Source organism: Streptomyces sp. NPDC059875, assembly GCF_042731085.1.
Classification (GTDB): domain Bacteria; phylum Actinomycetota; class Actinomycetes; order Streptomycetales; family Streptomycetaceae; genus Streptomyces.
In genome coordinates, this window is sequence record NZ_JBHWJZ010000025.1 from 54,924 (window position 1) to 111,212 (window position 56,289).

A 56,289-nucleotide genomic window follows, 5' to 3' on the forward strand; every position below is an offset into this window, starting at 1 on the left:
TTTCGATCACGTCCGGCCGGCGCCTGCTGAGCCCCAAAGGGGTGTTGCTGCTGGCCGTCGCGGGCCTGGGCGACACCGTCCGTGCCCGAGGCAACGTCGTCGCGGGCCCCGCACCCGAGCGCGTCGAGGACTTTGAGTTCCTCCTGCGACTGGCTGCCGATGGCGCGATCACTGTGGTGATCGACCGGATCTATGATCTGCACGACATCGCCGAAGCCCATCATCGGGTCGACAGCGGCCGCAAGATCGGCAACATCGTCGTGCGCCCATAGCCATCGACGGCACGGCACCGGCCGACTGCCTCTGATTGGAACCCGACCGCACGTTTCCAGGTGAGCGGCCTACCAACGCCCTGCCACACCAGCGGAACAAGGCCTTGGCCGCGTGCGAGGTTGGCGAGGACCTCGACAGTATCGCCCCGGGTGGGAAGTCCAAGGTGGCCGATGCCCGAGTCGGCGCTCCGCCCGATGAGGCGGCTCGCCGACGGGTAGTCGCCGCACAGCGCCTCGCGCACGCCGATCGCCGCCCGGGGTTCTTCGTCAGGATGCTCAGCAGGCCTCCTGGCCCGACGAGCCGCGCCAGGCGGGCCACCGCGTCTGCGGTGTCGTCCAGGTACATCAGCACCCGTGGCAGCACACCGCGTCGAACCGCTCTCCGTCCGAGGAGAGGGTGTCGATGCCGGCCTCGCGCAACTGGACCCGCGCTCCGAGTTCGGGGCGGGTAGGGAGGCGGCGGCCTGCGGCGTCGAGCATGTCGGTGGACGGGTCCGCGGCGCCGCGGCGTCACGTGGTGGCCGGCGGCGGCGAGCCGGAGGGTCATCTCGCCGTTGCCGCAGCCGGCGTCCAGGATCCGTGCGGGCCGGGCCGGGAGTTCGGCCAGGAGGTGGCGGGCGACGAGGTCGGGGCGGAGACGGCCCCGTGCACTGCGCGAGTGCGTGGCGTACGCGGCCCGACGGTGGCGAAGTCGTCAACGCTTCCACCCCAGCTCGGTGTAGGGGCGGCCGGCCTGGATGCCTTCGATCGCGGCCCGGGTGTAGGGGACGATCAGCTCGGGCAGATCCTTGACGCTCCACCACTCCCAGGCGACACACCTGTCGGGCTCACGTACCGCCGGGACTCCCTCCCAGTGGCGGGGCCCGGAAGAAGAGCTGGATCCGAGGCTGGGCCCCGGGAAGGTCCACCAGATGGACTGTGTGGACGAGCTCGACGTCTGCCGGGTCGATCACCAGCCCGGCCTCCTCGTACGCCTCCCGGACCAGGCCGGCAGTCGCTGCTTCTGCCTCAAGATGGCCCGCCAACGCGTGCCAGACCCCGCCCGCGTACGCCGAATCAGGATGCCGAAGCCCCAGTAAGACTCGCCCGTCGCGCTCCAGGTAGAGGTGGACGCCGACGATGTGAGGAACGGTGCCTGAGGGCGCCTTCGGAGTCGCCACATGCCTGGCCGACGGAGCACCGGCGGGTGCGGGGTGCTCGGCCGCGTGCCACTCCAGCAGCTTCCTGGTCGACGCCGGCATCGTCATGAGGGGGAGTTTCTCGGGACGGACCCAGGCGAGCATCACGCCCTCGGTCAGCGGCAGTCTGGTCGCGTCCCCGTTCCAGCGGCCGGTGAACAGCTGGATCGGCACCCGGGTGCCGTCCGTGCCGGTGACGTACTCGACCGCGTACGGCTCCAGGTCCGGGATGTTCAGGCCGGCCTCTTCACGCAGCTCTCGGCGCATGGTGTCGAGCAGTGTCGCGTCCTGCGGTTCCCGGCCGCCGCCTAGTAGCGACCAGGCTCCTGGCTCCCAGATCCAAGGCTTGTTCGCATCCCGCAGGTGGAGGAGGTAGCGGCCACGACCGTCATGGACCAGGGCTGACGCATGTGTTGGCACGACGACGCCATCGAGACCTGAGCCCACCAGCTTGGCCCGCAGAGTCGGGGAGGACACTTCACCGAACGGCAGCCACTCGGCGCCGGACACCTCCTCGCTCTGCAGCTCGATCTCGGGCATGCCGCCGGCCAAGTAGAACACGAACCGGAAGTCGTAGTGCCTGTACGCCACTTCGCCCTTGTCGGGGCGCGCTTCGATGTCGTGAACGTCGATGTCGATCGGCCCATCCATGAATGCCGGCGTCAGGGTGAGGGCCCCCGGCGGGATCCCGGCTTCCTCGTGGACCTCGCGCAGCGCCACCCTATGAAGGGTGCGATCACCGGCCTCGGCGTGCCCGCCGGGGGCAAGCGTCTTCCCGCTGGCCTTGTGGTGAATGTGGAGGACATTGCGGTCACGGTCGATCACTACGGCGCTGCACGTGATGTGCCCTGGCAGGGTGGAGCGACTGGTGACATCGGCGCCCTCGTCGAGCGCGCCCAGCAGTTCGGTCAGGTTGGGGCGTTCGTCTGGGTGGCGTTCGAGATAGCCGGTGATCAGCTGTCGGATGTGTGAGGACGAGAGGGGCACGTCAGAACCTCGCGGGGTCAGGAGCTTGAGGGGGAATCGCCGGCCGAACCGGCCGTGGAGCCGGCTGTCCCGGGGCCTGGTCCGGGAAGGCTTTGCTAGGGCGGTTACCGGAGGTGGTCACGGAGGACCTCCTCCGCCTCGTCGAGCCGCTCACGCAGTACGACAGCAGCCTGGACACGGTTTCGGGCGTACGTCTCCAGCGACTCGGTGACCGGCCCGAGGCTGTCCACGACCGTGTTCAGCGGGTACACGGTGCACTCCAGGTACGAGGCCGTCAGCCGCACCACGCTGACCAACTCCTCAACCGGCAACGTCGGATGAAGCCGGTGATAGGCGGCGGCGAGGCGACCCAGGCCGTCGGGCCAGTCCGGACCGGCGAGGACCGTGCGCGGATCGAGCGCAAGCCTGCCCAGCTCCCACAGGGGACTTCGCCGTGTCGGCGGGGCAAAGTCGATCACCGCCACGACATGGTCGTCGCGCAACAGAACGTTCGGGCCCGACAAGTCCCCGTGCACAAGCTGGGAAACCGTCCGCTCCGGAGCCTTCTCCAGCAGCCGCTCCACCGCCGGCAGCCCGGCCAGTCGTTCACGTGCAGTCTCCAACGCCCACCGCTCGAACTCGGTACGGGGAGGGTCCATTTCGTAGCGGTGCACGAGATCGTCCAGACGGGCGCGGCTGCGTACGGTGTCGACCGCCCTGTCCCGGGCATCGAGCCGGGGCGGGCCCGACGGGTGACGCGCCAGGCCTCGGTGCAGACGGCCGATGGCCTCGCCGACGGCCGCCCAACGGCGGCCGGTGAGCTGCCCATCCGCGGTAACCGTGTCGCGCAGATGGGACGTCACCGACATGGTCACCCCCTTGCCAGAGGCCACCAGGTGCTTTCCCGTGACCGTGTAGCGGGCGCGGGCGACCGGAACCCGGCACAGGCGCGCGTACTCGCTGAGTGCCGCGGCGCTCTCGGCCATCCTGCGGTCCGCGCCCGCCGGGTAGGTCTTGATGAACCAGGTGCTGCCGGTGTCCGTTGTGGCCAGGTAGTTACGGGTCGCGGTACCTGACGGCCCCTGGGAGACCGACACCGGGAGGATCCCGAACTCGGAGGCGAGCAACAAGGCGACGGTCTGCAGCTCGATCGGGGCGCGGCCGGCTGCGGAGCTTGATGCGTAGGCGGTCACGCGGTCGTTCCCTTCGCTGAGGTGTCCACGTCGGGGGAGCCGGCCTGCATGGGAAGAGCGGGCGTAAGGAACTGGCGGGCCTGCAGGTCGTATGCCCTGCGGAACATCCCAGTACCTATTGCGCCCGGGCCATCGTCAACGATCCCCACGCGCTGGGCAGCGCCATCGCGACCAGCAAAGGCAACAGCGCCCAGTGCAGCACCGTCAGCACGCTCGCCGCGGCGATCAGAGAGATCACCGAGGCGACCACGGCCGTGCAGTAGCCCACCATTCGACTGGCCCCGTCGGCGCCCCACCGCACCGAGTCCATCAGCTTGTAGAAGGCGTCGTCCTCGATCGCGTCCATCTCCACCCGCGCGACAAGACCCAGGTATCGCTCGGTGGCCGCCCGTTGGACCTTCGGCTCCAAGATCCCCGTCGAGGCGGTCGACGCCGACTTCAGCAGCGAGGACAGGACCGCCATCACGGACACGAACAGCAGCGCAGGCAGGGCACCCCGCAGCCGATCGACCAGGATCCCCGACGCCAAGAGCGCGGCCAGCAGCGTGTTCACCGCCACGAGGGAGAACGTCTACGCCACGCCCCGGCCGGCTTCGCTGGCCGCCACCGTGTAGAGGGCCCCGCTTGTCGGCCTGCCGTGCCAGCCTCACGGCGATGCCGACCTGCCGGGGAATGCTCACGGCATGCTCCACATGCCCAGCTTCACCCAGGTGCCGCGGTGTTGGCTCCAGCCCTGGTCGAATGCGAGCCCACCGCCGAACAGCAACTGCTCGGATGCCGAAACGGTCTCCGCCTCAGCTGTGGATGGCGCATTGCCCGAGTTGTTCGTCATGCCTGCCTCCTCATATCCGGACGTGCTGAGCGGAACGCGCCGGCGCCGCGGCGAGGGATCAAGACACGGACCTGAGCCCCGAAGGGCTTGAGAGGTCCGGCAGGAAGGGGAGCGGCAAGTCGGTCAGGAGGGGGGTACGTAGCGGTCTCCTGGGGTGCAGGGGTGGGGTGTCGCGTGGTTCAACGACGTGACCGGGCTCATCGAACACATGCGTTTCGGACGCCGTGTGAACCCCGTGGCACAGCGAAAGCGCGTTCGTGCCGGATGCATCTGTCGGCCTTTCGCCTGCTGTCCCACTGTCCTGCTGCCCGCTCAGCCGTCAAAGTGGAGGTCAGGTCGGGTCCAGAGGGTGAGGTCGCTGCTGGTGGCGACCGCCAGGGTCAGGCCGGAGGGAGAGAACCCGGCTGCGCGGAGTTCTGAGTACTCGGAGTGGAAGATGTGCCACCACGTCCCTCCCGCCGGGCCTTTGTGGGACCCGCCGTCGGCGGAGAGGATGACGCGGTCGTGGGGCCACTCGGGGCTGACGACGTCCAGCGTCCAGCCGTCTGGTGTGGTGCTGTGCAGGCCGCCGCCCAAGAGCCCGGCGATACGCACCGGCGTGCCCTCGATCGGGCCCAGCCCGGGGCAGGTGAGCTCTGGCGATGCGTCCGGAGTGCTGGTGTCGGGGTCTGGGTCCCGATCGCGGGCGACCTTCTCGCCGGTGACCGCGTCGAAGAGTCCATGACCGTCGCTGGACACGACCATGACGAGGTCGTGCCCGCTGTCGGGATGGACGGCGAAGCCAATGCCGAGCAGACCCCCGATGGGGGTCCTGTGGTCCAGCACCGGCTGCCACGGCTCCGGGGCCGGCATGACGGTGGCGGCGATGTAGCGCTCGCGCAGTTTCTGCTGGTACTCCGTGATCAACTCGTCTCCTTGGGGCTGTCTGTGTCGAGGGTCCGACCACAAACGATCTCAAGGTGACAGGAACGATGCACCTTCGGTGACAGCAATCCTGCTGACGCCGCCTCGGAGGGCGGGGTCTGGGCAGCTGTCAGGTGACAAGCGCTCGCGCTTCCCTACCGACCGGATATCCGGAAGGCGGGTCCGCCTTGCTCCTCATCGTCCCTCTCCAGAGCGCTGATTGCGCGACGGCGCCAACGTGTGACAGCTACAACGACAATCACCCCGCCCAGCAGGCCGGCCAGCGGAACACCCAGGCTGCGGCCATGAACAGGGTCCCTAGTGACTCCATGACGCCCCTGTCGGGGCGACAGTACTCGGCACGGCGCGGCTTTGGACTCGAGCAGGTGGCGAAGATTGATGCACAGATCTCTGTACTCGGTGGAGCACTCTCATGAGTACGCCGATACCGGCGGACCGGACAACGCGACACCTCTGGCAGTCGACTTGAGGGCCCGCCTACCTCGATCCACACCATTGCGGCCAGCACCTCACGGTGTCGACGCTTCCTCATTGACGAGGTGGGCTACATCCCGTTCGACCAGGACGCGGCCAACCTGTCCTTCCAGCTCATAGCCTCGCGTTACGAGCAGGGTCGGTGGTGGTGACCTCGAACCTGCCCTTCGGGAAAGCGCACATGTTCCGGCGAACCCGTGCCGGTGCTGCCGAAACTTCACGGGTTCGACGGTGCCCAAGAGGCCGTCCAGTCGCCTCGGCGTTCGCGCCACGCGGCCCTGAGGGCTTCGAGCTCGGTGCGGGGGAAGGGCTCCCCCCACTTGCCGCGGTATGCGCTCTCGCCGTACTCCTTCGCGACCTCGTCGAAGCAACGGATCACGGCTCGGGCAACGACATCGATGTTCTGCTGGGTGGACCAGATCTCGCTCCCAGTGTTGTCGTGGTCACTGCTGTGGGCCAGCTCCAGTAGGCGGATCCACACGTTGGTGCCTTCACGGTAGAAGATCCATCGGAGGGCGGTGGGCTCGGCCTCGAACTGTGCTCGGCAATCGGTCTCGCCGACGACCAGACGTGTTACCGCCGTCAAGAGATCTTCGGGGGCAGCGGTGATAAAGGAGGCCGTGACTTCGGCTTCCGCCTGGTGGTCGCTGACGATGCAGTCGGCCCAACCATGTCCGGACAGGACCCAGGCGAGTCGCAGGTGGGCCATCATCGTTCCTTCTCCTCCAGTCACGGGTTCCCTGCGCTGATCACCGAGGGCCCCTCGCACACACCCGAGTCTGGAGGATGGCGAGGCTTCTGACCAGCGGATTCTCTGACGCCGGCCGATGCTCAGCGATCGGGCAGGCGCCCCGGGTCGACATGGTCGGCGAGATGGAATCAGGGTGGCTTGCGGGTCCATGCCGAAGGCCGCGGCGACGAGCTTGGGGTCCATGGTGTTCACCAGGTCGACGAGACGGGTGCTACGGATCATGCGGGGCGGGCAGCCGCAGTCGTCAAGGACGTGGGAAGGATAGGCAGTTGAGGCCGGGCTCCGCCCGGCCGTTGTTCCTTTGGTGACCATGACGTGCGGGTTATCCGCCCGCCATGCCTCACGGTGTGCCAGGCACCGCTCCAGCACCGTCCAGGAAGCGGGGTCCAGGGGGACGGGATGGGGTCGCTTCCCTAGCCGGACAGTATGGGCCTGCTGGTCGATGTCGTCGATCTTCAGCATCCGCATCTCGAAGCTGGAGGCGCCATGCAGCAGAGCGAGCATGCCCATCACCGCTTCATGCGGGTGCACTTGCTTGTCGGTTGTCCACCGCCGGAACAGCTCGCGTTGCTGGTCGACGGCGAGGGTCTGGCCGCGGAAGCCGTTCGCCTCCTTCGCGACCAGCCGGCGGGTGGGGTCGACCAGCAGCATCTTCTGGGACCGCGGGAAGCGGAAGAACTGCCGCAGCACGGTCAGCCGCCGCTTGCGTCCCTTGGGCAGGGTGGACAGGAAGGCTTCGACATCGTGCACGTCGACGAGGGACCAGTCGTTCTTGTCCGGTTCGTTGACCAGGAAGAGGGGCCAGGTCACGCAGGGTGGCCAGGGCCGTCTCCAGGGTGTGATTGCTGCGAGGACGGGTGCGCGCTCGGCGCGCTCGGTCCTGGGCCCGCATCCGGGAGGTGTTGAAGGCGGCGACGCTTGCCGCAGCGGTTCGGGGACGGCCTCGAAGCGTCGTTGCCAGCGGCAACGACGGCAACCGGCGGCGAGCCGTTCGGCCTGGTCGGTGGGCAGGGCCAGGTGGTGGAGGGTGAAGAACTCCTCGAGTGCGCGGGCGAAGGAGCCCATCGACCGCCCTGGCCTGCGGGATCTTTCCAGCAGGGCCCGAGGCGAGGTGGAGTGCCCGTCTTCCAGGAGTCCGCCGAGGTCGGTGACGAAGCTGCAGGCTCTGGTGATGCAGCGTCGGGCAGCGACATGAGCGACGAAGTCTCCCAGCCAGGATGGTGGATCGGCGAGCCGGTCGCGGAGGTGTTCCCCCGGATGAAGGGACGGCCAGGGTGCTTTTGCCAGCAGGCCGAGCGCAGCCCCAATCCGGCCTGTCGCCGCAGCTGGCCGCACACGCGGCAGGTCCTGGGAGGCTGTTACTGCTGCCGAGGCCGTGAACTGTGACCGCACCAGCCGGTCGTCTCACGCAGATCGCCGAGACTGCGGCAGCGCGGACACATCTGCTGGGCAGCCCGCTGATCGGCCCTCCAGATGGCTGGGGCGAGACCTTCTCCGACGACGACGTCGCGGCCGCGATGATCGACCGCCTGGTCCACCACGCCGAGGTCCTCACCCTCACCGGAGACTCCTACAACGGCGCCGCACATCGGTGAGTCACAGGGCCCACCAGCAATACAGTCGCTGGTCGGAAGCCTGAGCGCGCTGAGCCAGTCCGGCCAGGGCTTCCAGGACATCGGCCGTGACCTCGGCCCCGATCCCGATCTGCCGGAGTTCCTCGGTCATCGACCACAGCTTGGCAAAGCGGACAAGGTCGTCCTGCGACGCCGTGGCGAGGGCATCGATCAGGGTGTCTGTCAGGCTGACCACGAACGGCGGGCCGTCCTCCGGCTCGGACAGCACCTTGCCGGACCGCGGGCGCTCGCCGGCCTCGTCATAGCTGCAGCCGGTCATGATGGCTTCGAGCTGGGCGATCGCGACGACCGGGTCGATGTTCTTGAGGAAGACCACGTCGAGTTCCGCCTGCCCCGGGCCTCCAGGAGTCTGGAGGACTGCGACGGCAGCCTGATCGTCAGTGGCGGAGAAGTAGTCGCACAGCGGCATGCCGACGATTCTGGCATCCACGGCTGACAGTCCTGCCGGCACCGCCAGGGCAGTCGACGACCAACGACACGGGGTCAACTTGCAGAGACTCGCCAGGGGGGAGCAAATTCAGAGAGCGTTGACCAGCACACCTGTACTGGTGAAGGGCCGTCGGGTCTGGTGCCTGCGTGCGTATTGATCATGTTCAGTCTCGTTGGCAGAGTCGTGGGTACTGCCCTGAGCTCGGGCGGGGGGATCGGGCACCCATAGGTCCGGTAGTGAGTGATGATGAGTAGATTTGCGGCTGGCTGGCTGCATGCGCTGGCGACCGCCTTGGTGGCGGTTGCCCTGCTTGCGGGTCAGGCGATACCCGCAGCGGCGGTGGAGACGACCCCGGGGGATGCGGCGGGCACGGCCTATACCCGTGAGTCGGTCCGGACGATGACATGGAACATGTGTGGCGAGGCCGGCGGGGCAGTAGCAGGCCAGGCCGGCTACTGCCCGTACCGGAACACGCCCCAGAAGAAGGTCGACGGCATCGTCAAGGTCATCAAGGAGCAGAACCTCAATGCGGTCATGCTGCAGGAGGTGTGCTCGGTCAGCCACATAGGTGCGCTCGACGCGACGCTCAAGAACCTGGCTGACCAGGGGGAGGCCTGGGCGCAGGGATGGACGTTCGCTCTGGCGGGTGTGACGCGACCGAACGAGGGGGACCCGGAGCCCGAGCGCTCCGGGATCGAACTCATCGATGAGGAAGGTTCCGATTGCCGCGGCCTCAGCGGCACACTGGGTGTGGCCATCGGCGTGAGGGGCCAGATCACTTGGAAGAGCGAGACTGACTTCAGCACACCGCTCAACCTCTCGATGAACCGCGGCACCGTGCTCTGCGTGGAGGTGGCGGGCTGGGAGCAGCACCTGTGCACCACCCACGTCTCCAATTTCGACGGCGACGTGGACGCCACGACAGCCGCCACGTACTACAACCAGCAGATCAACACGGTCGCTGCCGTAGTGAAGAAGTTCCCCTCGGTGGTTCTTGGTGGAGACTTCAACACCAGCGTGCAGGACAAGCTCCAGCCGCTCTTCAGCCTCATGTCGGAGTGCGATCAGCAGGCGTACTACCCCGGTGAGGCGTCCAACGAGACCACCAAGGTCACCCGCATCATGCAGGTGAATGACGGCAATCCGGTCGGTGAGCCCAAGGACTACGCGATCACCTCGCAAACAGGGTTCCAGACTTCGAAGATCGACTATCTGTTCTCCACCGATGGGTTCACCGGCTGCGACTCGTGGACGGGCCTGGCCGACTGGACGGACTACTCGATCGCCAAGCAGCCCGACTGCAGGCTCAAGCCGGGCGACAAGACGTGGGAGCCGCAGTGCGCGCCGGCCACCGACGCGTACTCCGACCACACTCCCGTCTTCGGCCGGACGCAGGGAGGTCCGCAGCTGTCCTGGAAGCTCGACTCCGCGGGAGGCACCGCCGGCGGATCCGGCGGCCACACCGGTTCCCCCAGCGGCAGCGTCTCCTGGGATGCGGACCATGGCGGCTCCCTCAAGCTGAACGGCTCCGACACGGCCGTCACCGCCGGCGGATCCGTGATCAACACCCAGCGCAGCTTCACCGTTTCGGCCTGGGCGAAGGTCGCCGCCGGAGCGGATACCTCTGCGGTGGTGTCCCAGGACGGGCAGAACATCAGCGGCATGATGCTCTGGTTCAACAAGGGCGACAGCACCTGGCGCTTCGGCATGCCAAAGACGGACAGCAGCGGCTGGAGCGTCGACCAGGCCATCGCCCCTGCCACCCCGGAGGTGTGGACACACCTCACCGGCGTGTACGACGCCGCCGCCGGCATGATCACGCTGTACGTCAACGGCGCCAAGAAGACCTTCGCCGCACATACCGCACCGTGGTCGGCGACCGGCCCGTTCGTTGTCGGCAGGGACAAGGTGAACGGCGCGAACAACGCCTATTTCAACGGCTCGATCCAGCGCGTCGAGGCCTTCGACTACCCCATGCGTGACGATCAGGCCGCCTCGCACGCCGGTAAGCTGACCGCCCCCACCGGCAAGAGCACCGAGATGCAGAGCACACCCTTCGCCGCGCTGTCGCAGGGCTGCCACCTGCCTGTCGAGGCCTTTGGCCTCGACTTCGGCACGGCAACAAGCCTTACCCCGACGCTGAGTGCCACCGTCGCCCACCCGGACCCGTCGGCGGAAGTCTGGGCAGAGTTCCAGGTCTGGGACATAGCCGACCCCACCCGCCAACCCATCGCCTTGGGCGACTCACGATCGGCCAGCGCCAAGGTGAGGGGCCAGGGCAGCGTTACCGTCACCGTCCCTACGCTCACCCCCGGACGCAGCTACGGATGGCGGGTGCGCACGAACGACGGAACCAGCACCTCGGCCTTCTCCGCCGACTGCCGCTTCAGCGCCCCGACCTCCTCCTGAACAGTGCAGCCTGAGGCCTCTGCCGGTGCCCAGCGCACCGGCAGAGGCCCATGCCGAGCATGGCGCTCAGCCGGCACGCAGGCAGCGACCCTCTCACCGTGCTGCAGCGCGCGAACAGCACACGGGCAGGGGACTGCACCAGCAAGACAACCTCGGCCGTACGGTGGAAGCCGGCCCACCGCCGCACGTCGGCTCCGTGAGGCGAGGATCGTGATCCGTGGCGGCGGGTTCGAGCACGCTGTCTCTCTCGCCCGCACGGCCCTCGACCCCGTACGAGAAGCTCGGAAACAGAAATCCACAGCCAGGGCGAGAGTGGGACTGCGAAGGTTCCGACTCACGCGAAACACGGCCAGCGTGAAGTCTCAGCCGCAGCAGCGTCAGCCCCCCGGCCCCCTTGCGGACCGCGGCCTGACGGTCAGGACACCTCCGTTCGAGGTTCAGCCGTGCAACAGATCGAGCTGCTCGGTCACCTGCTTCCAACCCAGAGCATCAGCTTGGGCGCGGGCCCGCAGATCAGCAGCCGCCCCGCCTGCCTCAGCGCTCGCCGTGACCAGCGCAAGATCCTCTCGCTGCCGCTGCACCTCGAAGCCAGGTCCGGGAAGCTGAGGATCGCGCTGACTCGCAGCGATCGCAGCGATCTGCAGGCAACGAAGGGCCCCATCCCAAGGCCCACCAGCGCAGGCGGTTACTGCTTCCGACACTGCCGTCAGGGCGTCGAGATGCATCATCACTGCACCCTCGGCGTCACAGTCAGCCGCTCGGTCGGTCTGCTGGCGATTGAGGAAGTCATGGACACTTGGGCCGCAGGTTCTGAGGGCGTCGAGTGGTGGTTCGGCAACGGTGATCAAGAAAGCCCTGCTGGCTGAGCAGGTCAGCAGGCGGACCAGATGAAGATGCCGGCGATGAGGAGTCCGGCCCTTTAAACGGTGGCGGTCTTCTCGTAGCGGGTCGCCAGGCAGCGCCAGCTTTCAGGCGGTTGATGCACCGTTCGACGGTGGTGCCGTGTTTGCAGACCTCGCGGTCGAAGGCAGGTGGCGGTCCGCCGTCGCGGTCCTTGCGCTTACGGTGGGCGATCCGGTCGGCGGGCATGGGATCACCGACCGGATGCCGCGTCTGCGCAGGTGGTGCCGAATCGGGCGCGAGGGGAAGGGCGCGATGGCCAGGACGACGACCGGCCGGGGTGCGTGCTCTGCCGAGCACCCTAGGCACTCGAAGTTCGGCCATGAGCTGTTCGAAAGCAGGGTCGTCGCCTGCTTGACCAGGCGTGAGGACGAAGCACGACGGGCGTCAGCGGATGTCAAGCGGCCAGGTGAATAGTCGTTGGTCAGGCCGCCGAGGTGCTGGCCGCCGGCGCCGCTGCCTACGCGGTACGTCGCGCGGTGACCGCCCGCAGGGCGTGACCGCGCCAGAAGACGTATCCGCTGTGGTCAACGGGTGCGGCGGGAGCGGGTCAGAGCTCGCCCGCCCAGTGCAGTGCCGGTCAGCCCGAACAGCAGGGCCACGTAGGCTCCGCCCAGCCCGTTGCCGGTGCCGAGGCCACCGTCGGCGGCAGCCGCGACCAGCCCGCCGAGAGCCATGGCGATCAGCCCCGCGACCACGGCTGCTGTGGCCCCGAGCGACCCGTTGGCAATGCCGAGACGACTGGCGGGTCGGGTCAGCGCCAGCACGGCGATGACCACGGCGGCCAGCCCCAGCAGCCCGCCGGTGGTGGCTCCGAGCCTCCCGAGGCTGAAGTCGGTGACGCCGGCGGCGACAGGCTGGACCGAGGCGTGCGCTGCCGCTGGTGTGGCAAGACCGAGCCCGCCGAGCAGGGCGGTCGCGGAGGCGGCGAACAGGCGACGAGCGGACATCAGGGTGCTCCTTCTCTTGCGACGACTGGATGTGGTTCGAGCATGTCGGCCGGGTCCCTGGCAAGTCGTCCAGCAGGCGCAGGCACTTCGCTCTACCACGCCCGCGGCAGGTGCTGCGGAGCTACTGCGTGCGTGGTAGTCGGCCGCTCGTCCGCGAGTGGGATTCGCCCGCGGCGGCCTCGGGCTACGGTGCGCGCATGAGCAAAGGACGGTTCCGCGTTCGGGCCGGTGTCAGGGACTGGCTGATCGCCGTAGGCGTGGCGGCGGCACTACTGGTCACCGGTCTGTCGGAGCATCGCTCCGCCACGGGCCTCGGCCTGCTCGGCTACGTGCTGTTGGCGGTGGGCGGCCTGGCGCTGGCCGCGGGCCGCCGGGCTCCGGTTGCCGTCCTCGCCGTCACCGGGCTGTGCGCGGTGGGGTACCAGGCGGCAGGGTTCGACGTGGCTGCCGTCGCGTTCCTCTTCGCGGTGTACGCGGCCATGCGGGCGGGACACCGCATCGTCACGGTGGCGGTGAGCGTGGCCGTGCTGGCAACGCTCCCCCTCGCGGCCCTGGCCTCCGGCCTGCACGACACGGGCGAGGCGTTCGCGCAGGCCCGGGGCGCCCTTGAAATCGCTTGGCTGATCGCAGCTGGCGCGGCCGGTGAAGCCCTCCGGCAGGCCGAGCAGCGGGCCGACGAAGCCGAACGCACCCGGGAGGAGACCGCGCGGCGCCGGGCCGACGAGGAGCGGCTGCACATCGCGCGGGAGCTGCACGATTCGCTCACGCACCAGATCTCGGTCATCAAGGTGCAGTCCGAAGTGGCCGTCCACGTGGCCAGGAAGAGGGGCGAACCGGTGCCGGCTGCCCTGCTGGCGATCCGGGAGGCCGGCCGGGAGGCGTCCCGGGAGCTCCGCGCCACCCTGGAGGCGCTGCGCGACGACGACACCACCCCACCGCACGGCCTCGACCACATCCCCGAACTGGTGGAACGGGCCGGCAAGACCGGTCTACAGGCGACACTGACGATCCAAGGCCAGCAGCACGACGTTCCGGCCGCGGTTGGCCGCACCCTCTACCGGATCGTCCAGGAGTCCCTCACCAACATCGCCCGTCACGCGGACGCCACCACGGCATCGGTCCACATCGACTACCGCCCGGACGCCGTCGCCCTGCAGATCGACGACAACGGCAAGGCCACGCCGGACCCCGCCCCCGTGCCCGGCATCGGACTGCTCGGGATGCGTGAACGCGTCACCGCCCTCGGAGGCCGACTCCGGGCAGCACCCCGCGGCGAGGGCGGCTTCACCGTCCAGGCCGAACTCCCCGTGGAACGCGCCTCGTGATCCGGGTCCTGCTGGTCGACGACCAGCCGCTCATCCGCAGCGGATTCCGCGCGCTCCTCGACCTCGAAGACGACATCGAGGTCGTGGCCGAGGCGGCCAACGGGCAGGAAGGCCTGCAGCTCGTCAGAGAGCATCTGCCCGACATCGCACTCCTCGACATCCAGATGCCGGTCCTCGACGGCATCGAGACGACCCGGCGCATCGCGGACGACCCGGCGCTGACCGGGGTCCACGTCGTCATCCTCACCAACTACGGCCTGGACGAGTACGTCTTCAACGCCCTGTCCGCCGGGGCCGCCGGATTCCTCGTCAAGGACATCGTGCCGGAGGACTTCCTGCACGCCGTACGCGTGGCCGCGCGCGGCGACGCCCTCCTTGCACCCTCGATCACCCGCAAGTTGATCAACCGGTACGTCACCCAACCGCTCCCCACCGACACGGGCACAGTGCTGGAAGGCCTGACCGGCCGAGAACGGGAGGCCGTCGTTCTGGTTGCGCACGGCCTGTCCAATGACGAGATCGCGGCTCGCATGGTGATCAGCCCGCTGACCGCGAAGACCCACGTCAACCGGGCCATGACCAAGCTCCATGCCCGTGACCGCGCCCAGCTCGTGATCCTCGCCTACGAATCCGGCCTGGTAATCCCGCGCAGCTCGCCACCCCATGTCGGGTAGATGCGCCGCAAGGCTCGTATCGTGCTGTGATTTACGCGATCAGGACCTGGACGGATCGCAGATCTCGTCTCTGTGGCCTGGTGCGATCGTCCACTGGGTGCGGCCTCTTGGGTCAGTGAGACTGCACACATGACCAACACCGAACATGCGGTTGCTGCCCTGATGCGCGGAGGACGGGCATGATCGATGTGACTTCTGACAAGAGCCTCGTGGCATCCGCACGGCTGCAATCGGCACCGCTGGTCTTCGGCGTCGGCGCCCTGGTGGGTGTGCTGGGCGGGATGATCGGACTGGGTGGCGCCGAGTTCCGGCTGCCGTTGCTGATCGGGATGTTCGGGTTCGTGGCGCTGTCGGCCGTCATCCTGAACAAGGCGATGAGCCTGGTCGTCGTGGTCACCGCCCTGCCCGCCCGCCTGGCAGCGGTCTCCTTCGGAGAGCTGGGCGCCCACTGGACGATCGCGGTCAACCTGCTGGCCGGCAGCCTGCTCGGTGCATGGGCGGGAGCCTCGTGGGCCATGCGGATGCGGTCTGCCACCCTCTACAAGGTCCTGGCGATCCTCATGGCCGGCATGGCTGCCGCGCTCATCGTCACGCACACCACCGCCGTGGGATCGCTCGCCGTGCCGACCGCCGTTCAGGTGGTGGCCGGAGTGGCCGCCGGGTTCGGCATCGGTGTGGTCGCCGCGATCATGGGCGTCGCGGGCGGAGAGTTGCTGATCCCCACGATCGTGCTGCTGTACGGGGCCGACATCAGGTTGGCGGGAAGCCTGTCCCTGCTGGTGTCCTTGCCCACGATGCTCGTCGCGTTCGCCCGCTACAGCCGCGACGGCAGCTTCGCCGTCCTCGGCGCCACCCTGCGCTTCGCCGGACTCATGGCCACGGGCTCGATTGTCGGCGCGCTCCTCGGCGGACTCCTGCTCGGGGTGATCCCCGACCCGGTCCTCATTCCCGCACTCGCGGTCATCCTGCTGATCTCAGCGGTCAAGGTCGCCCGCCACGACTGACCGGCAGGATCCGCCGGTCAAGTGCCTCTTTGGGAGGGCGAATTCGCGCAGTAAGCTTGGGAATCACCGGGCTGGAGTCGCTGGCAAGCCTTGCAGCTGCAGAGTCGGCCTTTTCGGTGCGCCGTTGGGAAGACCGAACATGTTCGGTCGCCGGTGATCTGTACGCGCCAGGACGGGCTGCCGGGACGGATAGAGTGTCGCGCATGGGGGCGACGTTCATCTTCTGCGCTGATCCACTCCGGCCACGGCGCACGGACCAGCACTTCGCGGACGAGGCGCGCATGGCTCGTGACCTGGACCACCCGATCGCGCTGATCGACCACGATGCCCTGACGGCCGGTGACGCGGCCGCCGCCGTAGAGCGAGTCCCGAAGGATTCCGGAGCGGCCTGGTACCGCGGCTGGATGCTCACAGCCAGGCAGTACGGCGCGCTGTCCGATGCCCTGGCCGCGCGCGGCGTGACGCTGGTGACCTCGCCGAAGGACTATCAGCGGGCCCACGAACTCCCCGGCTGGTACGGGACGTTCGAGCCGGTCACCCCGCGCAGCGTGTGGCTCCCCACCGGGCCCGGCACGCCACCGGCCCGGGCGGAACTCGCCGCAGCGGCCACCGGTCTCGGCGGCGGCCCAGCGGTCGTCAAGGACTACGTGAAGTCCCGCAAGCACGAGTGGCACGAGGCCTGCTTCGTACCCGACCTGGCGGATACGAGCCGCCTGGCTTCCGTCGTCGCCCGTTTCGTGGAGTTGCAGGACGAATTCCTCACCGGGGGCGTGGTGATCCGGACCTTCGAGGACTTCCGCACTTCCGTCGGCGAGGCGCGCCTGTGGTGGGTCGACGGCCGACCGGTCCTCTTCACGGCGCACCCTGACACCCCGAAGCTACGGCCGGAGCCCGATCCGGACTTCGTACGACCACTGGTCGCTGCGCTGGCCTGCCGCTTCGTCACGACGGACCTCGCCCTGCGGGAGGACGGCGTGTGGCGGGTGGTGGAGGTGGGCGACGGCCAGGTCAGCGACCTGCCGCAGGGCGCCGAAGCCGCGCCGTTGCTCCAAGCATTGGCGGCGGCAGGTGACCCGTAAACGGTTGCCCCAGCGTACTAGGTGGTGGCTCGTTCGGAGCCCACGTCAAGCCAGGTCTGACCGGAACTGCGCAGGGTACCGACTGCGTCATCGTGCGCGTGGGTGTGGGCCCCGGAGGGGGCGAAGGCCGAAGTGATGCGGTGGGCTGCTGGAAATTGAGGGGAGGGCCGCTGATGAGTGACGTGAATCGGGACATCTGTTACGTCTGGATCAAGGATGGCGATGACTGGGCCGCGACGTTCGTCATCGACGGTAGGCGGTACGCGGATGATCCCGATGCCGTGCGTAGGTTGTCGGAGGAGGCGTTCTCCGAACTGAACCGGCTTCGCATTCCGGCTGAGTTCGAGACGACCGAAGTCAGTCCGACGCAGCCGGCGAGTCGGCTGCCGTCGTGGGAGGAGTACCGCCGGCGCCTCCCACCCGATGACTCGGGGCGTCCCGCAGCGGCGGGGGTCGACCGGATCACGTACTACGCGCGGGTCAACGAGTCCTGCACGAAGGAGGACCCGCATGGAGTCGTGCGGAGGATCCATTCCACCCCGCCTGTGGACCAGGTGTTTGCCCGTGACATGCGGTGGCGCCCGACCGAGTTCCTGCACCTCCACAGGTTGGGCCACGACGACTACGACCCGGTCGAGATCACTGCGACTGAGGCGGCAGTGATCATCGGACGGTGGAAGGCCAAGCGGAGGGCTGACGCGGACGCGGAGGCGGCGGCTCCGGTGGGGAACCTGGCGGACGAGACACCGAAGTTCCTCGGATAGTACGAAACCATCCGATGGCCGTCGGCAGCAGCAGGAGCAGTCCGAGGAGAAGGATCCCGAGGGCCGGGAGGTGGACGGCGGGTGTGAATCGCCGTACCCGGGGAGTCATATCCCGGTCGAGGGAGCTCTTCAGGATCGCCGCCGGCGGAACGGTCAGGAGGAGTCCGAGGATGAGGCAGAAGTTCCCGTTGGCCAGTCCAGGCCAGGCCAGACCCTGCCTTTGGCGACGGCCGTCCTTCAGCACCGGTGAATCCGGGCTGGGGTCGCCCGGCGCGTAGTACACCTCCATCGTCCTGCCCGCTTTCGGAGGTGCGTTCCGGGTGTACATCGCGCGCTTGGTCACCTCGCGCGGCCCGTTGTCATAGGGGATCCGGAGGACGACGTCGGTGGGGAAGAACACCGGTTCGTCGGACTCGTTCCGCCCGCGGACCGGGTCCCCTGCGAGCCGGACCACGGGTCGCCGGATGCTCGCCCCATCCGGCCGCGTCCAGCCCCGCGGTCTCCCGTCCGTACTCCGGGGAGACATGTGCCCCATGGCGCGGCAGGCCAGTGTGGCCAGCGGCATCAGCAACGCGACCAGCCACACGAATGCGTGGCCGCTGCACGGGTCGTCGACCGGGAGTGTGGTGCTCTCGCAGGGCCCCGCCGCGTCCCGTAAGAGTTGCGCCGAGGGGCCCGGCGCGAAGAGACGATCCAGGCGGCGGTGAAGAGCACGGACAGTCCGGCCATCCCCGTCTCGGCGTACAGCGGTGGGTACGGCCCGACGCCCCACAGCCCGCCCCACAGCATGCACCCGACCGCGCCGGCGGCGCTGAGCGCCATACCCCAGCCCGTGAGCGTGGTCCACACGCTCACCCCGACCGTGCCGGTACGTACGTCTCCCTCCCGGCGCCGTGTCCAACCGCCTCGTTCCCGCCCCCTGTTCGCGCGGCTCGCGCATGGCCGGATAGATCAACTCGGCCGGAACCGGTGCTGATCAAAGGGACAAAACCTGGCCCTGGGCGGATGAGTTGTCGCTCCACTCGATAGGGGGCCGATGAGACTCGCATCGTTCTGTCTCCCGAGGTGCGCTGCCTCACCATGGAGGTGGCGCCGGTAGCCGGACATGGGGAAGCCCCCGGCCGCGGGTTGCGGCCGGGAACTTCCCTTTCTGAGGTGTCAACCGTCGGGCACGGCTCAGCCGTTGGGTCCCTGGGGGAACACATTCGGGTCGATGCGGTGCTTCAGCTTGATCCCGTAGCGCTCCTTGTAGACCAGCTTCTGCAGGTTGTAGGACTGCTTACCCCACTCCCGCTTGGCTGCGCCGAGGACGTTGACCCCGATGCTCGGCAGGGCCTTGGAGCCGGTCGTCACACCGTCCTGGCGGAGGTACACGGAGTCGCCCTTCTCCTCGATGCTGAAGGTGATGGTCGAACCGCGGTCGTCGAAGTACCCCTTGCCCACCACCTCGAAGGTGAAGCTGGTGGCCGACGTCGTGACCCGCACGTCCCCGGGACCGCCGAAGATCGACTCGAAGTGGCGGCTGTTGAAGGGCCCCGGGTACAGGGTGCACGCGGCGCCCTCGTACATCGTTTCGCACCCCTCGACCTCGAACGGGAAGACCGCCTGCGGGTTCTCCTTGAACATCGTCATGATTTCCTCCGGCGAGCCCATGTTCGCCCGGAGCCCCAGGTACTCCCGGTAGCTGTAGGTGTACTTGAACGTGTAGTTCTCGGTCGGCTCCTTGTGGTACGTCCGGTGGCGGGCCTTCGGCCGCTTGTTCAAGGTGCCGTTCCTGCGCGCGGTCTGCGCCATCTCGTCCGAGGCCTTGCGGCAGGACGGGTTGGCGCAGTTGTCCGAGTAGTCGCCGATCACTCCGTCGGTGTCCCCCTCGACGCCGGCGCAGATGCCGTCGGCGCCGCCGCCCGGTGCGCCGTGCAGGCACATGCGGCCGTCGGGGTCGGAGTTGCCGACCGGGTTGTTGTTCGCGTAGGCATATCCGTTCCACTGCTGCGGGTCCATTGGCGACAGCAGCGGGTCGGCGCTGATGAAGCGGCCCGTCGTCGGCTGGTACAGGCGGACGCCGAGGCTGGTGAGCCCGGTGGTGTTGTCCTTCTGGCCGCCCACGAAGCCCTTGTTTCCGGCCCAGCCCGAGGGCTGGGTGCCCCGGAGGTTGCCGAAGGCGTCGGTACGGCTGCGGCTGGCGGCCAGCGTCGACAGGTCGAGGCTCAGGTTGTTGGTGCCGTGATGGTCGGCGATCTGGGCGACGAACCCGCCTGCCGCGGTGCCCGCCCCGGTGCGCACGATGGTCATGCCGCCCGGGATCGGGTAGTAGCGGATGCCGGTGCGGGCCTGGGTGGCCGTGTTCACCGTCAGCTCGTCGTTGCCGAGGGTGAGCGTGGCCGTCGTGGGGCTGCGCCGGATCAGCAGCTTGCCGTCCGCGTCGTACAGGTACGTCGTGGTGGTGTTCGGGATGGTCCACTTCTGCCCGGCGGGCACGGTGGTGCCGCAGTCGCCGAGCACGAGGTTCGTGCTGTCGGTGCTCACGTCGCCCGGCACCGCCAGGCAGCGGCCGGAAGCGGGGTTGTGGAGCGTGCCGTCGGCGCGTGCGGTCCAGGTCTGGTCGGCGCCGCCGTCGCAGTCCTGGAACGTGATCGTCGATCCGGCCGCCGTGCCCATGGCCTGGACGCACCGGTTGCCGCTGGAGAGCGTGCTGTTCGCGGTGGAGTACTTCTGTCCCGCGCCCGTGTTGCACGTGTAGATCTGCAGCGGGCTGCCGACCGCGGTCGAAGCCCCCTGCGCGTCCAGGCACTTGCCGCCGATGCCCTTGATCTGGGCGGCCATGGTCAGCGAGGCTACCTTGCCCTCGCTGTTCCACGTCAGGCTGCTCGTGCCGGCCTTTCCGGCCCGGTAGGAGGTGGTGGCTCCGACCTCGTCGTACTGGAACCTGTCGCTGTTGGTGGTCGTCCCGGTCGTCGTCGTGGACGTCAGCAGCGCGTGCGGACCACCCGTGCCGCCACCCGTGGCGGGAGCGGACGTCGGGGCGTTCTGCTGCCCGGGGGCGCCGAACGTCTGGGTGGTGGTGGCGTCCTTCGTGGTGTCGCCCGCGGGGTCGCGGTTGACCAGCTTGGTGCGGTTGCCCGTCAGGTCGTAGGAGTACTCCTGCCAGTAGGGGGCCGGTCCGCCGACCGTGGTCTTCGCCGGGGCGACGGCGCCGCTGGTCGGTGTGGAGTTCGCGCACGCGCCCTGGTCGGCCGTCTGGTGCGTGAGCGGGTCGGGCCGGCTGATGCCGCCGGTGTCCGTCCACGCCGTCGTCAGCCGGCCGAGGTGGTCGTAGGCAAAGCACTGGCGGTCGGTCTGCGCGGGCGTGTTGTCCGCGATGCCGGTGAGCGAGGTGATCCGGCCGGCCTGGTCGTACGTGTAGCCGGTCTGCTGCACCGCGCCGGTGGTCGAGGTCTGCTTGTCGGTGAACTGGTCGCGGATCCGACCGGTGGCCTCGTCGTAGACCGTGGTGGACACGACCTGGGAGGCCCACGGGTTGACGGTGGACCGGATCACGCGCCCGAAGGCGTCGTACTCGGTCTGCGTGTCATAGGTGGTGGCACCGGCGTACTTGTACATCTGGCCGTAGTCGTTGTACGAGTACGCGATGTCGTCCAGCGGCAGCCCGGCGAGCGCCGGCAGGACCGTGCCCTTCGGGTTGCCGGTGAGCCGGTCGTGCGTGGTGCTGACGCTGTACGTGAAGGTGCCGGAGGCGAGCCCCGCGTCCGTGCCGGGCATGGTGATCGTCGTGCCCGTCATCCGGGCGCCGTCGTCGTAGCCGGTCACGGCGGTGGTGTACGCCTTGCCGGCAGAGCCGCCGACGTAGCGCGTGGAGGTGGCCGGCTTGCCCTTGCCGCCCGCGACCGTGTCGAAGGTCCAGCCGGCCAGCTGCTTGGCGGCGCTCACGCTGCCGTCGTACAGGCCGGTCTTCCGCCCGAGCAGGTCGTAGGTGTACACCAGCGTCCGGTTCTTGGCGTCGGTGCTGCTGGTCAGACGCGAAGCCGCGTCGTACGTCTGCGTGCTGACACCGTGGTCCGGGTCGCTCGCGCCGATCTGCCGGCCCCGCTGGTCGTAGGTGTACGACCAGACGTTGCCCGCCGCGTCCTTGCGGGTCAGGGGCTCGCCGTCGAGGGTCGAGGTGAAGCGGGTGACGGCGGCGTCCGCTGCCCGACCGGTGGGCGTGGGAGTGGAGTACTGCCACAGCTCGGTGTTGTGGCCCAGGGCGTTCGTGAACACCGACGTCGGTGCACTGCCCTTCGGCGGCAGGACGTCGGTGCGGTCCGCACCCGGGTAGCTGGTCGTCGTGCGGTGCTGCTCGGTGCCCAGCGACCACGTCGAGACCACGGTCGCCCGGTCGCGGCCGTCGTAGCTGGTCCGCTTCTGTGAGGGGATGGTGCTGTCGGCGGCGGCGACGAGGACGTCCTTCGGACCCGAAGCGTCGTTGTACCAGGCCGCGTTGGAGACCATCTCCCGGCCGTGCGAGTCGAAGCGGCTGTCCGTCACCAGGCGGCCGGTGTAGGCCGGGTTCGCCGGATTGGACTGCGTCTGGCGGGTGTGGGTGAAGCCGTCCATCAGCTCGATCGCGGTGGTCCACACCGGGGTCGTGCCGTCCACGGTCAGATTCTTGGTGGTGATCGCTGAGGGGACGCCCACCGTGTTGGAGACGCGGTAGCCGAACACCACGTTCGCGTGGGTGTGGGACTCGGGGGCACGCCCCGGCTGCCACACCGCGGTCAGACGGCCCAGCGCGTCATAGGTGTTGGTCGTGGTCTTCTGGTTGGGGTCGGTCACCTTCAGCGGTACCGACCGCCGTGCGTCATAGGTGGTGACGGTGTCCCAGGTGCCCGTGGCCTGGCCGGGGACGGGAGCGGAGACCGTCACCGTGCCGGGCAGCTCGCCGGCGGCGGCCGGGGTGTAGACCGTGCTGGTGGTGGCGCCGTTCGGGTGCTGCGCGTCCTTGCTGTTCGGGTCGGTCGTCGAGATGACGCGGCCGTAACCGTCGTACGCGGTGGTGGAGGCGGTGACGAAGACAGCGGTGCCGTCGGCGGCGTACCGGTCCAGGATCTCGCTCTTGGTCGCGTCGGCCGTGGCGCCCGCCTGTCCGTGGGCGAGGCCGTCGTAGAAGGTACGGGTCAGGGAGACCGTGTTCGCGGCGGTGGGGTCCGCGGTGCAGGCGTCGGCGCCCGAGACCTTCAGGGCCTCGGACACCAGATCGGTGCGCTGGGCGTCCGGTCCGCTCGCGTAGGCGGTACGGGTGCACTGGTCCGGGACGCCGTCCGCCTGGTCCAGCGAGGTCTTCGTCCGGTTGTTGTGGTCGGGGTCGGTGACCTGGGTGCTGGTACTCGTCCGCCAGCTGCCGTCCGCCAGTTTCGCCCGGTTCGTGGTGGAGGTCTTGGTCCCCGGGTAGCGGGCGACCAGCGCGGGCAGACCGGTGCGGGTGTGGGTGGCGGTGGCGACCTCGTCGCTGGAGGCGTGCACGGTCTGGGCGACAGGGGCGCCGCCCGCCTGGTCGAAGGTCTCGGTCTGCAGGACCTGGCCGGCGAGCCAGTCCACGTCCGTCACGTCCCTGCCCAGGGCGTCCGTCAGGTGCACGGAGCGGGCGGTGCCGTTCTTGCGGACGTCCCCGTCCATGCCCTGGCGGTAGGTGGTCGAGCTCTGCGTCTTGGGCCCGTCGGTGCCCGAACCGACCGTGGCGGTCACCTTGGCGAAGCCGCGGAAGTCACCCCAGGTACGGAACTTGGCCTCGGTCAGCTCGCTGTCGTCACGGTGCCAGGCGGCGGAGTCGTACGCGTACGAGGTGATCTTCTGCGGAGTGTCCGTGACGATGTCGTTCTCGGTCAGGGACTTGACCGTGTAGTGGTGGAACCAGTCGAGGACCGGATCGGCGTCGACGACCGAACCGGGCGGGGACCAGCGCACCGGGTAGCAGGCCCTGGTGTTGTCGTCCTCGGCCGCCGGCATCACGTTGTTGATGCGCGAGCAGTCGGCGAGGTTGTAGTCGACGTTCAGGACGCCGCCGGTCTCGTTGCGGATCGTCTGGATGCGCGGCCTGTTCATGATCGGCGGGGCCGGGACGAGGTTCGTCCCGTCCACCCGGTTCGGCAGCATCACGGGCGTGAACGACACGAGCGGAAGGTCGAGGTTCGGCGTCGCGGTCCTGCCGGTGTGCAGGACGGAGTCCAGCCACAGGGCGCGCTGGCTGCCGGCGTCCTTCGGGTCGGGGAAGGAGTGGGCCAGCAGGTAGTGGTCCACGTCCTTCCAGGCGTTGTTGACGCGGACCTGGGTGGTGATCTCCGTCAGGCGCTTGGTCGTGAAGTACGTGGCGGAGTAGTAGACGCAGGTGCCGGTGCTCTTGCACTCGTTCTCGACCGGAACGTCGTACCAGTTGGCCTTGTTGGCGACGGTCCGGTTGGCCGGCTCACATGCCGTACCGGCCGCGACGCAGCGCTCGGCGACGGTGAAGTCGACCTTGGCGGCGGGCTGGAGCGCTCCCTTGGCGGCGACCTGATCGGCGAGCTTCTGCCCGTAGGCGATGCTCTTCAGGGTGGTGGCCCGGGTGTACTCGGTCATCGTGCCGTTGCCGTTGTTCTGGCCGGCACCGCGCTTGTACCAGTTCGTCTCCGGAGCCCACGCGTACGTCGTGAGGTTCCCGTGCGGATCGACGACGTGGTCGAGGTAGAGGCGCTGCCACATCGTGCACCAGGAACCGGCGCCCTTGGCGGAGTCGTAGCACGGCTGGCCGCTCTTGGGCGAGTAGACCGGCACCGAGGACACGGAGTTGGTGGCCTGGTCGGTCTTGTCACCACCGGGGAGGTGGTTGATGCCGAAGTAGAACGTGGTGCCCGAGGAATCGGTGACCTTCGCGTACGCCCCGTCCCGGACACTGTTGGCCGCACCCGATCCGAACTCGATCTTCGTGCCGTCGTCGTCCTTGAGGCGCCATGTGCCGGTGGCGGCGTCGGTGGTGGCCGTCGCCGAGCCCGCCTTGTCGTCGCGGACCAGGGTGCCCGAGTGCGAGCCCAGGGACAGGGAGGCGTTGAACCCTGCCCAGCAGGCGTCGCCCGAGTCGGGGATGCCGGCCTTGTCGCAGGGCTTGAAGACGCGCTCGATGAAGCCGGGGTTGAAGTCCCAGCCGTCGCCGATCCAGGACGCCTGCGCGTTGGTGACGGAGGTCTTGCCGTCCACCGAGGAGGAGTTGTAGCTCAGCTTGACCTCGGGGGCGGTCCCGCCCAGGGCAGCCGGAAGCTGGACGGGGTACTCGTAGGTCAGCGCACCCGAGCTGCCGCCGCCGGCCCAGCTCTGGGAGGAGCTGAGCGAGGTCGCCTTGTACGTGCCACCGGGCCCCGAGGAGTCCGTCTCCGCGGCCAGCAGCATCGGGGCCGCGGGGGAGGCGAGCAGTAGACTGCCGGCCTTCTGCTCGCCCGCGCTCGCCACGGGGGAGGGGACCGGGGCGGCGGCCGTCGGCAGCGCCACGTCGGCCACCAGACGTTGCGTCGCCTTGTCGTAGCGGGTGGTGAGCGGCGTACGCACCTGGCAGGACGGCACCTTCGGCGTCGTCAGCGCGCATCCGGGCAGCGTCACCAGGCGGCCGCGGGAGGCGAACTCGCCCCCGGTGGCGGCCTGCAGGCTGGCCAGGTCAAGGCCGACCTGGACGTGGGAAGCCGTCTTGGACGTACCGGACGTACCGGAGGACTGGGCGGCGAGGCTGAACAGGGCGCCGTTGACCCCGACCTCACGCGCGGAACGGTCGTCCGTGCGGACCACCGTGACCTTGCCGCTCAGGCCCTTCGAGGCCGTGCCCGCCACAGCCGTGCCCGACTTGGCCGTGCCCGGCTTGGTCGTGGTGTCCTTCGGGGACACCCACACGGGCAGGCGGCCGGCCTGAACCGGTGCCGTGCCGGGGGCGCCCGTCAGGTCGGCGCTGCCGCTGGCCGGTGCGGGGAACGGAGTCCTGGGCTTGGCCGCGGAACGCGCGGGCACCGGGTAACGGGGCTGGACCGCCTTGGTCTTGCGGACGTCGACGTCGGTGGCCTTGACCGGCTTGGTGCCGGGCAGCGGTCGGTGCGGCGGCTTCCAGATCTTCGAGAAGTCCGCTTCGGAGGCCTCGGTTCCGGCCTGCGCCGCTTGCACCGCAGGGGCGCCGAGCAGCGAGGCGGTGAGCGCCAGGATGACCGGACCGGCCACCCGTGAGCGGAACGTGCGCGTTCTTCGGCGCACGCCAGCGACTGACATGAGGGTTCCTCCGTCTGTGGACAGCAGAGAGACAAGGTCCCGGCCATGAGGGCCGAGACCTTGCGGAAAATGGGTGCGAAGAGGGTGATTGCGGTGGCCGAAGCGATGCGATGGAAGCCCCAATTCCACTTATGCGCCGGCCTAAACGGGGGAAAGTTAGCAGTGAACGATCGTTGAGTCACCATCAACGGCAGTTTATGGATGGGTGGGAAAGGTCACCCTGGTGCCCAATTGGTCACGACTCCGCGCAGGAGGGGCGGAATCGACCTCTCCGCCTGTTGATCGGCTGTGTCCTCGCCTGTCACAGTGCCCCGGTCCTTGCCTGTCCGATCAGGGACTCAACTCGTCTAGAGGAGTGGGCACTCGCATGTCCAATGCACGAAGAACCGGCTTGCGGAGGCCGGTTGCCGCCAGTTTGGCGGTGGGGGTTTCGGCGGTCATGCTGCTCGCGACGCCGTATGTCGCGCAGGCCGCGCCGGTGCCTCTGCCCGACGCTTCGGCCACGCCCGAAGCGTCGGCGGCGCCCGCAGAGCCTGGCACCGCGACCAGGCCCACCGCACCGTCAGGAATGTCCGCTCGTACGGGGGTCGAGCAGGCATGGGAACTGGCGAAGAAGACCGGCAAGGATGTGCCGGTCCCGGAGCTGACCACGGAGTACGCGACCACCGTCGCCACCCCGAAGGGCACGCTCCGCTCCGAGAGCCACGTGCAGCCGCAGCGCACCAAGGGCGCCAAGGGGCGCTGGCTGACACTGGATGACACGCTGGCCGTCCGTGCTGACGGCACCGTGGCGCCGAAGGCGTCGAGTTCGAGCCTGGTCATCTCCGGCGGCGGCACGGGTCCGCTGGCGACGATGACGACCGAGGACGGCAAGAAGCTGTCGGTGTCCTCGCCATTCCCGGGCGCGCTGCCCAAGCCCGTACTGCGGGGCAACGACGCGGTGTTCGAGGACGTGGCTCCCGACACCGACCTCCAGGTGAGCGCCACCAAGTACGGCGGCTACACCACCGTGGTCGTGCTGCGCACGCCCGCGGCAGCGGCCAACCCGGCCGTGCGCGACCTGGTGTTCCCCACGGTCACCGACGGTCTGACGCTGGCCAAGGGCAAGGACGGCAGCCTCACCGCGGCCGCGGGCAAGGACACCGTCTTCCGCGCCCCCGCTCCGCTGATGTGGTCGGCCGGCGAGGCACGCAAGCCCGGTGCGCGCGGGTCCCGTTACGCCGACTTCGAGGCCGCAGCCGGCCTCAGCAGCGCCGACGGACCCGGCGCCGATGCCTCCGTGGCCCGGATCCCGGTGACCCGCGCGAAGGTGGACGCCGCGAAGGCGGACGGTGCGACGGCGGACGGCGCGGCGGCGAACGGCGCGGCGGCGAACGGCGCGGCGCAGCGCGCCGCGGGTGAGATCGCCCTGGCGCCCAGCGCCGAGCTGCTCGACGGTGCCGACACCAAGTACCCCATCTACGTCGACCCCTCGTGGTCCGTGGACAGCCGGGGCAAGCAGCACCACGCCTGGGTCCAGCAGGCGTACGACGCCGGCAACTACGACCGCACCGGTTCCACTGACCGGGACCGTCCGGGCGTGGGCTACCAGGGCTGGGAGACCAGCAAGGGCATCGAGCGCGCGCTGTACGAGTTCGACCTGAACGGCTACGCCGGCGCCACCATCAACTACGCCAACCTCCGCCTGGAGCAGTACATTTCGGCGGACTGGTCGTGCACGAACAAGTACCCGGTGCACCTGTACCGGGCCGGCGCGTTCGGCTCCTCGGTCAAGTGGAGCAACCACCAGATCCGCGAGTGGATCCAGAACCAGTCCGTCGGCGGCAACGGCAACAGCGGCGACTGCTACGGCAACATCCCCGTGGACTTCAACGTCACCAACGCCATGCGCGACGGCATCCGCGACACCGGCACCCCACTCGCCTTCGCCCTGACCGGCCAGGAGGGCACCGGCGACAAGATCGCCTTCAAGCGGTTCGCGTACACCGCGGTCCTCAGCGCCGAGTACGACTTCCCGCCGCGCGTCCCGGAGAACCAGCGCACCGTTCCCGCCCCGCGCCGCGTGGTCGCGGGTGACACCCAGGCATGCGGTGACATCCCCTCCGACAAGTTCGGCTGGATCACCACCCCGACCGTCACGCTCGCCTCGAAGGTCAGCAGCCCCAACCAGGGCCAGCTCACCCAGTGGGTGAACATGTGGGAGCACAACACCGGCGCGACCGTGAACACGGGCTGGTCCGGCTTCGTCAGCACCGGTACCGACGCCTCGTACACCGTGCCGCTGGGCGCCATCCAGGACGGTCACAACTACGGCTGGGCTGTCCACGGCGACGACGGCCTGCTGCGCGGTCCCTCCACCACCTCCTGTCACTTCGCGGTCGACCTGACCCCGCCGGTCCTGGAGTTCGGCCAGTTCACCGACCCGGCCACCCAGTTCCCGCCGGCCGGCAACGGCCAGATCACCAAGCTGCGCCTCGGTGACACGGGCTCCCTGCCCGTCGTCGCGTCCGACCCGAGCCCGGGCGCGGGCCTGCGCAGCTCCGGACTTGCCTGCGTCCAGTGGGGCTTCAACCCGCAGCTCACCGACGCCCAGCAGCAGTGCGCGCCGGCCGGCAGCCCGCTCAGCGTGAGCTCCCTCAGCGTCAAGCCCCCGCGCTGGGGCACCAACATCGTCTACGCGCGGGTCCTGGACGAGGCCGGCAACTCCTCGCAGACCCAGTCGTACGCGTTCTACGTGCCGTGGAAGGACGGCGCGGTCGCCTTCGGTGACACCACCGGTGACGCCCGCTCCGACATCCTCGTCCCGGACACCGCGGGCAACCTGGTCACGCACGGCCGCGCCACCGACGGTGACAGCCGCAGCATGATCCCCAGCGGCACCGCCGCCACCGCGCTCCAGGCCCCCGAGGTCTCTTCGGGCCGGACGTGGAAGGACTACCGCACCGTTCACCGCGGCTCGCTCGACCCCGGCCGCAACGTGGACGACCTCTTCGTCCACCAGGAGCCGGCGACCCCCGGCGCGCTGGGCGGATCGCAGCTCTTCGCGTACGACAACACCCTCTCCGACCCGGGCCGCTTCACGCTCGGCACGAAGAGCTCGGTGGAGAAGCCGGAGTGCTCCACCGACCACACCACCGCCTGCACCGGCTACCACAACGTGACGACCTGGCAGCACTCCAGCCAGATCACCCCGACCGGCCCGGCCCGCACCACCCGCACCCCCAGCCGTCAGGTCACCGACGCCACCGGCCTGCTGGCCGTGGAGTCCGGCAACCTGTGGTTCTACCCGGTCAAGACCAACCAGACCCTCGCCGCGCCCACCCTGGTCGACGCGAGCGGCACCTGGGACGACAAGGACCTGATGGTCCCCGGCAACGCCCTGAACATCGGTGCCACCACGGACACCGCCCCGGCGCTGTGGGTGCGCAACCGCACCAACGGCGACATCTTCCAGTACAAGCTGACCACCGCGACTCGCGCGATCGACCAGTACGTCGTGGTGACCGGCGTGGCGGCGCAGCCCGCGACCCGTATCGGCTACGGCATCAAGGGCACGGACTACCCGCGGGTCGGCTCCGACGGTGACGTCACCGGCGACGACATCCCGGACTTCTGGGCCGTCGGCACCGACGGCACGCTGCACGCGTGGGCCGGCACCGCCGCCGGCGGCGCGGTCAACGGCTACAGCGGCTACCACGTCCGCGGTGACGCCCAGGCCCCGACGGTGCAGTGGCGCCTGGAAGGTGACACCAAGGCCATCCCTGCCAAGAACGGCAGCGGCATCTCCAACGACGCCACCGCCACCGCCGTCACCTACGCCACCGAGACCGTCGACGGACGCTCCCGCAAGGTCGCGGTCTTCGACGACGCGGCGAAGTCCGTCATCACCGGCCCCGCCAAGCCCGTCGACACCCGCCAGTCCTTCACCATCTCCACCTGGGCGAAGATGACCGCGGCCGACGGTGTGATCGTCAGCCAGGACACCGCACACGCCTCCGCGTTCATGCTGTGGGCCGACTCCGGCCACTGGCGCTTCGCCATCGCCCGAGGTGACGACGACGGCTGGCCCTACGACTACAACGCCACCGTCACCCCGGCCAACACCTTCAGGCCGGGCATCTGGACCCAGCTGACGGCCACGTACAACGCCACCACGGGCGCCATGAACCTCTACGTCAACGGCACCCTGGCCTCCAGCGGCCACCACAACGCCGCCACCAGCCCCGCCCCCAGCGGCTCGCTGGTCCTGGGCCGGTACAAGTACGTCAGCAAGCCCAGCAACTACCTCAAGGGCGCCATCGCCGGCCTGTCCGTCTTCCAGAACTACGCACCGCCGGTCACGACCACGGACCTGCCGATCCGGTACGCCGCGTCGCCCGACTTCTGTGTCGACACCCCGCAGGGCGCCAACGGCAACGGCAACCAGCCGCAGCTGTGGGACTGCAACGGCTCCGACCCGCAGAAGTTCAGCGTCAACGCCAACGGCACCCTGACCCAGAAGGGTCAATGCGTCGCGGTCCGGGGCAACCAGACCGCTCAGGGCACCGACCTGATCTTCTGGCAGTGCCTGGGCGAGGGAGGCCAGCAGTGGCTGCCCCGAGCCGACGGCAGCATCTACAACCCGCAGTCGAACAACTGCTTCGACCTGCCGCAGGCGAAGCGGGACTGGGGTACGAAGTTCATGATCTGGGGCTGCAACGGCACTCCGGCCCAGCGCTGGAGCATCCCGACGCTCCTGACCCCGGACCTGCCGGTCGCTCCGTGACACGGTGAGCACGACGAGGGGGCGGCCTGACCGACAGGTCGCCCCCTCACTCCGTGCCGCCCCTTCACTCGGTGCCGGCCCCTCACTTCATGGTCGAAGGCGACAGGACGGCGACCGAGCCGAGGGCCCGGGAGATGGCGACCAGGAGGTCCCGGTACTCGGCCTCCGCCGCACGCAGCGCCCGGACCGCCGTCACGCCCTGCTCCTTGTCCGCCGGAACACCCCGGGCGCGGGCGTCGGCCGCGGCCCTGAACATCGCGGCAAGGCCGGTGGCGACGCTCTCGGCCTCCGTCGCGCCGCCCCGGCGGGCCTCTGCGTAGGCGTGCGCACGCACGTCGTCCGAGCAGTACGCCCCGAGTTCCAGCATCCGGTCGTGGATGTCGGTCATCCGGTCCGTGAGGCGCCGGCCGGGGCCGGCGCTCCAGGGAGTGGGGAGGCGCATCCGGCCACGGGGAGCACCGGCCCCGCAAATGGTCCGCCGCAGCGGGCCCAGGGCCCGCAGCGTCCGCAGCGGCCCGAAGACCTCCGCGGCGAGCCAGGGTCCGACGATGGGGATGAGGAAGCCGGCGGCGACGAGGAGGGTGCCGAGGGAGGCGAAGGACATGGCCGCCCGGTTGAGTGGTTCCCAGTCCCGACCGCCCCAGGCGGCCACGACCGCGGCCAGCTTGGCCGCACCATAGGTGACGTTGGTCAGGAAACCGACGGCCAGGACGGTGAGCCCGAAACGCAGCAGGCCTCCGGCCGGTGTCCTCCGCTCGAGCCACTCCCTGCGGAGGTCGCGCGCCCACTTCCAGCACGCGACGGCAGCCGCGGCGGCCGCCCCGGTGACGGCGAACAGGCAGAGCAGCACCATCTCGCGCATGAACGGGGTGTTGGCGTAGTACGTCTCGAAGTCACTCTGCCGTTCGACCGGCGCCTCGCCCAGGAGGAAACAGCCGATGAGCAGGATGATCACCACACCGTGGCCCCAGATCCAGCGCCTGACCCGACGGCGGGTGTGGGGGAGGACCTCCACGTCCTCGCGCCAGTTCTCCATGAGGACCCGGCTGGCACAGGCGTAGGCGCAGAGGATGCAGTAGACCAGCGCCACCGAGAAGTTGCAGACGCCGGTCAACTCGTTGACGAACCCGATCGTCGGGGGCGCCGAGAAGAAGAACGCCGAGGCCTGCAGGAAGATCACTGCGTTGACGCTGCGGACCACGGGACTGTGCCGGCGCCGCACCAACGAGGGAAGTTTGACGACCAGCACGATGCCGAGCGCGGCGGCCGGGATGTAGAGATTCATGCCTTCTCGCCCTCTAACCTCTGAGCGACGCCCAGATGCGGTCGGCCACTCCGCCGAACGGTGCCGTGCCGCGCCCGCGCTCCAGGTAGGGCCTGACCCGGTCGGCCAGCATCCGGCCGAACCGCTCCGCACGCCGCTCCTCTTCGAGGTCCGGCTCCGTACGGGCGGCGGCGACGTAGGCGACCGCGTCGGCAAGGTTCCAGCGGTCACCCAGCATGCGGGCCGCGGCCAGCGCACCGGCCGCGCTGCCATGACCGCAGTGCCCCTCCTTGAGGTGCCACAGCTCATGCCCCAGGATCACGACCTGGTGCAGGGGAGAGGTGTTCGCCTCGAGGACGATCAGGTCGTAGTCGCCCATGTCCAGCCACAGGCCCGTCACCGACTCCGGCGGAAACTCCTCCAGCATCAGACGCACCTCGCGCCCGCTGCACCGTGCCGCACACGCGCAGATCGCCTTCAGCAGCTCCACCGGCTGCTCGGGAACCGGCTGGGGCAACCCCATGAACAGCGCGTCGCGATACCGCTTCATCTCGCGCGAGACGCCCACCCCGTGCCACCCGCCCCTCGTGCCTGATGCACGGCCCCCCATGCATCGTTCCTTGCGCGTTACCGCTGGTGGGCCGTGGTCAGGCCGCCGCGATCAATCGACGTCATTGTGCACCAGCGCTGTCTCGAGGGCGGCGCGGGCCTCCCGGGCGCGCTCCTCACGGGAGCGCCGCGCGACGGATTCGATCAGGGCGATCAGGGGCTGGGCGGTGTCCTCCGGTACATCGGCCAGGGCGCGGGCGGCGTACGCGACAACGCCGAGCGAGGGGTCCACCTCGCTCGCCGGACCCGCGGTTCGCAGGCGCCGCAGGTCCTGGTCCTGGCGCTCCACGGTCCGCTCCAGCAGGTCCTTGTGGATCTGCTGCAGGACGCGGTCCAGCGACTCGGCCGGCTCGGCGACCAGGAACTCGATCTTCTCTCCGAAGAAACCCGCGATCCCGGCGGCGTGGTCGAGGTTCGGAGCACGGCCCGTCTTGATCATCTTGTCGAGCCACTGCGCACTCGTTCCCGCCCCGGCCGCTATCTCCGCCAGGGAGTAGGCTCGCCTGCTGCCGTCCGCGGCCGCACGCAGCCGGGTCGCGCGCAGGAACAGGATCCGCTCGACCACCCGCCGGTGGCGCGCCTCGACGACGTCCACCTCCCGCCCGGACTCAGCGGACCGCTCACCACGCAGCAGTTCCCGCACCTCCTCCACGGCCACCCCGGAGGCGTACGAGAGTCCACCCTCACCCTCCACCCGCAACACGTCGTCGCGGTTCAGTCCCATGCGGTCCAACAGCGAGTCGATCCGACGCACCGTGCCCGTCAGGTCCTGAGCAGGCCCATCACTCACAAGAACTCCCGCGGTCATCGGACGAGGCCCTGACAGGCTAGCAACCACGGTTGATCCGTCATCACCGATCCCCCGATCCCCCGGACACACTGGCCGCGCTTACCGATCTTGTCGGCACAAAACTGCCCAGGCTGCCGCACCCGTAGGCATGTGCAGCGACACAGGGTTCGGCGAGTAGCGGGGCATGAGTGCAGCGTGACGTTCAGCTTCACCAACATCGGGTGACAGCTGGTTGCGGGGTGGCAGTGTGGCGTCGATGACGGGTGAGTGGGTCGGGAAGGTTCCTCGGGAGCGGCGCGCTTCAGAGCGGGTGCAGCGGGAGACGTGGAGCCTGGAGCAGCCGGAGCGGGACCGACCGTCTGCCGCCGTGAAGCCCTGGAGCCCTGCGTGAGCAATCCGCCGGCCACCCCGCGTTGGCCGCACTGTGCGCATGGTGCCGACCCCGCTACCGACCCCGTCGGCTGCCCCGGCATCCAGGTCCCCGGCCACACCGCATGCCTGGCCCACCTGAGAGGCATCGACCGCGACTCCCGCCTTGCCGGCCTGGCACCCGGCGCCGAGATCAACTACCGCGACACCCCCTTCACCGCATCCCTCCTGCAGGAGCTCCTTCAAGCCCTCCAAGACCCCACTACCGGAAGACCCCACGTCGGCTACGCCACCTTCGACGGGGCGCAGTTCTCCGGCGCGAAGTTCGACGGGGCGCAGTTCTTCGGCGACGTCACGTTCTATGAGACGCAGTTTTCCGGCGACGCCGCGTTCGACGGGGTGCAGTTCTCCGCCGATGCCACGTTCGACGGGGCGCAGTTCTCCGCCGACGCCAGGTTCGACGCGGCGCAGTTCTCCGGCAACGCCAGGTTCGAGAGGACGCGGTTTGCGCTGACGGCGCGGTTGGGGCCGGTGGTGAGCGCGAGGGCGGTGGATCTGTCCAGCGCGGTGTTCGAAGTACCGGTGACGCTGGAGATCGCGGCACGTGAGGTTCGTTGTGAGAGGACTCGCTGGGAGTCGACGGCGACCCTGCGCCTGCGCTACGCGGCCGTGGACCTCAGTCACGCGGTGCTGTCGTTCCCCATGGCCGTCACCGCCCACCCCGCCCCCTACATCGACCTCGGGGGTGTGGAAGTGGACGAGGGCCTCCTGGCAGGCGCCGGGGACGGGGTGCGGGTCGTCTCGGTGCGCGGGGTGGACGCGGCGCACCTGGTCCTGAACCGACACCGACCTGACCGACTGCCTGTTCTCCGGTGCTTTCCATCTCGACCAGCTCCGTCTGGAAGGCCGCTGCGCCTTCGCCCGCACCCCCACCGGCCTTCACCGACGCCACTCCATATGGCCCTACAAGTGGACGCGGCGGCGCACCCTGGCCGAGGAACACCACTGGCGCGCGCAGACCGCCGGACAAACCGCCCTGCCCCCGGGCCAGGCCACTTCCCCACGGAACTGGCGCACCGGACCGCACCACCCCGACCCCGGCCTCACCCCTGACCCGGAGGACGTGGCCGCGCTCTACCGGCAGCTGCGCAAGGCCTTCGAGGACGGCAATTACGAGCCCGGCGCCGCGGACTTCTATTACGGCGAGATGGAGATGCGCCGCCACGACCGCACCGGATCCCCGCCCGGCGAACGCGGCCTGCTCTGGGGGTACTGGCTCCTGTCCGGGTACGGCCTGCGCGCATCCCGGGCGCTGGGCTGGTTGCTGGCCGCGGTGGTGGCCACGATCGTGCTGATGATGGGCCTCGGCCTGCCCGACTCCTCGCCCAGACAGGTCGCCAGCGGCACGGTCCCGGCTGGCGGCGGACAGGTGACACTGACCGTGGACAAGCCAGATCCCACGCTGACGCTTCCCCTCGGCGACCGGTTCAGCGGGGCGCGCTTCAACAAGTCCGTGCAGGTAGTGCTGAACTCCGTCGTGTTCCGCTCCAGCGGCCAGGACCTCACCACCTGGGGCACCTACACAGAGATGGTCAGCCGCTTCACCGAACCGGTCCTGCTCGCCCTGGCCATCCTCGCCATGCGCAGCCGAATCAAACGCTGACACCCCCCTTACACGGCCTTGGGACTGGTGAGCTCGCATGTTCAGGTGTCGCCGTATTCGCGGCCGAGCCCAGATGAGGCTCGCGCTGAGTGATCTGCGCGGCGGCACCCCGCAGTCTGCTGGTTGGTGATTGGCATGATGGGCGGCGGCAAGTTCTCAGGTGCTTCTAGAGGAGCGACTGTGGCGTTCGAGACCGAAGCCGATTTCGGACCCGCCGAACGGGATGAGTGGTGTTATTCGCCGGCAGTCGGCGTCGGACCGCTCCGATTCGGTATGACCGTCGACGAAGTGGTCGAGGCGGCTGAGATACTCGGGCAGACCGAGGTCAGCGATTGTGCACGGGACTACGCGATCTTCTCGCCGGCTTGGAAGATCGAAGTCCACCGTCGCGGGGTGGCTTCTTCTCTGCCTGCTGTCACGGCCTATGTGAGCCAAGCCGTGGGGCTGTTCTGCATCGCTGCCGACGCTGTGCAGGGTCCCCAGGTCGCGTTCGACGGACTTCCACTGGTCGGGAGAGACCTGTCGGAGCTGGAATGCGATGCAGTCGCGTATGCCGAGGCGATGGACGTGCACCTTCGCTACACGCCTGAGGGCTCCGCAGGACCGGATGACCCCGGGGTCCTCATACGCGGGCAACTAGGGCTTGTCCGGCCGATCATGTGACTCCTCCGTTCCTCCGCGCACGAGTCGTTCCTGTGGGCAGGGGCGGGGTGATCCGAGCGATGCTGAATCGTTCCCCGAGTCCTGGTTGCCGGACTTTGATACCGGGCTCAGCGGGCCGGGAGCGGCTCAGCCGGGCTGCGCGGCCGAACGCGGGTCGGAGGTGTCGATACGTTCGGCGAACCGACGGACCTGGTCCTCGACGGGTTCGTTCCCGGTGACGGCCATGGTGTAGCGGCGAAACGCCGTCGCGAGGAACGAATCCTCGACGCGGAACCGCATCGTGATGTGGGCCTTCTCGCCACGGTCGCCGACCGAGACGCCAAGGCCCCAGGGCGGGGGCAGGCAGTTCCACCGCTGGTACCAGTCGAGGGCGACCAGTTCCCGGGCCAAGAGGCGTACGGCGGTGTCAACCGGCTCCTCCCAGCTGTGGTCGGCGACCAAGCGGTCCAGCTCGGCGTCGTACCGGTCGGCGTCGAAGTGAGAGTCCGGTGGCAGGGCGCGGGGCCATGGAGTCCTCCTGCGCCACGTGGCGGTCAGGGACATGCTTGACCTGAGGGCGAGGCTGGCCCGGTCTGGGTGGGCGATGTGCCTGCGACGCCATTATGCATACATCAAGTATGCATACTTTAAGTATCGACTTGAAGGGACATGTGGGCTTCCCCCCTCGGTTCCTGCTCGGCCTGTCACCGCTTGACCGCTCCCCAGCCGCCGGCCATCGGGCCACAGCCAGGGAGGCGATCGCATCGGTCACCGGTCACGTTCGACCAAGGGAGCCACCCCTCGCCATCCACCGTGACCGATACCGGGCAAGCCCGGCCCTGACCAGCGGTTTGACCGATCGGGCAAGCCCTTGGCCGACGCGGCAACCCTGGTGGCCGACGCGGCAAGACCATCCTCCGCGCCCTCGGCAAGCCTCACGCCATCAGTCACCGGCTACACCCCTGGTCTCGCGTCGTGTCGCAGAAGTCGTCGCGAAGTCGCGGTGCTCCTCGGGGGCGACCCGTTCTGGCGGTTAACGAAGCCCCGGTTGGTCGACAAACGTACGACGCTGCTCGACGAGACACTCGAAGGTGACCTCCTCCTCGCCGCGCCGCTTCTCCAGTCCTCGATGCCACGGTCGGTGAAGTACACGGTGAGCCAACTGGTGAGGCGAGGCGGCACGAAGAAGAAGCGGTGGCCGCCTGAAATGTTCAATTCGACCGCCCAACGCCGACCAACTGAGGGTGCGGCTTCTTCATCGCCCCCGGCTGGGTGCTGACCAGTGTGCGTAATGCAAGCGCCGGGGTGAGGTTTGAAAGCTCCAGCTATTGAATGGCGATCGCCCCGCTGGTGATCTCAATGCCGGTCCATTGCCGTCCTGTTCGACCCTCCCGATCGGCCGCCGCAACCCGTCCCAGGTCAGGGCCGCTCCATTGCTCTCCTGTCAGATCCCCCCGGTCGACCGCCGCACCGAACAAGGCGTTCAACTCGGGCTCAGGATTGAGGTCTTGCGGGGCTAGCCCACAAAGCCTCCAACGTGTGGCCGCCGACCTCGGGTCGGGGACGGGAGAACTTTCTTGACCTACTGGAGGACCACCATGCTCACCTCAATCGACCCGCTGTTCGTCCTGCCCCTGTTGGTCGGCATCCTCTGCGTCGCCCTCGTGGTCATCGTCTGCATCGTCGCCTTGCTCCGTGCCGACCGCGCCGACACCGTCGCCGTCATCAAGGCCCTGCCCGAGCTCGCGGCGACGCTCCTGCGGTTTCATCGGCGGCCCCGGCGATGACGCCCAAGAGCTCGTCGACCCGAGCGCTGGCCGCTATCGAAGAACCCGACCATCGCCATGTGCTCTCACAGCACCCCGGCCAGGGCGTTGTCCTCCCGCTGGTCGACGGCCTCGAGATAGCCGGTGAGGACCTTGGAGTGCGGGGCCAGCCGCCCTGCTTGGCGATGACGATCTGGTCATGGCCCCTTCAGGCGGGAGGACCGTGGCGAAGCCTCGGCGCGAGGAGTGTCTGGTGAAGCGGATGTCGATTCCGGCGCGCTGGCCGCGCCGGTGATGTCATCGCCGATGGATTCGGGCTGCAGTCCGCCCTGCATCACGGTGTGCCAGCGGGCGTGCAGGCAGCGCCAGGCGTACCCGCCGGGGTCGTCGAGCCCGGCGGCCTCCCTCCACGCGGTCCATGCGCGCACCGGGCAGATCGAGGGGCGGGAGCCGTAGGGGACGGGCACGACTCGGGGTCGGCTCTTGGAGACGCGCATGGCGGCCTGGATGCCGCCGGGGGTGGCGGCGTAGTCGCGGACCCTGTTGTGGGTCAGCTCGTGCTCGCGGCCGGCGAGGCTGTCGTGGGTGCGCCCTCTGCCCGCCCCGCCGACCATCGGCCAGTGATGAGGCTCCCTGGATCTGGTTCTGGCCGCAGTTCCGTGAAGGGCCAGGTCGTCGGAGTGGAGGTAGTTGAGATCGAGCGGCCCACTTCGCAGGGTCGCTACCCAGCAGCCACAACCGTGCCGGCCGTGACCTGAGGAGGGTTGGGGAGCAGTGACGCGAGGTTGTCCCTCACGAAGTCCGCCGCCCGCTCGATCGACTCTTCGGCGCCGGACTGGTCTTCAAAGACGCTGGTAGAGACCATCACTCCGTCCCCAGCGTCCACCCAGTAGTAAGCCACGAAGCCGGGGACCCGGCGAAGGAGAGGTACGAATCCCTCGTCCACTCGGCGTCCTGCCTCGGCAGAGTCAGTCACTCCTTCGTAATGCCGAATCACTGCGTACAAAACTGATCTCCTCATGGATCCCAGGGTCACCTTGCGCGAATCGACATACCCCCACCGAGCGTCTCTCGCTCGGGGGACATCCGGACGTGACCCGGATGGCCGCACAGGTGATCCAAACCGGACATTTGCTGTGACCAGGGCTGGGCGAACCCGGACTTCACGGAAATCCGGTCAGAGCCCTGGATCTCCCCACCCCGCGCTTCAGGTGGTGGCCAGAGTTGCTCACTTTGATTCCCCACCCACCGTGACTTTCGACCGTTCTCGCCGAGTAGCTCTCGTGAACCGTCACGAGAACCCGTTCAGCCGGAAGGCTGGGCGCGATCTCGGCGTTTGCGGGTGTGCTCGGGGTCCTGTCCGAATGTGGCGGGTTCCGGGGGCGGTTGTCGCTTATCCCGCCCACGCCGTCGCCGGCGGCCAGCAGGAGTTCTTCTGCTCGCTCGGCAACCATCCGGTGACCTGAAGAGGCGCCGCCGGCTCCGGTTTTGAAGGGCAGTCCGACCTCTTGTTTACCTTACGGGTCGACCCGTAAGGTAAATGCCATGAGTTCCTCTCTGCCCTCCAGGGGGCGTCCCAGGGATCCCCGATCGCACGAGGCAATCATCGGCGCGACGGCAGAGCTGGTGGTCGAGGTCGGCTACGCCGCGACATCGATCGGGGCGGTGGCCTCGCGGGCCGGTGTCGGCAAGGACACGATCTACCGGCGGTGGCCGGGCAAGCCGGAATTGGTCTTCGAGGCCGTCTTCACGACCACCGATGATGCTCCGCCCCCGGACACCGGAACGCTGGCCGGGGATCTGACCGTGCTGCTCCAGGGCCTGGTCGACGAGTTCCGCGCGCCTGCCGCCGCGGCGGCACTTCCGGGGCTGCTCGCTGACTTTGCCGCCGATCCGGACCTGAAGGCGCGCATTCGCAGCGACTTCCTGGCCCCCTCGAAGGAACGGCTGCTGATTGTCTTCGAACGCGCCGTGGTGCGCGGGGAGATCGCGGCCGAAACGCCTGTGGACCTGGTCCTGGACACGCTGGCAGGAGCTGTGTTCTTCCACGTAGGGCTGGTCGGGGAACACCCTGACCAGCAGCTGGCAGCACTGCTGGCCGCCGTCGTGGCGAAGGGAATCGAGGTCCGATGAACGGCTGGTTTCTCGCGGCAGGCATCACCGCTGTCGGCGTGACCGCAGTGCACATCGTCGGCGGGCGCCGCGATGTGGTGCGCCCGCTGCTGTCCTGTGGGCTCGCGGACGAACCCAAGCGTGTCCTGCACGCCGTGTGGCACATGGTGAGCGTCGACTTGGTGCTCTCCGGACTCGCTCTGCTTTACCTCTCCCTGACGGACGGTGCGCCGGGGACCGGCTTGGTGGCGTGGTTCGTGGCCGGGCACTTCATCGCGTACGCGGCAGCCTTCCTGGTCGTCACGCTGTCCGTCGGCTGGCCCAGACCACTACTCCGCCTGCCGCAGTGGATTCTGCTCCTGCCGGTCGCGGTACTGGCAGCGGCAGGTGCGGCGTAGCCCCACCCCCGGAGAGTTCCCGCGGGCCGCCGCTGTCCTCCGCGGAGGCCGCGGCGCCGAACTCGTCGACCAAGCCATGGAACGCACCGGGAGCGGAGAGCGGCTACGGGGTCGGACGAACGAACCTGGTCGGACCCATGCGTGAACACCCCTGACCTTCAAGCTCGCGGGACAGCGTCGTCGGGGAGGCCCTTGAGGATGGCCGTGACGGCCGATGCCGCACCGTCCACCTCCTGCAGCCGGCGGTCGGCGAACCGCACCCGGTACCGGCCGTTCCTGATCGGCATGGCCGCCGGCAGGTCGCGGCAGATGGGCGGCGCGGCCCGGCGGCTGAAGGTGAGCCAGTACATGCTCCGCCCCGGCGACAGGACCCGGAGTCGCTCCTGCTCGAAGGCGGCCTCGACTAGTTCGTGCAGCCCGGTGTCCGGCGTGCGCGCTGCGGCCTCGCGCAGTTGGCGCCACCGCACCGGCACATCCTCGCCACGCTCATGGGCCTCGGCCAGCTCCCAAGTCCGCAGGAAGGGCCACCGCGCGACGAGTTCGCGTACCCGGGGCCCCTGCAGCCAGGAGTGCAGCACCCGACAACCTCGGACAGGTCCTGGGTGCTGCCGGAAGCCATATGGACACCACCGGTCCAGCAGTCGACAAAGAAGCTGCGCTCATTGAGGCCCATCAGGACATTCGCCGAACGACCGTCAGCTGCCACCTGCGCGGCTACATAGCGCCAGCCCGGTGAGGACGTCAGCTCGACCGCAAGCCCGTTGCCAGCATGATCGGCAACCGCCTGCAGGGCGTTCCGCAAGGAACCCGCCTGGACGACCTCGGGATAGAGCGTCACGTACTCGCGCACGGGATCGTTCGGAGCTGCCTCGCCGTCAAGCCGTTCGGACATGCCATCGAGTCTGCCAGGCCGGCGCACCGCCATCACCGGGGAAATTTCGAGATCGGCATCACCAGCTGTCACCCATCGGCCAAGAAAGTGCTCATCGGTCATAGCAATCGGCCACAGCGATCGGTCACACGGCTGCCGGTTACCTATCGCGTGGGCGCAACCCGTGACCGATTCACGGAGGACCTCCTCCCTGACCTGCGGTTTGGCCGATTGGGCAAGCCTCAAGGCCACCAGGCAAGCCCCTCGTGACCGATGGCCGCGCCCGCTGGGCAAGCCACCGAGCTAAAGGGCAAGCCCCTCCGACGGAGTCGGCCAACATCGACGAGATGGGTGGCTGACGGGAGCGGAATCGGTCGTGGCCGATGACCGGAGGTGGCCTCGATCAGCTCGGAAGCGCCCTGCCAGTTCACCCCACCTCCTGCTGCAGCGAAGCCACCCAGGTCGTCACTGCGCGGGCCACGGTGCTACGTCTTGGCGCGCCGTTGGGCCGCGCTGGGCACCACCGACGGATCCACCCCCGTCACCCGGACACCGTTTTCGAGTCCGGCTCGGCGCAGAAGGTGCTCACCGCTAGCCTGCTCGGCACCTGCCGGACGCCGGGCGGAGCGGGCTCACGGACACCGTCGACGGGCTGTGGCCCGAGTACACCTTCGCCGATCCGGCGGTGGCCGGCATCACCGTCGAGCAGCTCGCCACCCACACCGCCGGCCTGCCGTCCTTCCCGCCCGACGGCCCGGAGTTCCCGCTGGCCATGGCCGGCTACCTGCTGGGCGGCGACGGCTACTCCGTACTCGGCGACCCGGTCCGTACGCTCACCGACCTCTCCGGCTACGGGCCGAAGCCGGATACCGAGTTCTCCTACTCCAACCTCGGCTACGCGGTCCTCGGCGAGACCCCGGCCAAGGTCGACGGGCGCGACTTCCCGACCGCCCTGCTCGAGCGGGTCCTAGCCCCGCTCGAGCAGCCAGCAGGTGGCGGCAGTCAGCGGCAGGGAGACGGCCCATCCCAGCCCTTGCTCCATCTATCGAATTTCGATAGATTCCCATCGTAACTCGATGGAAGGATGGGTCGTGGGGAAGCTGACAGTGGGCGCGCTGCGCGCCGTGCTCGTGGTGGTGCTCGCCGGAACCGTGTTCGTGCAGGCAGGGATGGTGTGGGCGTTGGCCACCGACCCTGAGGACGGGTCGCTCCCGCTGACCCCGCTGCGCGTGATCACGATCCTGGGCATGGTGTCGGCGCAGGTCGCCCTGGTCTGCGTATGGCGGCTGGTGACGATGGTGCGACGCGGAACCGTGTTCTCCCACGCCGCCTTCCGGTACGTGGACGTCGTGATCGGCGCGATCGTGGCGGCTGCCCTGTTGTGGTTCGCGGTGACGGTCCTCAATGCGCCGGGCCAGCGGGACGACCCGGGTGTCACCGTCATCATGGGCGGGGTCGGCTTGGCCATCCTGGGGGTCGCGCTCATCGTGCTCGTGCTGCGGATGCTGCTCGCCCAGGCCGTCGCGCGTGATGTCGAAGCGGCGCAGATGCAGGCCGAGTTGGACGAGGTGATCTGATGTCGATCGCCGTTGACATCGACGTGATGTTGGCCAGGCGGAAGATGTCCGTGGGTGAGCTCGCGGACCGCGTAGGGATCACGCCTGCCAACCTGGCGGTACTCAAGAACGGCCGCGCCAAGGCGGTACGCTTCGCGACGCTCGCCGCGCTCTGCGAGGTGCTTGAGTGCCAGCCGGGCGATCTGCTGCGCTGGGAGGCGGAGGAGGCCGCGGGCGGATGACGTGCCCCAGGGCGGGTGTGAAAAGCCACTGGCGCCACCCGCCCGTTGTCACGGCACGTGAACCGCATGGGCGTGGATCGCCGATCACCCGCAGCCGTCCCGACCCCATTGGGCAGATTCCGGTTGACCTCTAACGTACCGTCCTGGTCGACCATCGCGATCTGCGAGAGTGCCCTCCATCGCAAACCCCCGTCCTTCCAGCGCGGAAGGCCGGGGGTTCGTCGTTGGGTGGCTGGCCAGGGCTTCGCGGCGGTCGCCGGGAAGAGCAGCACCGCCGCCGGCCTCCGGAACGACGCCCGTGGCTGCGTGGGTTTCCAGCGAGAGCCCGCAGACACGTTGCAATTCGGCAAATTCAGGGCGTTCCCGCGGGGACGCGTGCAGCTGTCCGCCCGTGTCGAAGATGAGCGGATGTGGCCTGACGCAGTTGCTGAACTCGCCCGTTTCGAGCGGGCGTTCAAGCGACCCGGCCGATATCTGAACGCGTCCCAGGTCTGGCAGTGATCGCCGGAGCTTTCGACGACGGACCGGTTGCGCTCACGGATCCTCGACCACCACCAGCCGTCCACCGTCCATTCGCTCCTTCGGTCCAGGGTTAGGCAGAGTGCGACGCTCGAACTCGTCGTCGATGCGAGCAATCAGCCGTCCGAGATCACGCCGGGCACCGCGAGGTGGGTGAAGCATGGCCTCCTCCAGATCAACGCGGGTCGCGGAGCGGTAGGAGGAGGTGGCTGCAGTGGGTTCGGCAGGTCGCCCGGCTTACTGGTTCCCGCTTCACGGACCGGCTGGCGCCATCGACCGGCCCGGCAGGCAGGTCCGGCAGGAAACCGGGCTGAACCGGGCCATCCTCGACAAGGGATGGCATCGGCTCGAGCTCGCCCTCACCAACGCCGCCCGGTACACCGCTTTCCGCTTCTGAGGGACGGGTGGACGTGATGGGCGACATTGCGGATGCGGCGGGGAAGGTGAGGCGGCTTCTCGCCGGAGCCAGGCACCCCGTTCAGTGCGGGGGCGGTTGCGGGGTCAGGGCGTTGCCGACGCTGCAGCCGCCCTCTCCGGGCATCCGCTGGATCCGGGGCGGCACCCACACCTCGGTGGCGCCGGGGGCCACGCGGGCAAGAAGGCAGTCCTGCGCGTCGAAGCCGTTGCCCTTTACCGACAGGAGAACGCCGACCCGGCCGCCGTCCGCCTTCACCTCGGTACGGATCGCCGGATCCAGGTCCAGGGCGGCGACCCTACGGCGTACCTCGGCCTCGTCCACCCGGCCGCCCTCCGGCACCCGGGGAAGTTTCGCACGGAGCTCCTCGTACGGCAGCCGGGGCGGTTCGGGTGGCGGGGGGAAGATCAGCGGAGGGCCATCCGGGCAGCCAACGTCACGGGGATCCTCACGCCACTCGGACTTGGGCGACACCCGCACCGCGAAACAGCGCTGCACGGCTATCTCCTGAGGGTCGAACCATTTGTTGTACGCCGAGCCGGACGTGCGGACGACCACGTCGATGCCGTCCCCGTCGTGTGTCGAGGTACCCGTCACCTGCAGTACCTCCACCCCGTCGATGCCGGAAGCGGAGCGCCCGACCTCTTCCGCCGTGCGCGGACGCTGGCCGTAGAGCCGCTCGCCCGCCTTCCTGGCCACCTCGCGTGCGGCGTCCGTCGCCTCGCCCTCGGAGTTCTGCATCACTCCGCAGCCGGCGGTGAACAGCAACAGCGGGGCGAGCAGCAGCAGTCGGCGCATGCGTCCACCCTTCCGGCGCCGCGTGCGGTGCGCAGCCGCTCGCGTACTCAGGCCGGCGTAGGTGATCGTACTCAGCCGGTGCGGCGATCATACGTGGGCGCATCCCGTGAGGTTCCGATGGTGGGCGTACACCTCGATCTCGATCCTCAACCGGGGGTCGGCGAGGCCACAGACCATCATGGCGGCGGGCGACCGAACGCCGCCGAAGCGGCCGCGGAACAGGGCCTGCACGGCTCGAAGTCGTCGCGGTTGGGGAGGAGATAGCGCACCCGGACGACGTCCGCGAAGGTGTAGTCCGCTTCCTTCAGCGCGTATGAGATGTTGCGGAGGCACTGCTCGGCCTGCTCGACGACGTCGTCCGAGGTGGTCATTGCGCGGAAGTCATAGCCGGTCGTCCCGGGTAAGTGAACGCAGTCGCCGTCGACCCGGCAAGCATCGATCGCTGCATCCACCCAGGAACCCGCCGGTCACCAGCCAGAATGCCGAAACGACGCGCGGGTTCCCGGTTGGTCGGCTGCGAGATTCCGTGAACCCGCGCGCTTCCGCCTTCGACGTCCTTCCGAGTCCTTCTGAAGGCTGGGCGGGAATTGCTCTGGATCTTTGGGGGTGTTGCCGCGTTGGCTGGAAGGGCTGGTGACCGAGTACGGCCTGACGCCCGCGTGGATCCTGTGCGCGATGACGGCAGAACCGCCCGTCGCACAGGAGTGACGCGTGCTGCTGGACCGAGATCCCGTAGGGGGAGGTCAGTGGCGGGATCGGGTCGACACGGTGGAATCCTCGCCCTACCGCCGTACAGGGGAGGTTCCTTAAGTCCGCGCGTCGCTCTGGTTCCTCAGGCCCGGCCCGGGAGTGGGGCGTTGGTGTACTGGGCGGCGTACTCCTCGCTGGGCGGGACGACGGTGATGACGTCGATGAGCACACCGTCGGGGGCAGCGACGATGAAGTGGCGCTGGCCGAACTCCTCCGTACGCAGTGGCAGTACCTCGGGCAGGCCGGCCTCCGTCACAAGCCGCTGGTGCTCGGAGTCCACGTCGTCCACCTCGAAGTTCAGCAGTAAGCCGCCGCGGAGCGAGACCCGGTGGCCCTCGGGGAGGGTCGGGTGGGCGTGGTCCAGGAGGGCCAGCTCGTAGTGCGGGGCGTCGGGGCGGCGCAGACTGACGTACCAGTCCGCCTCGAAGGTCACCTCGAATCCGAGGTGGCGGGTGTAGAAGTCGCGGGAAGCTGCGACGTCCCGGGTGGCGAGCACCGGATAGAAGCCCCCGAGCTTGGCCATGGGCTCGGTCGTGAGTTCGTTCGTCATGGCAGAGGCTCCTTCAGCTCCATTTCACATACCTGGGGTATGTGAACCGTGGCGTTAGCATACCCCCGGTACGCGAAATGGAAAGGGCGGTGCGCGCGATGGCGGTCAACCGGGCGGAGCAGCGGGCGGCCACGCGGCAGGCACTGCTGGCCGAAGGGCAGCGGCAGTTCGCCGCCGACGGGTACCACCATGTGGTGCTGGCCGAGGTGGCGCGGGCCGCCGGGGTCACCAAGGGGGCGGCCTACCACCACTTCGACAGCAAGGCGGGGCTCTTCCGGGCCGTCGTTTCGAAGGTCCAGCAGGAACTGGGCGAGCAGGTCGCGACCGCAGCCGAGCGGCACGAGGACCTCTGGGAGCAGCTCCGGGCCGGCTGCCGGGCCTTCCTGGCCGCGGGTACCGACCCGGCGGTGCGACAGATCCTGCTGGTGGACGCGCCGACCGTGCTGGGCTGGGATGAGTGGCGGACGCTGGACGAGGAGTCCTCCGCCCGGCACCTCGCAGAGGTCCTGGCGGCGCTCGCCACGGCCGGGATCATCGCCGACCAGCCGGTGGAGCCCCTGGCTCGGCTGCTGTCGGGGGCGATGAACGAGGCCGCGCTCTGGATCGCGCGGGGTGGGGATCCGCAGGCCGCGGAGCAGGCGCTCGACCGGCTCCTGGCGGGGCTGCGGATCCCGGCCTGACCTCTCGCGCAGGCACTCCGCGTCCTTTGAGTCGGTGCAGAGAAGGTTCAAGGTCCGTTTGTCGCGGCTCGCTTGAGATGGGCAGAATCGGCGTCTGTGGGCTGGGCATTGCTCAGCTCGGCGAGCGTAGCGACGTTCAGACGGGTACACCGCTGCGGCAGGTCACCCAGGCCAACTCGAACCACCCCAACCACACTGTCCAGACACGTGAGTTGCACTGCTGTCTGCGCTGGCGCAACCAGCCTGCCCGGCATCCCGACGTCCCTCCCGCCCAGCGACGCGAACGCGCCCGCGGCCGCAGCGACAAGGACATCCGCTGGGGCGGACGACCTCCTGCCCGGGTGGCTTGAGCATCGTCACAGCTCTTGCTTGCCAGGTCGCCACACGTACCGGATGTCCGGCTCATGTTCCTCGTTGCGGTGTCCGTCGGTGCGCTCAGCAGCGACAAAGCCGTGCCGCTCGTAGAAGCGACGTGCCGACCCGTTGACCTGGAACGTCCACAGTGCCAATCCGTCCGGACGACGCTGCTTCGCCAGCCGTATGAGGCGGCCGCCGATGCCCTGGCCCTGCCAGGCCGGATCGAGATAGAGCTGATCCAGGTCATCGCCGTCCAACACCATCATCCCGACCACCGAGCCCTCGACCGTCGCCACCCACGTTTCCTGGCCAGGCACGACCACGTCCCGGAACCAGGACCGGACCTGGTCGTCCGTATGAGCCCGGCGCACGCCCGGAAGCGCCACCGTGAAGGAACGGAGCCACACCTCGGCCACCGCGGCGGAATCGGAGTCGACCGCACGGCGGACGACAGACTTGTTGATCTTCACAGCGACGCATGCTCGCAGACGCATGACACGGCTGCACGCGAGTTCTCCGCGACGCTCGGACCCGAACGGAACCCAGTGATCGTTACCGGTCAGAGCACCAGTCGACAGACTGGGCGGCGCGGGCAAGGGAAGACCGGCCTGGCGCAACCTGGTAACGCAGACCAACAACTCGACCAATTCCCCGGACCAGCGCGACCAGGTTGAACAAGTCATCTATGACCAGGTCAAGAAGCACAAGGAAAGTCGTCCAGTACCGCATCAAGCCGATCTACGAGGGCAGCAACCCGACCCCGATCAGACGGAGTTCACCACCTTCGGCGACAAAGGGCCTCACCTTCAGCCACAGCTGGAGAAGCCCGCCGGCAATGTCAGAACCGGCGTTTAGCATCGACGCCGAACCGCCATGGAGGATCGCATGACCCGCACCACGCCCCCGCGACCCGTCGACATCGAAGCCGTTTTCCCCGCCCTCGTTGCCCACCGGCGTACGGCCACGCGCCTGCATCCGCGCCAGGGCGTCGCAAAGGCCGAGGAGAGCTCGCTGGCGGGACCGCTGTTGTGGCCGGCCGACGAGCCGTGGCCGGTGTGCACCGCGGTACACACCAAGGGCACGGGTCATCGGCTGGACGACATGCGGCTCAAGCGGAGCATCCTCGCCGAGGCGAGAGGGCGGGACTTCTCCGGCGAGGAGCGGCGGATCCTCGACGCCATCAACCCGGGACAGCACGCCCCGGACCTCCGGGACGAGGATCCTCTCCCGCTGCTGGCCGTCGCCCAGCTGTACACGCGGGACATCCCCGACCTCGTTGGTCCGCAAGGCCACGACCTGCTCCAGGTGTTCTGGTGCCCCTTCGAGGTCCACGGCCCTGACCGCGCCATCGACGTCGTGCTGAAGTGGCGGCGCTCGCACGAAGTCGGCGACGTCCTGGCGGACCAGCCCGAGCCCCCGGTGGCGGGCCGAGAGGAATGCGTGCCCACCCCGTGCGTCCTGCATCCCGAACAGGTCGTCGAGCACGAGTACCTGGGCCTGCTGAGTGAAGGACTCCAGGAGGGTATCGACGCCTGGGAGGAGAGTCTGCTGGACGAGGAGGAGAACGACGAGGACGTGTACGACTCCTCCGCGCCGCAGAGCTACGACACCTATGAGGAGTACGAGGCCGCGATGGCCCGGGCGCGCGCGGAGGAGGCGTACGAGGTCGACTACATGGGAGACCTGTCCATCGCCCCGGGATGGAAAGTGGGCGGCTTCGCATCCTGGCACCTGACCGATCACGCACCGGTCGACTGCGCCGTCTGCGGCACGCCGTTGCCTCCCCTGCTCACCGTCGACAGTGGGGAATGCGACGGCGGGTCGCGAAGCTGGCTTCCGCTCGAGGACCGCGACTCAACCGACGACCGGAACGTGATTGACCCGGTCGGCGTCTACCTCGGCCGCGGCTTGATGCGCATTCACACCTGCGCCGTCGACCCGACACACCCGCACCGGCTCAGCTTTCAGTAGGCGCCGCGACAGGAGCCACCGCACAGCCCTCGCGACCGTAACCGTGCTGCCCAGGGCACAGGGAAAGTCCAGGGGCCCGGGCTCGCACCAAGGCCGGGCCCAGTGGTTGGATTGGACGTCATCGCACATCCAACCCGCCACGACCACCGACCCGGCGGACCTTTGCGGTCACAGCACTGGTTTCCCTCGCTGTTCGGTGGCGGTGGGGGCCGGGATGCCGACCTGATCGGGGCGGTGCGGGAGGCGGTGCGGGACACTCTGCCAATGATCGTCATGCAGCCCGTCCTGGAGTTTTACGCTCCCGACGGTTTCGCTTTTTGGCCTGTCGTTGAGGGTGAGCCGTTCAGGTACCTGGCACTCAGCGGTGAGCTCACCTCTGCGGAGGTCGGGACAGCGGTGATGCGCATCGCCGAATGCAACGACATCGACCCCGATCCCAACGCGGGGGATGACCGTCCGCCCCGGCCTGCTGACCCGCTCGGATCATTCCTGCACGGACTGCTCACGTTTGACAGCCTCTGCGCGGCCGGTGGCCTGAGAGTCACGGACGGGTCCACAGGCGTCACATTCCTTCCTGGCTGCTGCAACGGGCTGGAGGACTGGCGTGCCTGGCACACGGTCGCTAGCGGCAGCGGACCGGTCTCTTTCGGCCATGACCCTGACCCGGTTGCCGAGCGCTTCGGTGACACGGTCCGGCTGACCGTCGATGTCGAGCGGAGCGACAGCCCGGTGATCGAGTTGCCGGCCGTCGAGCTTCGCCGTCTGCTGGGCGGGGTCGAGCGCGACCTGGCCGACTTCCTCGCGCTGGCAGCCGACTGGAGTCCCAGGCACCTGCCCGGCCACTCCGCACTCGTCGTTGCCGCCCTCGCCCGCGTTCTGGATCTACCGGCGCCGGCGTGGAGCGCCAGCTGAATGTCACCGTGGCCGGACCGGCTATGGGTCGTTGGCTTCCTCCGGACGACCGGGATTCCCGCCTGGGTGGGGTCTGGTCCTCAGTTCTGGCGGGCCGAGGCCGGCCCGCCGTCCTCGAGGGGTTCGGGAACGGCAATGGGCCTGGTGGGTGGCCTTGGTGGCGTGTGCTTCTCCGTCTGCCGTGTCTGCCTGGACGTCCGTGCATGTACCGATGCGGCTGTTGTGCCCACCCGGTGGGCTGGCGAGGGCGGCGAGATGGCCGGTGCTGTGATGGTCGGTTGGGGGGTGACGGGGGGCAGCCTGGCAGGTGGAAGGTCGAGCGGTCCTCCGGTCCGGGTTGCTCGTTGCCGATGGGCTGCCGTGGCAGAGGGGGAGGAGTTTGCGGTCAGAGAGTGACCAGTCGGACGAGCAGCACCATCAACGTGCCCGCGGTGAACACCGACCCCAAGACGGTGAACATCAGGTCGACCGTTGCTACGTCCCAGCCCTGGATGGCGAACCGGCGGGGATCTTGCGGGTCATATCGGACCGTGACGGGGGTGTTCACGCCGAAGCCGCCTGTGATGGAGCCGCGGCCGAACCTGGATGGGTACTCGCACGCGCGGCCGTCCCGGGTCGTCCAGGCTGCGACCGGGTGGTAGTACGTCGCACCTTGGTCGTCTCGCCGGATGTCGTGGCGCACGATCCAACCCTTGGCAGTGACACCTGTGCGTCGGAGCGCGCTGGCGCGGCGGAGTCCGTGGATGCCGAAACTGAGGAAGACCGCGCCGATAGTCAGCGGGATGAGTGAGAAGAGCCATTCGCGTTTCATGTGTGGTGCGACGCCTGTCTGGGAGTGTCGGTTGCGAGTGGAGCAGCATGACGGCTTGCCTGCACGTCGTGCCGGTCGGCCCTGGTCAGGCGCTGGTCGGTCACTGCGGGGGTTGGTCTCGTCGGTGAGGGTGGTGGCTTCTTTCCGGCCCGTGTGGTGGCGGAGTGGGGTGGGTGACACTACGGGGCATGCGATACCGGTCCGGGCCGGTCTCCTTCTGTGGTCCCGTGACTGTAGGCCACCGGTTCACGCCTTCCCGCGCTGGGTAGGTCAGCGGGAAAGTGCAGGTAGGACCCATGAATGCGGGTCGACCACTTCCGCAGCCTGGGCACTCGGCACGGCACAGCAGTCATGGGGCATTTCAGGACGATCGAGGGGAGCCACTCCGAAGATCAACAGTTACGGAGCATCGATGCACCACGGAAGTTGGGTCAGAACCTGAGTTTTGGGAGGCACTGGTTCTTGCCCGGGACGCAAAGCGGCGCTCCTGGCGAACGGTGACGGTCATGCGGCAGATGTCGAAGGTCAATGTACGCAGCGATCCGGAGCGATCCACGTCGCGTGCGGAACGGTTGCGCCCTACTCGCTCAGCCCCACGACTCCCCAGCCCCGCCGGGCGGCTTCGGATAGGACGTGGCCCCAGACGTCCAGCAGGCCGGTGAACTCGTCGAAGTCGCCCACCCACCCCTGGGGAACGGCGGCGTGCTCCTCGTAGGCCCCACGCAGCCCGCCAAGCCGGGGCCGTACGCGCTCCGACGTCGCGGCCAGTGCACGCACGCTGTCCGGCGACCGCGCGAGCAGCACGCCGTGGGTGACTGCTGGGTCGTCGCAGAAGAATCCCGGATCCATGTGCTCCGCCTCACCGTCCAGCCCTCCCCAGATCAGCCCGAGAAGCAAGGTGTCCAACCCGTACCGCACCAACGGGTCGGCATGGTCACGTACGGACTTCCACCGCTCGCCGGCCCAGAAGTGCGCCTTGAACGAACCGAGGGTGCCCCGGAACTCGTAGACGGCGAAGGAGGTGCTGTGAGGCCCTCGTGGCCATTCCCAGCCACCATCGATCACCGGTGCGTCGTGATCCCACAGCCCGGTCTCGTCGGCGTACCAGGCATCCCTCAACCGTGACAGCCTCTCCCTGGACGGAACCTTTCCCAGCCATGACCAGTCGGCGATTAGCACATTGATGTCCAGCCCCATACCCGTGAGAGTGAGGCACGCGGACTTTCTCCGGCCCCGTTTCGAACTGCGGCGAGTCGCCGCGCTGCCCTGCCGTCACCACGATCGACATGGGCTTTTGGCCCTGCTCGACCGCCAGGTGCTTGGTGGTGAACCCGCCGCGCGAGCGTCCCAGCCGGTGATCAAGAGGCTGGGTGAACAGGCCGCCCGGCGGTTCCTTCTGCAGTTCGCCCCGCTTCCGGGCCCCGGCCGCATGCTGATGAGCACGGCATACCGTGGAGTCGACGCTCAGCTCCCACGTGATCCAGCCTTTCGCATCGGCGAGGGACTGGAGCTGGGTGAGGACCAGGTGCCAGGTACCGTCCCGTTGCCACCGGCGGAACAGGTCGTAGATCCGGCCCCCACGGCCCGCACTCGACGGGCACGTCCCGCCACGGAACACCGGCCCTCACCCGGAACCGTATGCCGTAGATCAACTGGCGGCGAGGCCAGACGGGCGGCGGTCCCGCTTTCGGCCCCCTCGGCCCCTTCGGCCCCATCGGCCCCTTCGGCAACAACGGTTCCAGTACCGCCCACTGTTCGTCCGTGAGATCTCCCCGCCCCCATGAACCGAGATCATTCATCGCTCAAGATCCACTTTCGATACACGGCCTGGGGCAGTGAAGTCGAGCAGATGGACCCCACGACGCCGTCAAGGTCCTGGAGGGCGTAGCCCACCTGGTCAGCAAGCTGTCGAGCGACCAGCGGAGCGAATTGATCGACCGGCTCGGGACGATGGCCGAAGCGGAGTCCGGCACCGCGCGGCGGAGTGCCTGAAAGGGTTCCCGGAGGGCTTCGCGTACGAACAGATGTGCACGGTCGGTCCCGGCCGTGGGGCATGATCTGCGAGATGGGACGGTGCCGGGGACGCGCCCTTCCGGAAGACCGACTGTGGGGGACACGTATGGAGTGGGGAACGCTGGTCGCCACGCTGGGCGGCGGTCTGATCGCGATAGCGGGCACGGTTTTGGCCGATCGCTTGCGCACCCGCCAGGAACACCGCCGAGCCCTTCAGGCGCGCCGTCGGGACGTCTACACGGAGTTCATCGCGGCGGCGGGCGCGGCCCACACCGAGCTGCGCCGCCTCGCGCAGAGCGGCGCCGAGGCGACCGACCTGGAGGAAGCAAGCCGTCTGGCCCTGACGGACGCCCGCGTTTACGAGGTGCGCGAGCGCCTCTTCCTCGACGCCAGCACCAGGATCGCGGGCACGGGCCAGACCATGTTCGAACGTCTCCGCGCCCTCCGAAGGGCGGTCGCCGCGGGCGCCGGCATCTCAACCCCCGCATTCCATGACATCTACCACCCCTACCTGGACGCCGTCTGGGCCTACCGCGAGGCCGTCCGCAGCGAGTTGGAGGGCCACGCCCTCACCCCGACCGACTTCGGCTGGTCCGCGTGGGACGGCCGCGAGCGCTGCCCGCACTGCGCGGAGCGCGGGGCGGACACGGCGTCCGGGCAGGGCTGACGCCGCCGGGCCATGAGCGACGGGAACAGCAACTCCTCCAGCCGGAGCACCACCTCGATCGGACGGCCGAAGCCTCCACCGTCACGCACGGTGCACGCTTCACGGAAAGTGGGCCAGACGCCGAGTCAGGACAGCCACTTGGTCGGCAGTTTGAGAGGCGCCTGTGCGGCGTCCTGTTCGATGTTCGCGGGAGGTGACGGCACCGGTCCGAGAATCTCGACCCCCGCCTATTGGATGCTCCATCGGTGCGGGTGTCCGGGCTCGCTGGGGCAGGCGAAGACGCTCAGCAGGCCGTCTCGGCCGATCGTGAGCTTCGTGGGGCAGCGGTCCCGAAGGTGCTCTGGTAGGTCCCGCTCCTGGGTGGGCATCCAGCCGTTGGTGCCGTCCCACTCGCGGCTGTCGACGGTCAGCAGCAGGACCATCGGTGTGGCACAGGCTTCGCAGTTCATCGGGGAGGGGTCGGTCGTGTGCCAGGAGGGGAACCCGCCCACTCGGCACCCCTGGGGAATCGACAGGTCGTGGTGGTAGGTGACCAGCTCGTCGTCCCGGCCGTCCTTCTCCGCCTTCCGTACCTGGGCCTCCTCCCAGGCGTCGATCCGGGCGCCCAGTCTGGCCGGCAGCGAGTCGGCGTACGGGTAGGTGACGACTTGCTCGGGGTGCAGCACGCATGCATGGCTCGGCGACCGAGCCCTCGAAGCCTGCCAGCGTCGGCTGCGGCGGAGCGTCCAGCGGCACGGCAACCTGGTCGGAACGGCGCCAGCGTACGTCCAGGGCCAGGCCGTAGCGGCTCGGGCCATGTGCCTCGAACGGGCACCAGAGCACCTGGAGCAGGTCGCAGTCGTCGGGTCCCGGCATGAGGCCGGGCACGTCACGCCGGTACAGCTGGACCAGGCCGATCAGCGGGATCGGATCGGTGTCGGCGACGTCCTGGTCGCGATGCTTGCGGCCGAGCTCCTTGAGCAGGACCCGTTCTTCGTCGGTGGGCCGGTCACGGGCCCAGGCGTCCGTGAGCAACTGTCGCCTGCGACGGATGTCCGCGATGCGGTACCCACGGCTGCCCAGGCGGCCTTCCGCCGGAAGCCGGGGCTGGTGATGAAGATCCAGGAGCGGTGCTGCCAGGGCTTGAGCGCGTTCTGGGCCAGCCAGCGACGCACGGGTCGACGCCGACATGAACGGGGCGATGCCCCGCCGGGCGGCCTCGCGGGCCAGTTCCGGGCACGACCAGCGTGAGAGCGGTACTTCTCGGCAGGGGCAGCCGGCAGGCCAGCGCCTTGACCTCGGCGGCCTGCAGCGGTGTGAACGAGGCGGGACGGCCGCACCGTTGACGGTCTTTGAGCCCGGCCAGGCCCGCCTGGGCGAACCGGCCACGCCAGCGGCGCACGGTGTCCACATGCAGCCACGTCTCCCGGGCGATGCATGCGTTGGAGCGTCCACGCGCGGCGTGCAGCACCACCTGTGCAGGCACCCACAGCCGGTGCTCGGTCTTGTGGCCGTATGCCATCTTCTTCAACCGCACGCGTTCGGCGGCACTCGGGGCTGTCGGACAGGGGGTGCGGACGGGCATGGCGGTCGAACCGATCGGCCGAAGTGGATCACCGGTACCCCACGGGAGGGGTGCCGGGCCCGAGCCTGCCCCGCCCGTCACCGCCCCAGCCCCCCGAAATGACCGGTGCAAGAGGCCACTTGGACAGGGAAAACGCAACTTCGACATGGCCCGCAGAGGCAGCTACCTTCACCTGGTCTTCGGCGATCGCCCACGGTCGCACAGGAGTTCCTTCAGGCTGAGCCACCCGCGACGGGATGAGTTGGTCACGCCCCAGGAATCCGCGCCCCCATGCCCAAGCCACCGAACCGGGTCCACACCAGGCACCCCAACCAGGGAGAGACGCATGCCCCATCTTGCGCTGTACACATTCGGCGTCCTGAAGTCACCCCTCGCCGATCCCGCACCTCTCACGCGCGAGTTCTACGACATTGGTGAGGCCGTCTACCGGAAGATCGGCCAGCACCCCGGATACCTCGCGCGTGCTGAAGCGGCAGACGGTGACCGGGGCATGCTCTTCGAGGCGGACTGGGGTGCATGGGGAGAGTTCGCCGTACCGACTTGGTACGACAAGGGCCGTACTGTGGAAACCACCGCCCTGGCCGCGACCCTCTCACTCTGGACCGACCTGCGCCCCGCCTTCGACGCCATCTACACCGGTCTGCACCGCGAGGCGCTCAACAGGCGCTATGACTGGTTCGAGAGGACAGGACACCCGACTTACGTATTCTGGTGGGTCTCCGACGGCGTGATACCCACCTGGCAGGACGGGGTTTCCAGGCTGGAACACCTCCACGACCACGGCTCCGCCCCGCACGCCTTCACCTTCCACCACTCGTTCGCCCCGGACGGAACTCCGACCAGGATCAAGGGCATCGGGCCCAACAGCGACCAGGTTCGCTGACAAGGAAGCCTGAACGACTGGGTTCGCTGTCAAACGCCGCGATTGAATGGCGGCGAACAGATGCGTCTGCGCTACGGCGGATCCGCCAGTACCTCGGGGCTTCGCGCTCTACCTCGCGAGCACCAACGAGACCTTGAACACCACCGCGACTTCCTGCCGGTCCGGCCGTCCACCAGCGCTGCCAACCGCCCGTAGCCGCAACGCTTCCCGGGCCGACGGCGACAGATGCCGCGCGCCCCCCACCAGATCACTCACACCACTACAACGACCCAGAACCCCAACAAGGCTGGATCAAGATCGTGTTGTGTGTTCAAGCCCTTGTCTTGTTTTGGCCTGAGGG

At 68.8% G+C, this 56,289-nt stretch carries 49 protein-coding genes and 4 pseudogenes (1 of these 53 cut by a window edge); 27 read left to right on the forward strand and 26 right to left on the reverse strand.

Features of this window, described 5'->3' with window-relative positions:
• Positions 1 to 272, forward strand: partial view of an NAD(P)-dependent alcohol dehydrogenase gene (locus ACFV9D_RS27335; RefSeq protein WP_385151528.1) — the end only. The gene continues 676 nt to the left of window position 1, outside the view; the window shows 272 of its 948 coding nt (coding positions 677-948); its start codon lies off the left edge, out of view; the stop codon is at positions 270 to 272.
• Between the two features lie 345 nt (positions 273 to 617).
• On the opposite strand, the gene ACFV9D_RS27340 is transcribed toward ACFV9D_RS27335, so the two are convergent.
• From ACFV9D_RS27340 to ACFV9D_RS27365, 6 genes are all read right to left on the reverse strand, one after another.
• Positions 618 to 752, reverse strand: coding sequence for a hypothetical protein (locus ACFV9D_RS27340; protein ID WP_385151531.1), 135 nt, complete (start codon positions 750 to 752; stop codon positions 618 to 620).
• Positions 753 to 1,099: 347 nt separating this feature from the next.
• Positions 1,100 to 2,437 carry an NUDIX domain-containing protein gene (locus ACFV9D_RS27345; RefSeq protein WP_385151534.1) on the reverse strand — a complete coding sequence of 446 codons (1,338 nt, stop codon included), beginning with the start codon at positions 2,435 to 2,437 and terminating at the stop codon, positions 1,100 to 1,102.
• Positions 2,438 to 2,541: 104 nt separating this feature from the next.
• On the reverse strand, positions 2,542 to 3,609 hold the full coding sequence (locus tag ACFV9D_RS27350; RefSeq protein WP_385151537.1) for a phosphotransferase enzyme family protein: 1,068 nt from the start codon (positions 3,607 to 3,609) through the stop codon (positions 2,542 to 2,544).
• A gap of 115 nt (positions 3,610 to 3,724) precedes the next feature.
• Positions 3,725 to 4,162 carry a hypothetical protein gene (locus ACFV9D_RS27355; RefSeq protein ID WP_385151540.1) on the reverse strand — a complete coding sequence of 146 codons (438 nt, stop codon included), beginning with the start codon at positions 4,160 to 4,162 and terminating at the stop codon, positions 3,725 to 3,727.
• Positions 4,163 to 4,285: 123 nt separating this feature from the next.
• Positions 4,286 to 4,441, reverse strand: a complete 156-nt coding sequence (locus tag ACFV9D_RS27360) for a hypothetical protein (protein ID WP_385151543.1) — start codon at positions 4,439 to 4,441, stop codon at positions 4,286 to 4,288.
• A gap of 312 nt (positions 4,442 to 4,753) precedes the next feature.
• On the reverse strand, positions 4,754 to 5,347 hold the full coding sequence (locus ACFV9D_RS27365) for a hypothetical protein (RefSeq protein WP_385151545.1): 594 nt from the start codon (positions 5,345 to 5,347) through the stop codon (positions 4,754 to 4,756).
• 557 nt (positions 5,348 to 5,904) lie between these two features.
• On the opposite strand from ACFV9D_RS27365, the gene ACFV9D_RS27370 reads away from it, so the two are divergent.
• On the forward strand, positions 5,905 to 5,991 hold the full coding sequence (locus ACFV9D_RS27370; protein WP_385151755.1) for a hypothetical protein: 87 nt from the start codon (positions 5,905 to 5,907) through the stop codon (positions 5,989 to 5,991).
• A gap of 65 nt (positions 5,992 to 6,056) precedes the next feature.
• Here the strand turns inward: ACFV9D_RS27370 and ACFV9D_RS27375 are convergent, their stop codons facing one another.
• Positions 6,057 to 7,400 carry a hypothetical protein gene (locus ACFV9D_RS27375; RefSeq protein WP_385151547.1) on the reverse strand — a complete coding sequence of 448 codons (1,344 nt, stop codon included), beginning with the start codon at positions 7,398 to 7,400 and terminating at the stop codon, positions 6,057 to 6,059.
• A gap of 572 nt (positions 7,401 to 7,972) precedes the next feature.
• On the opposite strand from ACFV9D_RS27375, the gene ACFV9D_RS27380 reads away from it, so the two are divergent.
• On the forward strand, positions 7,973 to 8,185 hold the full coding sequence (locus tag ACFV9D_RS27380; protein WP_385151550.1) for an ATP-binding protein: 213 nt from the start codon (positions 7,973 to 7,975) through the stop codon (positions 8,183 to 8,185).
• A gap of 1 nt (position 8,186) precedes the next feature.
• Here ACFV9D_RS27380 and ACFV9D_RS27385 read toward each other — a convergent pair whose 3' ends face one another.
• Positions 8,187 to 8,654, reverse strand: a complete 468-nt coding sequence (locus tag ACFV9D_RS27385; RefSeq protein WP_385151553.1) for a hypothetical protein — start codon at positions 8,652 to 8,654, stop codon at positions 8,187 to 8,189.
• A gap of 246 nt (positions 8,655 to 8,900) precedes the next feature.
• On the opposite strand from ACFV9D_RS27385, the gene ACFV9D_RS27390 reads away from it, so the two are divergent.
• Together ACFV9D_RS27390 and ACFV9D_RS27395 are read left to right on the forward strand one after the other, a co-directional pair.
• Complete coding sequence (locus tag ACFV9D_RS27390; protein WP_385151555.1) at positions 8,901 to 11,063, forward strand: LamG-like jellyroll fold domain-containing protein; 2,163 nt, start codon at positions 8,901 to 8,903, stop codon at positions 11,061 to 11,063.
• A 443-nt stretch (positions 11,064 to 11,506) separates the two neighbouring features.
• Entirely contained in the window at positions 11,507 to 11,929 is a 423-nt protein-coding gene (locus ACFV9D_RS27395) for a hypothetical protein (protein ID WP_385151558.1), read from the forward strand.
• 561 nt (positions 11,930 to 12,490) lie between these two features.
• Here the strand turns inward: ACFV9D_RS27395 and ACFV9D_RS27400 are convergent.
• Positions 12,491 to 12,913 carry a DUF6223 family protein gene (locus tag ACFV9D_RS27400; protein ID WP_385151561.1) on the reverse strand — a complete coding sequence of 141 codons (423 nt, stop codon included), beginning with the start codon at positions 12,911 to 12,913 and terminating at the stop codon, positions 12,491 to 12,493.
• A 197-nt stretch (positions 12,914 to 13,110) separates the two neighbouring features.
• Here ACFV9D_RS27400 and ACFV9D_RS27405 point away from each other — a divergent pair, with 197 nt between their 5' ends.
• From ACFV9D_RS27405 to ACFV9D_RS27425, 5 genes are all read left to right on the forward strand, one after another.
• Positions 13,111 to 14,238 carry a sensor histidine kinase gene (locus tag ACFV9D_RS27405; RefSeq protein ID WP_385151563.1) on the forward strand — a complete coding sequence of 376 codons (1,128 nt, stop codon included), beginning with the start codon at positions 13,111 to 13,113 and terminating at the stop codon, positions 14,236 to 14,238.
• Positions 14,235 to 14,912, forward strand: a complete 678-nt coding sequence (locus ACFV9D_RS27410) for a response regulator (RefSeq protein WP_385151566.1) — start codon at positions 14,235 to 14,237, stop codon at positions 14,910 to 14,912. The genes ACFV9D_RS27405 and ACFV9D_RS27410 overlap by 4 nt, the downstream gene beginning before the upstream one ends.
• Positions 14,913 to 15,091: 179 nt before the next feature.
• On the forward strand, positions 15,092 to 15,916 hold the full coding sequence (locus tag ACFV9D_RS27415) for a sulfite exporter TauE/SafE family protein (RefSeq protein ID WP_385151569.1): 825 nt from the start codon (positions 15,092 to 15,094) through the stop codon (positions 15,914 to 15,916).
• A 203-nt stretch (positions 15,917 to 16,119) separates the two neighbouring features.
• Positions 16,120 to 16,995: an ATP-grasp domain-containing protein gene (locus tag ACFV9D_RS27420; RefSeq protein ID WP_385151572.1), complete on the forward strand. Its 876-nt coding sequence runs from the start codon at positions 16,120 to 16,122 to the stop codon at positions 16,993 to 16,995.
• Positions 16,996 to 17,168: 173 nt separating this feature from the next.
• Positions 17,169 to 17,759, forward strand: coding sequence for a hypothetical protein (locus tag ACFV9D_RS27425; protein ID WP_385151575.1), 591 nt, complete (start codon positions 17,169 to 17,171; stop codon positions 17,757 to 17,759).
• Positions 17,760 to 18,935: 1,176 nt separating this feature from the next.
• On the opposite strand, the gene ACFV9D_RS27430 is transcribed toward ACFV9D_RS27425, so the two are convergent.
• Positions 18,936 to 26,012, reverse strand: coding sequence for a ricin-type beta-trefoil lectin domain protein (locus tag ACFV9D_RS27430; protein ID WP_385151577.1), 7,077 nt, complete (start codon positions 26,010 to 26,012; stop codon positions 18,936 to 18,938).
• 568 nt (positions 26,013 to 26,580) lie between these two features.
• Between ACFV9D_RS27430 and ACFV9D_RS27435 the strand changes: the two genes are divergently transcribed.
• A complete protein-coding gene (locus tag ACFV9D_RS27435) occupies positions 26,581 to 30,777 on the forward strand; it encodes a ricin-type beta-trefoil lectin domain protein (RefSeq protein WP_385151580.1) in 4,197 nt (1,398 codons plus the stop codon).
• An 82-nt stretch (positions 30,778 to 30,859) separates the two neighbouring features.
• Here the strand turns inward: ACFV9D_RS27435 and ACFV9D_RS27440 are convergent, their stop codons facing one another.
• From ACFV9D_RS27440 to ACFV9D_RS27450, 3 genes are all read right to left on the reverse strand, one after another.
• Positions 30,860 to 32,062, reverse strand: coding sequence for a DUF6545 domain-containing protein (locus ACFV9D_RS27440; protein ID WP_385151583.1), 1,203 nt, complete (start codon positions 32,060 to 32,062; stop codon positions 30,860 to 30,862).
• A gap of 13 nt (positions 32,063 to 32,075) precedes the next feature.
• A complete protein-coding gene (locus ACFV9D_RS27445) occupies positions 32,076 to 32,609 on the reverse strand; it encodes a toxin-antitoxin system, toxin component (RefSeq protein ID WP_385151586.1) in 534 nt (177 codons plus the stop codon).
• A 93-nt stretch (positions 32,610 to 32,702) separates the two neighbouring features.
• Positions 32,703 to 33,440, reverse strand: coding sequence for a hypothetical protein (locus tag ACFV9D_RS27450; RefSeq protein WP_385151589.1), 738 nt, complete (start codon positions 33,438 to 33,440; stop codon positions 32,703 to 32,705).
• Positions 33,441 to 33,827: 387 nt separating this feature from the next.
• On the opposite strand from ACFV9D_RS27450, the pseudogene ACFV9D_RS27455 reads away from it, so the two are divergent.
• Positions 33,828 to 35,472 (forward strand): annotated as a pseudogene (locus tag ACFV9D_RS27455) (pentapeptide repeat-containing protein).
• A 180-nt stretch (positions 35,473 to 35,652) separates the two neighbouring features.
• Positions 35,653 to 36,135 (forward strand): hypothetical protein, encoded by a 483-nt coding sequence (locus ACFV9D_RS27460; RefSeq protein ID WP_385151592.1) that lies wholly within the window; start codon positions 35,653 to 35,655, stop codon positions 36,133 to 36,135.
• Between the two features lie 126 nt (positions 36,136 to 36,261).
• On the opposite strand, the gene ACFV9D_RS27465 is transcribed toward ACFV9D_RS27460, so the two are convergent.
• Both ACFV9D_RS27465 and ACFV9D_RS27470 read right to left on the reverse strand, forming a co-directional pair.
• Positions 36,262 to 36,678, reverse strand: a complete 417-nt coding sequence (locus ACFV9D_RS27465) for a hypothetical protein (RefSeq protein WP_385151594.1) — start codon at positions 36,676 to 36,678, stop codon at positions 36,262 to 36,264.
• Between the two features lie 487 nt (positions 36,679 to 37,165).
• Positions 37,166 to 37,266 (reverse strand): annotated as a pseudogene (locus ACFV9D_RS27470) (DUF6104 family protein); the annotation flags it as partial.
• A 446-nt stretch (positions 37,267 to 37,712) separates the two neighbouring features.
• On the opposite strand from ACFV9D_RS27470, the gene ACFV9D_RS27475 reads away from it, so the two are divergent.
• Complete coding sequence (locus ACFV9D_RS27475) at positions 37,713 to 37,901, forward strand: hypothetical protein (protein ID WP_385151597.1); 189 nt, start codon at positions 37,713 to 37,715, stop codon at positions 37,899 to 37,901.
• Positions 37,902 to 38,077: 176 nt separating this feature from the next.
• On the opposite strand, the gene ACFV9D_RS27480 is transcribed toward ACFV9D_RS27475, so the two are convergent.
• Complete coding sequence (locus tag ACFV9D_RS27480) at positions 38,078 to 38,494, reverse strand: hypothetical protein (RefSeq protein ID WP_385151599.1); 417 nt, start codon at positions 38,492 to 38,494, stop codon at positions 38,078 to 38,080.
• A gap of 931 nt (positions 38,495 to 39,425) precedes the next feature.
• Here ACFV9D_RS27480 and ACFV9D_RS27485 point away from each other — a divergent pair.
• The gene (locus ACFV9D_RS27485) at positions 39,426 to 40,013 is read left to right on the forward strand and encodes a TetR/AcrR family transcriptional regulator (RefSeq protein ID WP_385151602.1); all 588 of its coding nucleotides are present in this window, start codon (positions 39,426 to 39,428) and stop codon (positions 40,011 to 40,013) included.
• The gene (locus ACFV9D_RS27490; RefSeq protein ID WP_385151605.1) at positions 40,010 to 40,390 is read left to right on the forward strand and encodes a hypothetical protein; all 381 of its coding nucleotides are present in this window, start codon (positions 40,010 to 40,012) and stop codon (positions 40,388 to 40,390) included. The genes ACFV9D_RS27485 and ACFV9D_RS27490 overlap by 4 nt, the downstream gene beginning before the upstream one ends.
• A gap of 158 nt (positions 40,391 to 40,548) precedes the next feature.
• Here the strand turns inward: ACFV9D_RS27490 and ACFV9D_RS27495 are convergent, their stop codons facing one another.
• The gene (locus tag ACFV9D_RS27495) at positions 40,549 to 40,968 is read right to left on the reverse strand and encodes a DUF6193 family natural product biosynthesis protein (protein WP_385151608.1); all 420 of its coding nucleotides are present in this window, start codon (positions 40,966 to 40,968) and stop codon (positions 40,549 to 40,551) included.
• Between the two features lie 900 nt (positions 40,969 to 41,868).
• Here ACFV9D_RS27495 and ACFV9D_RS27500 point away from each other — a divergent pair.
• From ACFV9D_RS27500 to ACFV9D_RS27515, 4 genes are all read left to right on the forward strand, one after another.
• Positions 41,869 to 42,333 (forward strand): serine hydrolase, encoded by a 465-nt coding sequence (locus ACFV9D_RS27500; RefSeq protein WP_385151758.1) that lies wholly within the window; start codon positions 41,869 to 41,871, stop codon positions 42,331 to 42,333.
• A 19-nt stretch (positions 42,334 to 42,352) separates the two neighbouring features.
• Positions 42,353 to 42,838 (forward strand): DUF2975 domain-containing protein, encoded by a 486-nt coding sequence (locus tag ACFV9D_RS27505; RefSeq protein WP_385151611.1) that lies wholly within the window; start codon positions 42,353 to 42,355, stop codon positions 42,836 to 42,838.
• Entirely contained in the window at positions 42,838 to 43,059 is a 222-nt protein-coding gene (locus ACFV9D_RS27510) for a helix-turn-helix domain-containing protein (protein WP_385151614.1), read from the forward strand. Before ACFV9D_RS27505 ends, ACFV9D_RS27510 begins: the two co-directional genes overlap by 1 nt.
• Positions 43,060 to 43,792: 733 nt before the next feature.
• Positions 43,793 to 43,975, forward strand: coding sequence for a hypothetical protein (locus ACFV9D_RS27515; RefSeq protein WP_385151617.1), 183 nt, complete (start codon positions 43,793 to 43,795; stop codon positions 43,973 to 43,975).
• 81 nt (positions 43,976 to 44,056) lie between these two features.
• Here the strand turns inward: ACFV9D_RS27515 and ACFV9D_RS27520 are convergent, their stop codons facing one another.
• The 3 genes from ACFV9D_RS27520 to ACFV9D_RS27530 all read right to left on the reverse strand — a co-directional run bounded on the left by ACFV9D_RS27520 (position 44,057) and on the right by ACFV9D_RS27530 (position 46,091).
• Positions 44,057 to 44,791 carry a translation initiation factor IF-2 gene (locus tag ACFV9D_RS27520; RefSeq protein WP_385151620.1) on the reverse strand — a complete coding sequence of 245 codons (735 nt, stop codon included), beginning with the start codon at positions 44,789 to 44,791 and terminating at the stop codon, positions 44,057 to 44,059.
• A gap of 176 nt (positions 44,792 to 44,967) precedes the next feature.
• A complete protein-coding gene (locus tag ACFV9D_RS27525) occupies positions 44,968 to 45,162 on the reverse strand; it encodes a Rid family hydrolase (RefSeq protein ID WP_385151624.1) in 195 nt (64 codons plus the stop codon).
• Positions 45,163 to 45,623: 461 nt separating this feature from the next.
• Positions 45,624 to 46,091 carry a VOC family protein gene (locus ACFV9D_RS27530; RefSeq protein ID WP_385151627.1) on the reverse strand — a complete coding sequence of 156 codons (468 nt, stop codon included), beginning with the start codon at positions 46,089 to 46,091 and terminating at the stop codon, positions 45,624 to 45,626.
• Between the two features lie 98 nt (positions 46,092 to 46,189).
• On the opposite strand from ACFV9D_RS27530, the gene ACFV9D_RS27535 reads away from it, so the two are divergent.
• Entirely contained in the window at positions 46,190 to 46,771 is a 582-nt protein-coding gene (locus ACFV9D_RS27535) for a TetR/AcrR family transcriptional regulator (RefSeq protein ID WP_385151760.1), read from the forward strand.
• A 149-nt stretch (positions 46,772 to 46,920) separates the two neighbouring features.
• Positions 46,921 to 47,121, forward strand: a pseudogene (locus ACFV9D_RS27540) (IS630 family transposase); the annotation flags it as partial.
• A gap of 6 nt (positions 47,122 to 47,127) precedes the next feature.
• Here ACFV9D_RS27540 and ACFV9D_RS27545 read toward each other — a convergent pair.
• Entirely contained in the window at positions 47,128 to 47,622 is a 495-nt protein-coding gene (locus tag ACFV9D_RS27545; protein WP_385151630.1) for a GNAT family N-acetyltransferase, read from the reverse strand.
• A 391-nt stretch (positions 47,623 to 48,013) separates the two neighbouring features.
• Between ACFV9D_RS27545 and ACFV9D_RS27550 the strand changes: the two genes are divergently transcribed.
• Positions 48,014 to 49,099: a hypothetical protein gene (locus ACFV9D_RS27550; protein ID WP_385151633.1), complete on the forward strand. Its 1,086-nt coding sequence runs from the start codon at positions 48,014 to 48,016 to the stop codon at positions 49,097 to 49,099.
• Between the two features lie 264 nt (positions 49,100 to 49,363).
• On the forward strand, positions 49,364 to 50,011 hold the full coding sequence (locus ACFV9D_RS27555; protein WP_385151636.1) for a hypothetical protein: 648 nt from the start codon (positions 49,364 to 49,366) through the stop codon (positions 50,009 to 50,011).
• Positions 50,012 to 50,396: 385 nt separating this feature from the next.
• Here ACFV9D_RS27555 and ACFV9D_RS27560 read toward each other — a convergent pair whose 3' ends face one another.
• The 3 genes from ACFV9D_RS27560 to ACFV9D_RS27570 form a co-directional block, all read right to left on the reverse strand.
• Positions 50,397 to 50,822: a DUF3592 domain-containing protein gene (locus ACFV9D_RS27560; protein ID WP_385151638.1), complete on the reverse strand. Its 426-nt coding sequence runs from the start codon at positions 50,820 to 50,822 to the stop codon at positions 50,397 to 50,399.
• A gap of 579 nt (positions 50,823 to 51,401) precedes the next feature.
• Entirely contained in the window at positions 51,402 to 52,019 is a 618-nt protein-coding gene (locus ACFV9D_RS27565; protein ID WP_385151641.1) for a hypothetical protein, read from the reverse strand.
• Positions 52,020 to 52,180: 161 nt separating this feature from the next.
• Positions 52,181 to 52,621, reverse strand: a complete 441-nt coding sequence (locus ACFV9D_RS27570; RefSeq protein WP_385151644.1) for a transposase — start codon at positions 52,619 to 52,621, stop codon at positions 52,181 to 52,183.
• Positions 52,622 to 52,941: 320 nt separating this feature from the next.
• Here ACFV9D_RS27570 and ACFV9D_RS27575 point away from each other — a divergent pair, with 320 nt between their 5' ends.
• Positions 52,942 to 53,502, forward strand: coding sequence for a CchlQ (locus ACFV9D_RS27575; RefSeq protein WP_385151647.1), 561 nt, complete (start codon positions 52,942 to 52,944; stop codon positions 53,500 to 53,502).
• Between the two features lie 227 nt (positions 53,503 to 53,729).
• Here ACFV9D_RS27575 and ACFV9D_RS27580 read toward each other — a convergent pair whose 3' ends face one another.
• Positions 53,730 to 54,167, reverse strand: coding sequence for a hypothetical protein (locus tag ACFV9D_RS27580; RefSeq protein ID WP_385151650.1), 438 nt, complete (start codon positions 54,165 to 54,167; stop codon positions 53,730 to 53,732).
• 130 nt (positions 54,168 to 54,297) lie between these two features.
• Between ACFV9D_RS27580 and ACFV9D_RS27585 the strand changes: the two genes are divergently transcribed.
• A complete protein-coding gene (locus ACFV9D_RS27585; protein ID WP_385151769.1) occupies positions 54,298 to 54,732 on the forward strand; it encodes a hypothetical protein in 435 nt (144 codons plus the stop codon).
• A gap of 70 nt (positions 54,733 to 54,802) precedes the next feature.
• On the opposite strand, the pseudogene ACFV9D_RS27590 reads toward ACFV9D_RS27585, so the two are convergent.
• Positions 54,803 to 55,213: pseudogene (locus tag ACFV9D_RS27590) on the reverse strand (helix-turn-helix domain-containing protein); the annotation flags it as partial.
• 178 nt (positions 55,214 to 55,391) lie between these two features.
• Between ACFV9D_RS27590 and ACFV9D_RS27595 the strand changes: the two are divergent.
• Complete coding sequence (locus ACFV9D_RS27595; protein WP_385151653.1) at positions 55,392 to 55,949, forward strand: DUF3291 domain-containing protein; 558 nt, start codon at positions 55,392 to 55,394, stop codon at positions 55,947 to 55,949.
• Positions 55,950 to 56,289: the final 340 nt, after the last annotated feature.

Excerpts from the sequence above, each read along its gene's own strand:
- ACFV9D_RS27415 (WP_385151569.1), top strand. The coding sequence starts at position 15,092 with ATGATCGATGTGACTTCTGACAAGAGCCTCGTGGCATCCGCACGGCTG.
- ACFV9D_RS27475 (WP_385151597.1), top strand. The coding sequence starts at position 37,713 with ATGCTCACCTCAATCGACCCGCTGTTCGTCCTGCCCCTGTTGGTCGGC.
- ACFV9D_RS27595 (WP_385151653.1), top strand. The coding sequence starts at position 55,392 with ATGCCCCATCTTGCGCTGTACACATTCGGCGTCCTGAAGTCACCCCTC.
- ACFV9D_RS27550 (WP_385151633.1), top strand. The coding sequence starts at position 48,014 with ATGACCCGCACCACGCCCCCGCGACCCGTCGACATCGAAGCCGTTTTC.
- ACFV9D_RS27440 (WP_385151583.1), bottom strand. The coding sequence starts at position 32,062 with ATGAATCTCTACATCCCGGCCGCCGCGCTCGGCATCGTGCTGGTCGTC.
- ACFV9D_RS27490 (WP_385151605.1), top strand. The coding sequence starts at position 40,010 with ATGAACGGCTGGTTTCTCGCGGCAGGCATCACCGCTGTCGGCGTGACC.
- ACFV9D_RS27555 (WP_385151636.1), top strand. The coding sequence starts at position 49,364 with ATGATCGTCATGCAGCCCGTCCTGGAGTTTTACGCTCCCGACGGTTTC.
- ACFV9D_RS27420 (WP_385151572.1), top strand. The coding sequence starts at position 16,120 with ATGGGGGCGACGTTCATCTTCTGCGCTGATCCACTCCGGCCACGGCGC.
- ACFV9D_RS27570 (WP_385151644.1), bottom strand. The coding sequence starts at position 52,621 with ATGAATGATCTCGGTTCATGGGGGCGGGGAGATCTCACGGACGAACAG.
- ACFV9D_RS27360 (WP_385151543.1), bottom strand. The coding sequence starts at position 4,441 with ATGACGAACAACTCGGGCAATGCGCCATCCACAGCTGAGGCGGAGACC.
- ACFV9D_RS27575 (WP_385151647.1), top strand. The coding sequence starts at position 52,942 with ATGGAGTGGGGAACGCTGGTCGCCACGCTGGGCGGCGGTCTGATCGCG.
- ACFV9D_RS27585 (WP_385151769.1), top strand. The coding sequence starts at position 54,298 with ATGTGCCTCGAACGGGCACCAGAGCACCTGGAGCAGGTCGCAGTCGTC.
- ACFV9D_RS27535 (WP_385151760.1), top strand. The coding sequence starts at position 46,190 with ATGGCGGTCAACCGGGCGGAGCAGCGGGCGGCCACGCGGCAGGCACTG.
- ACFV9D_RS27400 (WP_385151561.1), bottom strand. The coding sequence starts at position 12,913 with ATGTCCGCTCGTCGCCTGTTCGCCGCCTCCGCGACCGCCCTGCTCGGC.
- ACFV9D_RS27560 (WP_385151638.1), bottom strand. The coding sequence starts at position 50,822 with ATGAAACGCGAATGGCTCTTCTCACTCATCCCGCTGACTATCGGCGCG.
- ACFV9D_RS27390 (WP_385151555.1), top strand. The coding sequence starts at position 8,901 with ATGAGTAGATTTGCGGCTGGCTGGCTGCATGCGCTGGCGACCGCCTTG.
- ACFV9D_RS27340 (WP_385151531.1), bottom strand. The coding sequence starts at position 752 with ATGCTCGACGCCGCAGGCCGCCGCCTCCCTACCCGCCCCGAACTCGGA.
- ACFV9D_RS27485 (WP_385151602.1), top strand. The coding sequence starts at position 39,426 with ATGAGTTCCTCTCTGCCCTCCAGGGGGCGTCCCAGGGATCCCCGATCG.
- ACFV9D_RS27525 (WP_385151624.1), bottom strand. The coding sequence starts at position 45,162 with ATGACCACCTCGGACGACGTCGTCGAGCAGGCCGAGCAGTGCCTCCGC.
- ACFV9D_RS27435 (WP_385151580.1), top strand. The coding sequence starts at position 26,581 with ATGTCCGCTCGTACGGGGGTCGAGCAGGCATGGGAACTGGCGAAGAAG.
- ACFV9D_RS27430 (WP_385151577.1), bottom strand. The coding sequence starts at position 26,012 with ATGTCAGTCGCTGGCGTGCGCCGAAGAACGCGCACGTTCCGCTCACGG.
- ACFV9D_RS27480 (WP_385151599.1), bottom strand. The coding sequence starts at position 38,494 with ATGGTCGGCGGGGCGGGCAGAGGGCGCACCCACGACAGCCTCGCCGGC.
- ACFV9D_RS27565 (WP_385151641.1), bottom strand. The coding sequence starts at position 52,019 with ATGGGGCTGGACATCAATGTGCTAATCGCCGACTGGTCATGGCTGGGA.
- ACFV9D_RS27520 (WP_385151620.1), bottom strand. The coding sequence starts at position 44,791 with ATGCGCCGACTGCTGCTGCTCGCCCCGCTGTTGCTGTTCACCGCCGGC.
- ACFV9D_RS27530 (WP_385151627.1), bottom strand. The coding sequence starts at position 46,091 with ATGACGAACGAACTCACGACCGAGCCCATGGCCAAGCTCGGGGGCTTC.
- ACFV9D_RS27510 (WP_385151614.1), top strand. The coding sequence starts at position 42,838 with ATGTCGATCGCCGTTGACATCGACGTGATGTTGGCCAGGCGGAAGATG.
- ACFV9D_RS27425 (WP_385151575.1), top strand. The coding sequence starts at position 17,169 with ATGAGTGACGTGAATCGGGACATCTGTTACGTCTGGATCAAGGATGGC.
- ACFV9D_RS27465 (WP_385151594.1), bottom strand. The coding sequence starts at position 36,678 with ATGTCCCTGACCGCCACGTGGCGCAGGAGGACTCCATGGCCCCGCGCC.
- ACFV9D_RS27405 (WP_385151563.1), top strand. The coding sequence starts at position 13,111 with ATGAGCAAAGGACGGTTCCGCGTTCGGGCCGGTGTCAGGGACTGGCTG.
- ACFV9D_RS27545 (WP_385151630.1), bottom strand. The coding sequence starts at position 47,622 with ATGCGTCTGCGAGCATGCGTCGCTGTGAAGATCAACAAGTCTGTCGTC.